Annotated in this window: 59 protein-coding genes, 1 pseudogene and 2 other annotated features (1 of these 62 running past the window's edge); of the genes and pseudogenes, 48 read left to right on the top strand and 12 right to left on the bottom strand. The window is 34.5% G+C overall.

Going from position 1 to position 57,671, the window contains the following annotated elements:
* The first annotated feature begins 160 nt into the window (after positions 1–160).
* From ABH960_RS26925 to ABH960_RS26945, 5 genes and pseudogenes are all read left to right on the top strand, one after another.
* On the top strand, positions 161–580 hold the full coding sequence (locus tag ABH960_RS26925; RefSeq protein WP_002086225.1) for a VOC family protein: 420 nt from the start codon (positions 161–163) through the stop codon (positions 578–580).
* Positions 581–888: 308 nt separating this feature from the next.
* A complete protein-coding gene (locus ABH960_RS26930; RefSeq protein ID WP_002012286.1) occupies positions 889–1,902 on the top strand; it encodes a CgeB family protein in 1,014 nt (337 codons plus the stop codon).
* A 60-nt stretch (positions 1,903–1,962) separates the two neighbouring features.
* Positions 1,963–2,070: pseudogene (locus ABH960_RS26935) on the top strand (glyoxalase); the annotation flags it as partial.
* A gap of 444 nt (positions 2,071–2,514) precedes the next feature.
* Positions 2,515–4,164 (top strand): copper resistance CopC/CopD family protein, encoded by a 1,650-nt coding sequence (locus ABH960_RS26940; RefSeq protein ID WP_404449483.1) that lies wholly within the window; start codon positions 2,515–2,517, stop codon positions 4,162–4,164.
* Between the two features lie 35 nt (positions 4,165–4,199).
* Positions 4,200–4,820, top strand: coding sequence for a YcnI family copper-binding membrane protein (locus ABH960_RS26945; RefSeq protein ID WP_404449485.1), 621 nt, complete (start codon positions 4,200–4,202; stop codon positions 4,818–4,820).
* 118 nt (positions 4,821–4,938) lie between these two features.
* On the opposite strand, the gene ABH960_RS26950 is transcribed toward ABH960_RS26945, so the two are convergent.
* A complete protein-coding gene (locus ABH960_RS26950) occupies positions 4,939–5,715 on the bottom strand; it encodes an alpha/beta fold hydrolase (RefSeq protein WP_404449487.1) in 777 nt (258 codons plus the stop codon).
* A gap of 185 nt (positions 5,716–5,900) precedes the next feature.
* Entirely contained in the window at positions 5,901–6,806 is a 906-nt protein-coding gene (locus ABH960_RS26955) for a DMT family transporter (RefSeq protein ID WP_002165959.1), read from the bottom strand.
* A gap of 97 nt (positions 6,807–6,903) precedes the next feature.
* On the opposite strand from ABH960_RS26955, the gene ABH960_RS26960 reads away from it, so the two are divergent.
* From ABH960_RS26960 to ABH960_RS26975, 4 genes are all read left to right on the top strand, one after another.
* Positions 6,904–7,773 (top strand): LysR family transcriptional regulator, encoded by an 870-nt coding sequence (locus ABH960_RS26960; protein ID WP_002012297.1) that lies wholly within the window; start codon positions 6,904–6,906, stop codon positions 7,771–7,773.
* Between the two features lie 119 nt (positions 7,774–7,892).
* Positions 7,893–8,324, top strand: coding sequence for an Rrf2 family transcriptional regulator (locus tag ABH960_RS26965; protein ID WP_002012300.1), 432 nt, complete (start codon positions 7,893–7,895; stop codon positions 8,322–8,324).
* A 103-nt stretch (positions 8,325–8,427) separates the two neighbouring features.
* Positions 8,428–9,078 (top strand): DsbA family oxidoreductase, encoded by a 651-nt coding sequence (locus tag ABH960_RS26970; RefSeq protein ID WP_002012302.1) that lies wholly within the window; start codon positions 8,428–8,430, stop codon positions 9,076–9,078.
* A gap of 73 nt (positions 9,079–9,151) precedes the next feature.
* Positions 9,152–9,754, top strand: coding sequence for a nitroreductase family protein (locus ABH960_RS26975; protein WP_078178891.1), 603 nt, complete (start codon positions 9,152–9,154; stop codon positions 9,752–9,754).
* Between the two features lie 164 nt (positions 9,755–9,918).
* On the opposite strand, the gene ABH960_RS26980 is transcribed toward ABH960_RS26975, so the two are convergent.
* Positions 9,919–10,338: a GNAT family N-acetyltransferase gene (locus ABH960_RS26980; RefSeq protein ID WP_078178803.1), complete on the bottom strand. Its 420-nt coding sequence runs from the start codon at positions 10,336–10,338 to the stop codon at positions 9,919–9,921.
* 217 nt (positions 10,339–10,555) lie between these two features.
* Between ABH960_RS26980 and ABH960_RS26985 the strand changes: the two genes are divergently transcribed.
* The 3 genes from ABH960_RS26985 (at position 10,556) to ABH960_RS26995 (ending at position 13,587) form a co-directional block, all read left to right on the top strand.
* Entirely contained in the window at positions 10,556–10,690 is a 135-nt protein-coding gene (locus ABH960_RS26985; RefSeq protein ID WP_002012306.1) for a hypothetical protein, read from the top strand.
* Positions 10,691–10,797: 107 nt separating this feature from the next.
* On the top strand, positions 10,798–12,408 hold the full coding sequence (locus ABH960_RS26990) for an amidase family protein (RefSeq protein ID WP_404449491.1): 1,611 nt from the start codon (positions 10,798–10,800) through the stop codon (positions 12,406–12,408).
* Positions 12,409–12,567: 159 nt separating this feature from the next.
* The gene (locus ABH960_RS26995; RefSeq protein ID WP_002012308.1) at positions 12,568–13,587 is read left to right on the top strand and encodes an AI-2E family transporter; all 1,020 of its coding nucleotides are present in this window, start codon (positions 12,568–12,570) and stop codon (positions 13,585–13,587) included.
* Positions 13,588–13,633: 46 nt separating this feature from the next.
* On the opposite strand, the gene ABH960_RS27000 is transcribed toward ABH960_RS26995, so the two are convergent.
* Positions 13,634–13,918 carry a YesK family protein gene (locus ABH960_RS27000; protein ID WP_002086206.1) on the bottom strand — a complete coding sequence of 95 codons (285 nt, stop codon included), beginning with the start codon at positions 13,916–13,918 and terminating at the stop codon, positions 13,634–13,636.
* 112 nt (positions 13,919–14,030) lie between these two features.
* The gene (locus ABH960_RS27005; RefSeq protein ID WP_002012312.1) at positions 14,031–14,975 is read right to left on the bottom strand and encodes an L-lactate dehydrogenase; all 945 of its coding nucleotides are present in this window, start codon (positions 14,973–14,975) and stop codon (positions 14,031–14,033) included.
* Positions 14,976–15,175: 200 nt separating this feature from the next.
* Between ABH960_RS27005 and ABH960_RS27010 the strand changes: the two genes are divergently transcribed.
* The 7 genes from ABH960_RS27010 to ABH960_RS27040 all read left to right on the top strand — a co-directional run bounded on the left by ABH960_RS27010 (position 15,176) and on the right by ABH960_RS27040 (position 22,586).
* The gene (locus ABH960_RS27010) at positions 15,176–16,618 is read left to right on the top strand and encodes a flavin monoamine oxidase family protein (protein ID WP_404449494.1); all 1,443 of its coding nucleotides are present in this window, start codon (positions 15,176–15,178) and stop codon (positions 16,616–16,618) included.
* Between the two features lie 117 nt (positions 16,619–16,735).
* On the top strand, positions 16,736–17,653 hold the full coding sequence (locus ABH960_RS27015) for a CobW family GTP-binding protein (RefSeq protein WP_170972649.1): 918 nt from the start codon (positions 16,736–16,738) through the stop codon (positions 17,651–17,653).
* Between the two features lie 286 nt (positions 17,654–17,939).
* Positions 17,940–19,157 carry a substrate-binding domain-containing protein gene (locus ABH960_RS27020; protein ID WP_078178798.1) on the top strand — a complete coding sequence of 406 codons (1,218 nt, stop codon included), beginning with the start codon at positions 17,940–17,942 and terminating at the stop codon, positions 19,155–19,157.
* A 91-nt stretch (positions 19,158–19,248) separates the two neighbouring features.
* Positions 19,249–20,022: an ABC transporter ATP-binding protein gene (locus tag ABH960_RS27025; RefSeq protein WP_000149306.1), complete on the top strand. Its 774-nt coding sequence runs from the start codon at positions 19,249–19,251 to the stop codon at positions 20,020–20,022.
* Positions 20,000–20,701 carry a branched-chain amino acid ABC transporter ATP-binding protein gene (locus ABH960_RS27030; RefSeq protein WP_001196706.1) on the top strand — a complete coding sequence of 234 codons (702 nt, stop codon included), beginning with the start codon at positions 20,000–20,002 and terminating at the stop codon, positions 20,699–20,701. The genes ABH960_RS27025 and ABH960_RS27030 overlap by 23 nt, the downstream gene beginning before the upstream one ends.
* A 21-nt stretch (positions 20,702–20,722) precedes the next feature.
* On the top strand, positions 20,723–21,583 hold the full coding sequence (locus tag ABH960_RS27035) for a branched-chain amino acid ABC transporter permease (RefSeq protein WP_219302024.1): 861 nt from the start codon (positions 20,723–20,725) through the stop codon (positions 21,581–21,583).
* Between the two features lie 49 nt (positions 21,584–21,632).
* Positions 21,633–22,586 (top strand): branched-chain amino acid ABC transporter permease, encoded by a 954-nt coding sequence (locus tag ABH960_RS27040; protein ID WP_088005311.1) that lies wholly within the window; start codon positions 21,633–21,635, stop codon positions 22,584–22,586.
* Positions 22,587–22,750: 164 nt separating this feature from the next.
* Here ABH960_RS27040 and ABH960_RS27045 read toward each other — a convergent pair whose 3' ends face one another.
* Positions 22,751–23,539 carry a LysR family transcriptional regulator gene (locus tag ABH960_RS27045; RefSeq protein WP_002031321.1) on the bottom strand — a complete coding sequence of 263 codons (789 nt, stop codon included), beginning with the start codon at positions 23,537–23,539 and terminating at the stop codon, positions 22,751–22,753.
* 120 nt (positions 23,540–23,659) lie between these two features.
* On the opposite strand from ABH960_RS27045, the gene ABH960_RS27050 reads away from it, so the two are divergent.
* The 12 genes from ABH960_RS27050 (at position 23,660) to ABH960_RS27105 (ending at position 35,178) form a co-directional block, all read left to right on the top strand.
* Positions 23,660–24,205: a DUF4865 family protein gene (locus ABH960_RS27050; RefSeq protein ID WP_144512435.1), complete on the top strand. Its 546-nt coding sequence runs from the start codon at positions 23,660–23,662 to the stop codon at positions 24,203–24,205.
* 45 nt (positions 24,206–24,250) lie between these two features.
* On the top strand, positions 24,251–24,661 hold the full coding sequence (locus ABH960_RS27055; RefSeq protein ID WP_404449499.1) for a tautomerase family protein: 411 nt from the start codon (positions 24,251–24,253) through the stop codon (positions 24,659–24,661).
* A complete protein-coding gene (locus ABH960_RS27060; RefSeq protein ID WP_235661805.1) occupies positions 24,658–24,981 on the top strand; it encodes a carboxymuconolactone decarboxylase family protein in 324 nt (107 codons plus the stop codon). Before ABH960_RS27055 ends, ABH960_RS27060 begins: the two co-directional genes overlap by 4 nt.
* Positions 24,982–25,082: 101 nt before the next feature.
* Complete coding sequence (locus ABH960_RS27065) at positions 25,083–25,526, top strand: MarR family winged helix-turn-helix transcriptional regulator (RefSeq protein ID WP_404449501.1); 444 nt, start codon at positions 25,083–25,085, stop codon at positions 25,524–25,526.
* A 52-nt stretch (positions 25,527–25,578) separates the two neighbouring features.
* Positions 25,579–26,520, top strand: coding sequence for a ring-cleaving dioxygenase (locus ABH960_RS27070; RefSeq protein ID WP_144512431.1), 942 nt, complete (start codon positions 25,579–25,581; stop codon positions 26,518–26,520).
* Positions 26,521–26,536: 16 nt separating this feature from the next.
* Entirely contained in the window at positions 26,537–27,592 is a 1,056-nt protein-coding gene (locus ABH960_RS27075) for an LLM class flavin-dependent oxidoreductase (protein WP_098635389.1), read from the top strand.
* A 625-nt stretch (positions 27,593–28,217) separates the two neighbouring features.
* Positions 28,218–29,621, top strand: coding sequence for a cytochrome ubiquinol oxidase subunit I (cydA, locus tag ABH960_RS27080; RefSeq protein ID WP_144512427.1), 1,404 nt, complete (start codon positions 28,218–28,220; stop codon positions 29,619–29,621).
* Complete coding sequence (gene cydB, locus ABH960_RS27085; protein WP_404449504.1) at positions 29,608–30,624, top strand: cytochrome d ubiquinol oxidase subunit II; 1,017 nt, start codon at positions 29,608–29,610, stop codon at positions 30,622–30,624. Before cydA ends, cydB begins: the two co-directional genes overlap by 14 nt.
* Positions 30,624–32,345, top strand: coding sequence for a thiol reductant ABC exporter subunit CydD (gene cydD, locus ABH960_RS27090; RefSeq protein ID WP_144512423.1), 1,722 nt, complete (start codon positions 30,624–30,626; stop codon positions 32,343–32,345). The genes cydB and cydD overlap by 1 nt, the downstream gene beginning before the upstream one ends.
* Positions 32,342–34,066, top strand: a complete 1,725-nt coding sequence (gene cydC, locus ABH960_RS27095) for a thiol reductant ABC exporter subunit CydC (RefSeq protein WP_404449506.1) — start codon at positions 32,342–32,344, stop codon at positions 34,064–34,066. Before cydD ends, cydC begins: the two co-directional genes overlap by 4 nt.
* 195 nt (positions 34,067–34,261) lie before the next feature.
* On the top strand, positions 34,262–34,483 hold the full coding sequence (locus tag ABH960_RS27100) for a hypothetical protein (RefSeq protein ID WP_098635386.1): 222 nt from the start codon (positions 34,262–34,264) through the stop codon (positions 34,481–34,483).
* Positions 34,484–34,728: 245 nt separating this feature from the next.
* Entirely contained in the window at positions 34,729–35,178 is a 450-nt protein-coding gene (locus ABH960_RS27105) for a DUF6376 family protein (protein WP_404449508.1), read from the top strand.
* A 35-nt stretch (positions 35,179–35,213) separates the two neighbouring features.
* Here ABH960_RS27105 and ABH960_RS27110 read toward each other — a convergent pair whose 3' ends face one another.
* The 3 genes from ABH960_RS27110 to ABH960_RS27120 form a co-directional block, all read right to left on the bottom strand.
* On the bottom strand, positions 35,214–35,552 hold the full coding sequence (locus ABH960_RS27110; RefSeq protein ID WP_002135751.1) for an EamA family transporter: 339 nt from the start codon (positions 35,550–35,552) through the stop codon (positions 35,214–35,216).
* A complete protein-coding gene (locus tag ABH960_RS27115) occupies positions 35,545–35,886 on the bottom strand; it encodes an EamA family transporter (RefSeq protein ID WP_404449510.1) in 342 nt (113 codons plus the stop codon). The genes ABH960_RS27110 and ABH960_RS27115 overlap by 8 nt, the downstream gene beginning before the upstream one ends.
* A 202-nt stretch (positions 35,887–36,088) precedes the next feature.
* Positions 36,089–37,090, bottom strand: coding sequence for a S66 family peptidase (locus ABH960_RS27120; RefSeq protein ID WP_078206892.1), 1,002 nt, complete (start codon positions 37,088–37,090; stop codon positions 36,089–36,091).
* Positions 37,091–37,309: 219 nt separating this feature from the next.
* Here ABH960_RS27120 and ABH960_RS27125 point away from each other — a divergent pair, with 219 nt between their 5' ends.
* Positions 37,310–38,263, top strand: coding sequence for a D-alanyl-D-alanine carboxypeptidase family protein (locus tag ABH960_RS27125; RefSeq protein WP_354656799.1), 954 nt, complete (start codon positions 37,310–37,312; stop codon positions 38,261–38,263).
* A gap of 248 nt (positions 38,264–38,511) precedes the next feature.
* Positions 38,512–39,111 (top strand): nitroreductase family protein, encoded by a 600-nt coding sequence (locus ABH960_RS27130; protein ID WP_404449513.1) that lies wholly within the window; start codon positions 38,512–38,514, stop codon positions 39,109–39,111.
* A 44-nt stretch (positions 39,112–39,155) separates the two neighbouring features.
* Here ABH960_RS27130 and ABH960_RS27135 read toward each other — a convergent pair whose 3' ends face one another.
* Positions 39,156–39,326: a hypothetical protein gene (locus tag ABH960_RS27135; protein WP_002158267.1), complete on the bottom strand. Its 171-nt coding sequence runs from the start codon at positions 39,324–39,326 to the stop codon at positions 39,156–39,158.
* Between the two features lie 595 nt (positions 39,327–39,921).
* Between ABH960_RS27135 and entFM the strand changes: the two genes are divergently transcribed.
* On the top strand, positions 39,922–41,199 hold the full coding sequence (gene entFM / locus ABH960_RS27140; protein WP_404449516.1) for an enterotoxin EntFM: 1,278 nt from the start codon (positions 39,922–39,924) through the stop codon (positions 41,197–41,199).
* A 98-nt stretch (positions 41,200–41,297) separates the two neighbouring features.
* Here the strand turns inward: entFM and ABH960_RS27145 are convergent, their stop codons facing one another.
* A complete protein-coding gene (locus tag ABH960_RS27145; RefSeq protein WP_404449518.1) occupies positions 41,298–42,062 on the bottom strand; it encodes an alpha/beta fold hydrolase in 765 nt (254 codons plus the stop codon).
* Positions 42,063–42,337: 275 nt separating this feature from the next.
* Between ABH960_RS27145 and ABH960_RS27150 the strand changes: the two genes are divergently transcribed.
* The 8 genes from ABH960_RS27150 to ABH960_RS27185 all read left to right on the top strand — a co-directional run bounded on the left by ABH960_RS27150 (position 42,338) and on the right by ABH960_RS27185 (position 50,005).
* Complete coding sequence (locus ABH960_RS27150) at positions 42,338–44,098, top strand: ABC transporter ATP-binding protein (protein ID WP_113938236.1); 1,761 nt, start codon at positions 42,338–42,340, stop codon at positions 44,096–44,098.
* Between the two features lie 86 nt (positions 44,099–44,184).
* Positions 44,185–44,862 (top strand): envelope stress response regulator transcription factor HitR, encoded by a 678-nt coding sequence (hitR, locus tag ABH960_RS27155; protein ID WP_085310518.1) that lies wholly within the window; start codon positions 44,185–44,187, stop codon positions 44,860–44,862.
* Positions 44,859–45,932, top strand: a complete 1,074-nt coding sequence (gene hitS / locus ABH960_RS27160; RefSeq protein ID WP_404449521.1) for an envelope stress sensor histidine kinase HitS — start codon at positions 44,859–44,861, stop codon at positions 45,930–45,932. Before hitR ends, hitS begins: the two co-directional genes overlap by 4 nt.
* A 168-nt stretch (positions 45,933–46,100) precedes the next feature.
* Positions 46,101–46,820, top strand: coding sequence for a 3-ketoacyl-ACP reductase (locus ABH960_RS27165; protein ID WP_000818985.1), 720 nt, complete (start codon positions 46,101–46,103; stop codon positions 46,818–46,820).
* 148 nt (positions 46,821–46,968) lie between these two features.
* Positions 46,969–47,640, top strand: coding sequence for an O-methyltransferase (locus tag ABH960_RS27170; RefSeq protein ID WP_219302037.1), 672 nt, complete (start codon positions 46,969–46,971; stop codon positions 47,638–47,640).
* Between the two features lie 133 nt (positions 47,641–47,773).
* Positions 47,774–48,646, top strand: coding sequence for an aminoglycoside 6-adenylyltransferase (locus tag ABH960_RS27175; RefSeq protein WP_404449524.1), 873 nt, complete (start codon positions 47,774–47,776; stop codon positions 48,644–48,646).
* Between the two features lie 117 nt (positions 48,647–48,763).
* Positions 48,764–49,594 (top strand): peptidoglycan-N-acetylglucosamine deacetylase, encoded by an 831-nt coding sequence (locus ABH960_RS27180; protein ID WP_016094238.1) that lies wholly within the window; start codon positions 48,764–48,766, stop codon positions 49,592–49,594.
* Between the two features lie 72 nt (positions 49,595–49,666).
* Positions 49,667–50,005: an SdpI family protein gene (locus tag ABH960_RS27185; RefSeq protein ID WP_404449544.1), complete on the top strand. Its 339-nt coding sequence runs from the start codon at positions 49,667–49,669 to the stop codon at positions 50,003–50,005.
* Between the two features lie 44 nt (positions 50,006–50,049).
* Here the strand turns inward: ABH960_RS27185 and ABH960_RS27190 are convergent, their stop codons facing one another.
* Positions 50,050–50,658, bottom strand: coding sequence for an NUDIX hydrolase (locus ABH960_RS27190; protein WP_404449527.1), 609 nt, complete (start codon positions 50,656–50,658; stop codon positions 50,050–50,052).
* Positions 50,659–50,739: 81 nt separating this feature from the next.
* Between ABH960_RS27190 and ABH960_RS27195 the strand changes: the two genes are divergently transcribed.
* The 6 genes from ABH960_RS27195 to ABH960_RS27220 all read left to right on the top strand — a co-directional run.
* On the top strand, positions 50,740–51,378 hold the full coding sequence (locus ABH960_RS27195; protein WP_404449529.1) for a pyridoxamine 5'-phosphate oxidase family protein: 639 nt from the start codon (positions 50,740–50,742) through the stop codon (positions 51,376–51,378).
* 234 nt (positions 51,379–51,612) lie between these two features.
* Positions 51,613–51,844, top strand: a binding site (T-box leader).
* Positions 51,845–51,959: 115 nt separating this feature from the next.
* Positions 51,960–52,192 (top strand) — a binding site (T-box leader).
* A 308-nt stretch (positions 52,193–52,500) separates the two neighbouring features.
* Positions 52,501–53,796: a homoserine dehydrogenase gene (locus ABH960_RS27200; protein ID WP_404449531.1), complete on the top strand. Its 1,296-nt coding sequence runs from the start codon at positions 52,501–52,503 to the stop codon at positions 53,794–53,796.
* Complete coding sequence (gene thrC, locus ABH960_RS27205; RefSeq protein ID WP_404449533.1) at positions 53,789–54,847, top strand: threonine synthase; 1,059 nt, start codon at positions 53,789–53,791, stop codon at positions 54,845–54,847. Before ABH960_RS27200 ends, thrC begins: the two co-directional genes overlap by 8 nt.
* The gene (gene thrB / locus ABH960_RS27210; protein ID WP_404449535.1) at positions 54,844–55,737 is read left to right on the top strand and encodes a homoserine kinase; all 894 of its coding nucleotides are present in this window, start codon (positions 54,844–54,846) and stop codon (positions 55,735–55,737) included. Before thrC ends, thrB begins: the two co-directional genes overlap by 4 nt.
* A 92-nt stretch (positions 55,738–55,829) precedes the next feature.
* Positions 55,830–56,042, top strand: a complete 213-nt coding sequence (locus ABH960_RS27215) for a DUF6366 family protein (protein ID WP_404449537.1) — start codon at positions 55,830–55,832, stop codon at positions 56,040–56,042.
* Between the two features lie 220 nt (positions 56,043–56,262).
* On the top strand, positions 56,263–57,671 hold the 5' portion of the coding sequence (locus ABH960_RS27220) for a glycoside hydrolase (protein WP_404449539.1). Its footprint extends 895 nt past the window's final position; only the first 1,409 of its 2,304 coding nucleotides appear in the window; the start codon lies at positions 56,263–56,265; its stop codon lies off the right edge, out of view.

Genomic DNA, 57,671 nt, shown 5'->3' on the forward strand with positions numbered 1-57,671 from the left:
TTTAAAAAAGATGACTCCTGTTGGATACAGAAATCATCTTCTTGATGTTGCCTAACTTTTTTCAAAATGTCCTTTACAAAGGGTACAGATTATTTGATTCTATAACTTTTTTTGTTACTATTGATAAGAATAGAAAAAATAAAGTAGTAGGGGAAATAAAATGAAAAAAACAATTGACCATATCGGGATCGCAGTTCGTGATATAGATAGTACGATACATTTTTATGAAAAGGTTTTATCAGGAACTTTAATAGATCGATACGTAAGTGAAGCACCTGGTGTTGAAAGCGAAGTAGCTATTCTTGAAGTTGATGGTGATAGAATCGAATTACTTGCGCCAACGAATAATACAACTTCTCCAATAGCACGATTTATAAAGCAAAAAGGGAAAGGTGTCCATCATGTTGCGTATCGTGTAGACGATTTAGATGTAGCTTTAGAAGAATTAAAGGAACAAGGGATTCGAACGTTAGAACATACGCTTCGCATCAATAAGCATGGTAGACGATTAATTTACCTAAACCCAGCAGATACGGAAGGGACGATTATTGAATATTGTGATTATCCGGAAGTGAAATAAAGGAAGTGTATTTTTGTGAAAGGTGTTACGTACTAATGTAACGCCTTTTTATTTGTATACTTTTCAATATTTCGACGAAAGTATTTCGGAATGTTGAATATATATTATGAGAAGCTATCCACTATCCTGTAGGAGTGGGCATGATTTTTTTTAGTATTTGCGAGCAAATGGAGCCGACTATAGGGTAAGCAATCCTCATTTTGCACAGTAATATATGAAAGAAAAAGAGTGCTTTATAACCAACTATATATTTTATGCAATACATATAATATAAATTGTGAATTTCATGTATTGGAGAGTGGTTATCTGTGGAGATTTCAAATAGTGCTGAAAATTTTAACGTATTATTTGTTACATCTAGTGTTCCTGTCTATTTTCCGGCGCTAGAGGAATCTATATATAATAGTTTGAAAAAGGCAATTCGTAATGTAACGATGGTAACATACGAAAACTTGGTGAAAACGGCTTTAAAGATAAAACCGGCACTCATTATTGTATTTCATGGTTTTGAAGAAGGGATAATTAAGGGAATTCAAGATTTAAAACAATACAACTTTAAAACTGCACTCTGGCTTACAGATGACCCTTACTTTACAGATGTGACGAAAAACTTAGTGCTTGATTATGATTATGTGTTTACGCAAGATACAGGATGTATTGATTTTTATAAAGATTTAGGTTGTGATAATGTATATTATTTGCCTTTAGCAGCAGAACCTCCTGTATATACGCCGATACTTAGGGAAGAGGAATACATATTTGATATTAGTTTCATAGGGACTGCTTTTGATAATCGGCTCGCATTTATTGATTCAATTGCAGAGTACTTAGTGACTAAAAATACTCTAATTATAGGTTGTAATTGGGATAGACTAAAAAGTTATGAGTTATTGAAAGATAAAATTTTACTTTTACCATTTTTGGTTTACGAAAACAGTATAGGATATTACAAAAAAAGTAAAATCAATATGAATATACATCGCTCGATAGAGGATTTAACATTTAATAGAAATAGAGTAAAAGTAAATGCTTGTTCTATTAATAATCGTACATTCGAAATAGCTAGTACAGGTTCTTTTCAAATGACGGATATTCGTTCAGATTTAGAAAAGTGTTATATTCCAGGGGTACAAATTGAGACATTTACCTCAGCGGTTGATTTCATAGAGAAAGCTGAAAGATATTTATCGAACCCGGCACAAAGAAAGAAAATTGCGATGGAAGGGCTGAAGAGAACGCTAATCGAACATACATATGATAAAAGGGTACAACAGCTGTTAAAAATAATTGAAATGAACCCTAAAAAAGAAAATGAAATTTAAAAATAGGGAAAGAATGTGTTGAAACACAACATATTTAAAGAATAAGGTATTTGAATGGAAGAGCATACACTTCGAATGAATAAGCATGGTAGAAGATTAATTTATCTTAACCTAGCGGATACGGAGGGCACGATCATTAATTATTGTGATTATCCGGAAGAGAAGTAAAGGAAGTGTATTATGGAGAAAGGGTGTTGCGTAATAACGTAATACCTTTTTTATTTATCCCGTTATTTGTTGGCAATAAGATTCCCGCTTCAAAAGTCGGAGAATGCGAGGGAGTTAGGTGGGAGATCGAATGCCCGTAAAAGTCCCACTGATTAAAGTTTCACTTTATGTATTTCACATTTTCTTCACAAATGATTCACGATAACTTTTCTTCTTAGGGAACTTACATAAATATATTTTATGCTATAATGATAATCAACTTTAAAAATATTAGTAATATCCATGAAGGTAGCTACTATTATATTGGAAGTATAGAGGTGAGGAATAAATAGAGAGTGATACTAAATAAATCCTTATACTTAATCAGGTTAATATTTTATCAAGAAATAAAACTTGGGAAGTAAAAAGTAATGAAAGTGTAGTGACGAAAAAGAAAGAAGTGAAATGATTGTGAAAGTAATACGAAGGTTAGGGGCATGGCTATTAATTGCGTGCGTGTTGATCATATTGATACCAAAAAGCGCATCCGCTCATGCGTATGTTGTGAAATCAAATCCTGCTGAAAATGAAACGTTAAAGAAAGCACCATCTGTTGTGAAAATTGAATTCGATGAGGACATACAAGTTTCAAGTTTTAATACATTGTTCGTAAGAGATACCTCAGGTAAAAGAGTAGATTTAAAAGATGCACATATTGATAAGAAAAACAAAAAAATATTAGAAGCTGGGTTAAAAGAGAATCTCAAAAATGGTCTTTACTCTATTCAGTGGAAGGCTATTTCAGCTGATGGACATCCAATTCAAGGAGTTATTCCATTCCGTATTGGATCAGCAGAAGCGGGAACAGATGATATAAAAGTAGAAGAGATGGGCTATGTTCCCCAAATCGATATGATTATGGAACGCGGAATTTTATATACAAGTTTTTCTCTATTTATCGGTGTTCTATTATTTAACCTTATCCTTTATAAAGGAAGTGCAAGTCAAGTTCAGTCGAGGAGTAAGAAAATAATATGGATATCATTATTTGGGATATTTATTAGTTTACTATTCAATCTACCATTGCAGGCGAAAATAAATGCTGATGTTTCATGGTTAGAAGCATTCGATCCTATATTATTAAAAGAAACATTACAGCTATCTGTTTTTGGTTATGTATGGATCACTCAAATGGCTCTTATTAGTACGTTTATGATTGTTACAAATTTTGCAGTGAAGCGTGAGAAGCTTTCGTCGTTTAAAGTATGGAGCATTCCAATACTATTGTTTATTGGTTTACTTGTTATGAAAGCCTTCAATAGTCATGCATATGGATTAAAGTTTAAAGAAATTGCTGTCGTTATGGACTTTCTGCATTTATTCGCAGCTTCGTTATGGATGGGGGGGCTATCATCGATTGTTCTTCTGTTACGTAAAGAGGATGACAAGTGGACTATGTATTGGGATGCGATTAAGCGTTTTTCGCCATGGGCAACAGGTGCTGTCATTGTGATTTTATTAACGGGTCTTTTTAACAGTACATTTTTTATTCCCACGATCCATTCCCTATTTGATACGAAGTATGGATTAGCCTTATTAGCAAAGATACTTTTATTCGTGTGTATGGGGATATTGGGAATTATTCATTATGTGAAAGGGAGAATGCGAGCGCAGCAAAGGTTAGGAGCCACGGTGAAAGTAGAGTTTATCATTGGAATTATCGTTTTCGTAATCGTAGCGTTTATGACAAATGTACAAACGCCGCCGATGCCTCCTACGGGACCTTTTACAGAGGGTAAACAATTAGATAATGGATATGAACTTACTTTACATGTAAGTCCTAATAAGGTAGGACAGAATACATTTCATATTACTTTGAAGGATGAGAATGGACAGCCTGTTACTGATATGGAACAAATTGTATTGACGACTCAATCTTTAGATATGAATATGGGCAAAGGTTCATTTAAAGTTTCGGCAGTGTCACCGGGAGAATATGAAGCGGAAGGTATGTATATTAACATGACAGGAAACTGGCATATACAAGTTCACGGATTAACAAAATCTCTTGATAGTTTCGATACGGAGTATAAATTTATTGTAGGTGGCAGATAAAAAAGACGTTATAAATGAAAAGGAGTTTATAGAAAATGAAACGTATAAAAAAATTAGGAACAACAATGATCGCAACAATAATTGCAATGGGGATTTTTTCGTTACCTGTTAGTGCTCACGTAACTGTGAAACCAGCAACTTCTGACGTTAGCTCTTGGGAGACTTATACGATAAAGGTACCTGTTGAAAAGAATATGGCAACAACAAAAGTCACACTGAAAATACCGTCTGGAGTCGAGTTTCAACAGTACGAGCCAGTGCCAGGGTGGAAAGTGGAAGAACAAAAAGATGCAGCTGGAAAAGTTAAAACTGTAATATGGGAAGCAACAGGGGATGGGATTTTACCTGGTCAGTTCCAACGATTTACTTTCGTTGCTAAAAATCCAGATAAAGAGCAACAAATAGCTTGGAATGCATATCAACAATATAAAGATGGAGAAATTGTTGAATGGACAGGCGATGAGAAAGCTGAGAAGCCCCATTCACTTACTACGATTGCAAAAGGTACATCATTAACAGGAGAACATGGTGAAGTATCTAGTGTGGAAAAAAATGAAGGTACAAGTAATATGCAAACAATAGCAATTGTCTTATCAGTTTTAGCGATTGTATCTTCTATAGGTACGTGTGTTTTTGTAGTACGTCGTAAAAAGTAGGGAACATTGAAAGGTCTCATTGAAAGTAATGAGACCTTTGTTAATAAAATTTTGAGATTAAGCAGCTTCGAGGGGGATTAGAGCTACAAATACAACATGGTTTATTAAGATAAGGAACTCAATTGACTGTCATTACTTCTTCTGGTAGGTTATCATGCTTAAGCCAGTTTTCAATTAAATTATTAAATAGTTTGGGATTTGCTAAAGGGATTCCATGACCGATTTTAGGAATGATAATACCTGTGCAAGTAGGATTGCTTTCAAGGATTGCAGTCATCGAGTCTTTCATGATTCTTTTTTCGTTTTCTCCAACAGTTACTAATATATTGCTACTAGCATTCTCGAAACCTTTTGGTATTGTAAACGACATATTTTCTTCTAATATCCTCACAAATGTATTTTTACTTATTTGACAACTTTCATGATAATAGTTATCAAATTGTGTTTCATCTATGTACATTGATTTTGCTTGTATTTTGGAAAACGTCTTACTCTTTATAAGTGGATAGGTTACGCCAAGGGATCTTATTAATGTTTTAGCGAAAGGAAATGGTTTAACTAATGCGCTATTTATCATAGCGTATTGAATTAAGTTTGGTTTCATGCTGAGCATTGTAATTAATACTTGAGCACCTAACGAAAAACCGATTACTATAACAGTTTTGCCTTGTCCTTTTTCTTCAACTAATTCAATGATTTTTTCAGCACTAAAGTGTATTGAAAAATGATCCTTACTACTATTTTCCCCTTGCTCGGGTAAATCAGGAACAAGGCAGTGAAAGTTAGTGAAATGTTTAATTTGTTTGTCCCACATCCATCCACTGACTCCGCCCCCATGAATAAAAACCATAAGTGGAGAGCTTGAATCTCCAAATTCTTTATACTGTAAAACCATATAATTCCCCCTTATGATTAGAATTGTTAGTCCATCCATATGTATTAGAGATAATATTTTCTACTTTATTACCATCATACAATAAAAAAGAAAAATTTTCCTTTTGCTAAGATGTTAAGTGACTGTACTCATAAAATGGTAAAAAAGAAAGAGCCTACAAGTGGTAGACTCTTTCTCATATCTATTTATTTCACTTCAACTTGCTGCCTTACAGCAAGTGCTTTCGGCTTTATATTTACAAAACAAATGCTTACGATAATAAATAAAAGTCCGATGAATAAGCTAATTGTAATGGCCTCATGTAAGAAAATTGAACTTACAATAATAGCAATCAGTGGGATAAGGAACGTATAAGCCCCAACTTTACTTGCCTCACCAGCTCCTACAAGTGTAAAGTAAGCGAGCCATCCCATTGCAATAACAAAGAACGAGATGAATAGTAGTACACTTACAAATGGTATACTCCAAGCGATGTTAGACCAGCTCTCAAATTCTGAACCAAATCCGATTAAGCAAAGTCCGCCAATAATAAGCTGAAGTGTTACCATCCAAATGGCATTAACGCGGTGTCCAGTTTTCTTAATAAATACTGTGCCGAGTGCCCAGCCGATAGCGCACCCTAAAGCAAGTAGTACACCGATAATAGAAATATGTCCAGTTAAACTACTAGAGCTAATAACCCCAACACCAATAAATCCAAGAATAAGTCCGAAAATTTTCAAGCCGTACATAGATTCTTCAAGCCAAATCCATGAGAAAATGCCGAGTAAGACAGGTTGGAGAAATACGATTGCGGAGAAGAGTCCGGCGGGCATATACTGAAGTCCGACAGTTTGTAGTCCGTAAAACAAAATAATATTGAGTAAAGATGAAATAAAGTATAAATGCCAAGTTTCCTTTAAATTTAATTGTTTGTATCTCGGTAATGCGAAAGTAAGTAAGATAAATCCTCCTATTAATGTTCTAATCCCTGCAAAGAGTACGGGTGGTGTGTAATGCAGAGCGAATTTTGATAACGGCCAATTAATTCCCCACATAATAACGAGAAATGTAAGGATTATGGCAGTCTTAGTTCGAGAAAGCTGTGTCACTGTAATCCCTCCTTGTTGTATTCCATTTCACTATGATATGATATCGACTATGATAAATAAAATGAATCTTTTTTATAAGGAGTATAAGTGATTAGTTATGACCATTACACAACTTCAAGTTTTAATTAAAACGGTTGAATTAGGGAGTTTTACGAAGGCTGCTGGGATGTTAAATATGACACAGCCAGCTGTAAGTCATGCGATTTCAAGCATTGAGTCAGAGTTAGGAGTTACCATTCTTATACGCGATAAACGAAAAGGGCTAATCGTTACGGATGTTGGAAATAGAATTCTTGTACATATTAGAGAAATCTTAAACGGCGTTGAGAAGATTGAACAAGAAGTAGCGATGGAGAAAGGGCACGAAGTTGGGACGATTCGAATTGGGAGTTTTCCGAGTGCTTCTGCACATTTCTTACCCAAAATGATAAATCTTTTTAAGGAGAAGTATCCGAACTTAGAGGTCGTTCTTTGTGAAGGCACGATTAAAGAAGTTGAAGATTGGTTAGTATCGAGGGTTGTTGATATAGGAATTGTTATCTTGCCTAATAAAGATATGGAGATCGTGCCCTTAACGAAGGGGAAAATGGTTGTTGTCTTAAGAGAGGATCATCCTCTTTGTAAGAACGATTCTATTACAATAGGTGATTTAGAGAATGAACCGATCATATTATGTAAGGGTGGGTACGAACCACCCATTATCGATATGTTTAAACAAGCGAACGTACCACTTCGGGCTGAATATATAATTTCCACAGTTACAACAGCTTTAAATATGATTCAAGAAGGATTAGGAATCGCAATTTTGGCTGAGTTATCTTTAACGAGTTTACCAAAGAATATACAAACGAGAGAATTGGAACCACAAGTATGGAGAGAAATTGCTTTAGCTGTTCCTTCATTAAAGGATTCTTCAATCGCTGTGCAGCTATTTATTGAAGAATTTCAAGACTTGTTTGCAGAATAAGAAGAGGTGTCTCATATATTGTAATGGGGCACTTTTTTATTTGCTTTAAAAAATTTGTAAAAAGGATTGACTTATACTCCAGTTGTAACTATAATGATTACAACGAGGTGGTAATCACAATGAAAATTAGTAGCCGCTTTTCTATAGCTGTTCATATTTTATCTATTTTGAAAAACAATCCATCTTCAGTTTGTACTTCGGACTATATGGCCGAAAGTGTAAATACAAATCCGGTAGTAATTCGAAAAATAACTTCTTACTTGAAACAAGCTGAGTTTGTATACGTCAAACGCGGTCCGGGTGGCGCGGGATTATTAAAGGATTTACATGAAATCACATTATTAGATGTGTATCATGCAGTGAATGTAGTGGAAGAAGACAAACTATTTCACATTCATGAAAAACCGAATCCAGACTGTCCAATTGGGGCGAATATTCAAGCTGTTTTAGAGGTTATTTTAGTTCAGGCGCAATCTGCGATGGAAGAAGTGTTGAGAAATATTACGATGGGGCAGTTATTTGAATCTTTACAACAAAAAATGAATGCATAATATGATAATTGCAAGTCTCTAAAAGGGAATGCATATTTTTTTCTCAAAATTGTAACCGTTTCGGTTACACCTGAAAATAAAAAGAAGGTAAGGTGCAAATAATATGACTGTGAAAATGAAAGTATACTCAGATTTTATATGCCCGTTTTGCTTTTTAGCAAAAGGTCCATTAGATGAAGTAGCGAAAGAGAAAGATGTAGAAATCGAATGGATGCCATTTGAATTGCGTCCAAGTCCATATTCTAAAATAGATCCTTGGAACGAGCCAGATAAGTTAGGTTCATGGGATTCTTTCATTCTTCCTACTGCAAAAAAATTAGGGGTTGAAATGCGTCTGCCACGTGTTTCTCCGCATCCATATACACATTTAGCTTTTGAAGGGTGCCAATTTGCGAAAGAGCGTGGACTTGGAAATGAGTATCATCACCGCGTATTCACCGCATTTTTCCAAGAAGAACAAAACATTGAAGATATTGATGTATTAACGAAATTAGCGGTAGAAGTAGGGCTTCCTGAAGCAGAATTTAAAGATGCTTTAGTAACTCGTAAATATAAAGAAAAACATCAAGAAGCGATTCAACATGCATATGATGAAGCGAATATTATGGCGGTACCAACTGTAATGATTGGAGATGAAGTCATTCAAGGACTTGCTAGTAAAGAAACGCTAGAAAGAGTAATTGATAAAGAAATCGAAAAGGATAAAACAAATTCATTTGAAGGTATGCAATGTAAGGCGGATGGATATTGCTAATTCGTCTTGCATGAAAGACTCAAATTGATTTGTTTAAATAAAAATAATAAAACATATATTTGGAGGAATTAAAATGTCAGTAACTACAACAAACTTAAAAGAAGCAATCGTGAACCGTCGTTCAATTCGTAAAGTAACAAAAAACGCTACAATTACAAAAGAAAGAATTGAAGAAGTATTAAAAACAGCTTTACACGCACCAACTTCTTTCAATATGCAAAGTGGCCGTATGGTCGTATTAATGGATGGAGAGCATGAAAAGTTTTGGGATATCGTAAAAGAAACACTTAGATCACGCGTGCCAGCAGAAAATTTTGAAGCAACAGTAGAAAGACTAAAAGGCTTCCATGCAGGTGTAGGAACAGTTCTATTCTTTGAAGATCAAGCAACTGTAGAAAAAATGCAAGAAAATGCACCGTTATATAAAGATCAATTCCCATTCTGGTCTCATCAAGGTAATGCAATGTTACAACATACTGTATGGATGTTATTATCAGCTGAAGGAATTGGCGCATCATTACAACATTACAATCCAATCGTAGATGCTGAAGTGAAAGAAACATGGAATATTCCAGCGGAGTGGAGTTTAGTAGGACAAATGCCATTTGGTGAGCCGAATGAACAACCAGGGGAAAGAACATTCTTACCTACTGAAGATGTAGTGAAATTTTATTAAGAAATTTAATATATACAGAGTTAAATAAATGAAAGGAGAGTACATATATAGCTATATATGTACTCTCCTTTCGTATGTAATGTTTAAATGCGATTGTGGAAAAGGTTACTGCAAGAATAATTTCTTTCATATCAATCGAAGTTTTCCCTACAATTAAAAATCTATCATGTTTTTGAAATGACAGTAAACATCCCCGTCATGTTTGGTGAGTAATTTTTAAAATCAAATTTTTCATAGAACGATTCTTTACCTTGTGATGCAAATAAACCGACAAACGCCTTATCAGGGGCAGTCTCATTTAAGTATGCAACCAAAAGATGCATTATTTCTTTCCCAATACCATGTTTCTGATAATCCGGATGAACCACTATATCTTGAATATAGAAATAGATAGATCCATCACCAACAATTCTCCCCATGCCCACAATTTTTTCATTATCTTTGACCGTGATGCAGTGAATAGAATGCTTCAGTGAAGTATCCGCTACTTCAAAATTCATATAATTAGTCCATCCAACAGAATCACACAAATATTTGTACTCTTCCAATGTTGGAATGTTATGTTTAAACTCATATGTTTTCAAAATGCATCCTCCATGTCCTTAAATTCAATAAGTATATAAATTCGACATATTTTTATCTATTCCTCTTACGCAACAGAACTCCTTTTAGTTATTGAATACTATATCATCTGTCTCGTCTATTTAATTTAGTCCAGCTTCCCTATTCGTATTGGTGTTAATTTATGTGCATTTAGGGAAGAAATATAAGAAATAATCTGGTGAGAAAGGAAGTGGGAACATGAATGATGAGAAAAAATATACAGTTGTCGGTACTGATGTTGATGAAGTGAAACGTTTAAATAAAAATTCAGGGTTAACATATAATCAGGTGAAGGAATTGTTAGCAAAGCAAATGCAAAAAAAAAGTAATTAGATTGAAATCTTTCATTTTTTCATTTAGCATTTTGATTGGAGAGAGTTAAGTAAAAGGTAACTCTCTTTTTTATATAAATGAGCAACTTTTAGAGTGGAGGAAGCAACATGAAAAAATGGGTAAAGATAACGTTGTCTATCGCTGGAGGTATTGTTCTATTGGTGTGTGCCGGAGGATATTACGTGTATAAAAATTATTTTCCAAAGGAACCTGAGCGTATTGTATATGATAAAGACAGAGTGTTAAAACCGATACATAATCAGCTTAAAGGGGTCGACATAGATAATATAAAGATAAAAGAAAAAGAAGTTGTAAATGCGACTGTGGATGAGCTTCAAAAAATGGTTGATGATGGGAAATTATCATATGAAGAATTAACGAGTATTTATCTTTTTAGAATACAAGAACATGATCAAAATGGAATGACATTAAATGCTGTTACAGAGATTAATCCTAATGCAATGGAGGAAGCACGACAGTTAGATAAAGAGAGATTTTTAAATAAGAAATCGAACTTATACGGCATTCCTGTCATCGTAAAAGATAATGTACAAACAGCGAGTGTTATGCCGACAAGTGCTGGAACTTATGTATTAAAAGATTGGATTGCAGATGAAGATGCGACGATTGTGAAGAAGTTGAAAGAAGAAGGGGCGTTTGTTTTAGGAAAAGCAAATATGTCTGAGTGGGCGAATTATTTATCTTTTACAATGCCAAGTGGATATAGTGGGAAGAAAGGACAAAATTTAAATCCATATGGCCCGATTACATTTGATACATCAGGATCGAGTTCAGGATCTGCTACAGTGGTTGCAGCTGATTTTGCACCGCTTTCAATCGGGACGGAAACGACGGGATCCATTGTAGCACCGGCAACGCAACAATCAGTAGTTGGGTTACGTCCGTCTTTAGGTATGGTTAGCAGAACAGGAATTATCCCGTTAGCTAAAACACTTGATACAGCAGGGCCAATGGCAAGAACGGTCAAAGATGCAGCAACGCTATTTAATTCAATGGTAGGTTATGATGGAAAAGATGCTATGATAGAAAAAATGAAAGATAGAGATAGAATGGATTATACGAAGGAGTTATCGATAGATGGATTAAAGGGGAAAAAGATAGGGATTCTTTTTTCTATAGAACAACAAGATGAAATTAGAAAAGCAGTAGCGAAAAAGATTAGAAAGGACCTTGAAGATGCAGGTGCAATATTGACTGATGATGTTCAGTTAAACAGCGAGGGTGTAGATAATCTGCGAACATTAGAATATGAGTTCAAGCATAATGTTAACGATTATCTTTCACGGCAAAAAAATGTGCCAGTAAAATCGTTAGAAGAGATTATAGCGTTTAATAAAAAAGATAGTAAAAGACGAATGAAATATGGACAAACATTAATTGAGGGCTCTGAAAAATCTGCTATAACGAAAGATGAGTTTGAAAAAATAGTTCAAACGAGTCAAGAAAATGCAAGAAAAGAGCTAGATAGGTATTTAGTAGAAAAAGGTTTGGATGCTCTTGTGATGATTAATAACGATGAAGTTCTTCTATCAGCTGTGGCTGGTTATCCAGAATTAGCAGTGCCGGCAGGATATGATTCTGATGGTCAGCCGGTAGGTGTAGTGTTTATTGGGAAACAGTTTGGTGAAAAAGAACTTTTTAATATTGGATATGCGTATGAACAGCAATCTAAAAATAGACGATCTCCTAAAATATAGAGTTGATAAAGTAGTTTTTAGAAAAGTATTAGATAAAAAAATCCGACAATAAAAAAGAAAAAAAGGATTCTTTCCAATTAGTAAGAAAGATTGTCTATAGAAGTTCATAAAATGTAATATATCCAATTTCCATCCATTGAAGGGGGAGGTTAATTCTTAATGAATGAAGTGAAAAATTTCTTTCGAAGCAGAGGGTTTCAACGGTTTCTCGTTTTAATAATATTAGTGCTTGTATTGTATGGATTAAAAAGTATGATTAATTTAATATTAATTACGTTTATTCTCACGTTTTTGATGGATCGATTTCAAAAGTTTATTTCAAAAAAATTGAAAGTAAATAGGAAAGTGGTTATTGCTGGTTTATATATTGTGTTAGTGACGTTTATTGTAACTACACTATATAAATATTTGCCTGTACTAACGATACAAATTTCACAATTAATTTATCAATTTAAATTGTTTTTTCAAAACCCACCTGATAACGAGATAATTAAATATGCACTTTCGACAATTAATGGAATGGAAGTATCGAAATATATCGAACAAGGTGTAGATGTCATTTATCAATCGATAGCAAACATAGGAAAAGTCAGTTTACAAATACTACTTTCTCTTATTTTAAGCTTATTTTTCTTATTAGAAAAAGAACGCATTATAGCATTTACTTCGAAATTTAAAGATAGTAAGCTGAAAATTTTTTATGGGGAGATTGCATATTTCGGTGAAAGGTTTGCAAGATCGTTCGGAAAAGTGATTGAAGCACAGTTTTTAATTGCGGTTGTAAATTGTGTGCTCACTGTAATTGCACTTGTCATTTTAGGATTTCCACAGCTTCTTGTATTGGCTGTCATGGTCTTTCTACTCGGTTTGATTCCAGTTGCTGGTGTTATCATTTCATTGTTTCCACTTTGTATCATTGCCTATAACGTCGGCGGGGTTGTGTATGTTGTTTACATACTAGTGTTCATTACAGTAATCCACGCTCTTGAAAGTTATTTATTAAATCCAAAATTTATGTCTGCAAAAACGAATTTACCTGTTTTTTATACATTTATGATTCTTATCTTTTCAGAGCATTTCCTCGGAATATGGGGGCTTATTATTGGGATTCCAATCTTTATCTTTTTATTAGATGTACTTGATGTAAATAATGATGAACCGATTAAAGATAATAAGTGATAGAAAATGACCGATGTTTTCTCTTGATGAAAACATCGGTCATTTATTATTTTTTCTTTGGAGGAGGTAGTTTAATGAAGGTATTTGCAATTAAAGCTATAATAACAGCAGCAAAAATAAAGACTGCGATTACACTAACTCCCATACCAGCCCATCCTCCTACAAGGAAGATACTTATCGGTATTGCTAACAAGCTTAAAATAATTAGAATCAATCCGAGATTCTTATCATATTTTTTAGTTGGAAATAGCGTTCTGATGATTAAGAAGAGGAAAAGTATTAAGGATGCTACAGCTAGCAAGAGGATTGCAATCGTCAAAGAATCATTCATGAAATCACCCCTTTTTATAGATAATATTACCGTTTAAATTGAGGGGGAACTATAAAAGTATAAAAAAGCAATCCAATATAAATCGGATGGCTTTTTTGATTGGAAAATATGATTAAAGAACAGGAGCCATTGTTTCTTTCAACACTTGAACAGAGTGATCGAATTTTAATTCTTCCTCTTCACTTAGTTCAACTTCTAAAATTTCCCGAACACCGCCGCGGTTTAAAACAGCAGGTACGCCGATATAAACATCTTGTTGGCCGTATTGACCTTCAAGATATGCTGATACAGTTAATACGCTGTTTTCATTGCTTAAGATTGCTTTCGTAACACGTAAAAGTGACATGCCGATGCCGTAGTATGTAGCACCTTTTCGTTCAATAATGTGATAAGCTGCATCACGAACGTTTACGAAAATATCATCTAAATCTTTTTGGTTATATGTGTTGTCTTTTTCAAGAAGCGTTTGTAGTTTTTGAATACCAATTGATACGTGACTCCACACCGGAAGTTCTGTATCACCGTGCTCTCCGATAATATAAGCGTGAATGTTATGAGGTCCAATATCGAAGTACTCACCTAACATATAGCGGAAACGAGCAGAATCAAGAGTTGTACCAGAACCGATTACGCGTTCTTTCGGTAATCCAGATTCTTTCCAAGTTACGTAAGTTAAAATATCTACAGGGTTTGTTGCGATTAAGAAGATACCGTCAAAGCCGCTATCCATAATGCTACGAACAATTTGCTTGAAAATTTTAGCGTTTTTCTCAACTAAATCTAAACGTGTTTCACCTGGCTTTTGTGGCAATCCAGCTGTAATTACAACAAGATCTGCGTCTTTACAATCTTCATAACTACCTTTCCAAACTTTTGTTGGAGCTGGTGCGAAAGGAACGGCATGGCTTAAGTCCATTGCTTCTCCTTCAGCTTTTGCTTCATTTACATCCACTAAAACAAATTCTTCAGCTACAGCTTGGTTAATCATGCAGTAAGCATAACTACACCCAACTGCTCCTGTTCCTACTAATACAACACGGTTAATACCTTTTTTCATTTCAAAATTCCTCGCTATTTCATAAATTTTATTATGTAAGATAATACGTCTTACTTCTATAATTTCATATCTATTTTATTACATTTTATAAAAGATATTCAAGTATTTGAAAATGTATCCGCTCAATTACTTGAATGAAACATAGGAATCCTGTTAAACGAATATAATTCAGTAAAATCCTTCGTAAAAGGGGAATTGGCATGGGGAATCCATTATCGATGGAACAAATGCTTCAAATTGTTCATGAAGGGCTTGCCAAAACGAATAACCCCAAACCCAAACGGATTACAGTTGCCGGTGCAGGGATATCTGGATTAGTTGCAGCATCTTTATTAAAAGAGGCTGGGCATGAGGTAACGATTATAGAAGCAAATAACAGAATAGGTGGCAGAGTGTATACGATTCGTGAACCATTTAGCGCAGGATTATATTTTAACGCAGGTCCTATGCGTATTCCGGATACTCATGATTTAACTTTAGCTTACATTCGTAAATTTAAACTACCGTTAAACCTTTTTATTAATAAAACTTCTTCAGATATAATTTATACGAATAACAAAAGAACGAGATTGGATGTGTTTGAAAAGGATCCAAGTGTACTTGGATATCCAGTTTTAGATAAAGAAAGAGGGAAAACGGCAGAAGGGTTAATGTTAGAGGTATTGGAACCGATACTTAATTATATTAAGAAAGATCCTAATAAAAACTGGATTATTGTTGAAAAAAAGTATAAAACATATTCGCTCGGTTCATTTTTAACCGAGTATTATTCAGATGGGGCAATAGATATGATCGGGGTACTTCTTGATATGGAAGCATACATGGGAATGTCTTTAATTGAAGTATTACGCGAAATGATCTTTTTCACTTCAACGACGAAATATTATGAGATAACAGGCGGGATGGACGCATTACCAAATTCATTTTTACCAGAGCTAAAGGATAATATTTTTATGTCGTATAAAGTAGAAAAAATTATACAGGAAGATAATAAAGTAATGATGCAAGTAACACATGAACAAACGTTAAATTCATTTATAGTAACTGGTGACATCGCTATTGTCACAATTCCATTTTCAGCTTTGCGATTTGCAGAAGTTCAGCCATATCATTTATTCTCTTATTATAAAAGGCGGGCAATTCGTGAATTAAATTATATTGCTTCAACTAAAATTGCGATAGAGTTTAAAAGTAGATTTTGGGAAAGAGCAGGACAATATGGTGGTAAGTCAATTACAGATTTACCTATCCGCTTTACATATTATCCGAGCTATGGCATTCAGTCACCAGGGGCAGCTATCGTTATAGCAAGCTATACGTGGGCAGATGAAGCGTTAACGTGGGATAGTCTCTCGCATAGAGATCGTATTCGTTATGCATTGAAAAATTTAGCGCAAATTTATGGGAATGTGGTTTATAGTGAGTATGTTGTGGGAGAATCTTTTAGCTGGAGTCAAAATCCGTATTCTTGCGGAGCATTTACAGCTTTTGAACCAGGGCAAGAGCTTGAATTGTTTCCATATATTACGCCGCCAGCGGGTAGAGTGCACTTTGCAGGAGAACATACGACATTAACACATGGATGGATGCAAGGAGCAATCGAGTCTGGAATTAGAGTTGCTCATGAAGTGAATGGAAAATGAAACGATAATCTAGCAGTTTTGTTTACAAATAGGTATTCTTTTAATAAAATGATAAATATAAATCGTAATAATTACGCTTTGAAGAAATTTGAAGTAGAGAAATGGATGGTCGGTCGAATGAGTAAAGTAGAAATTCATATATTAGGTGGTTTTTTAGGTAGCGGAAAATCAACATTGCTGCAAAATTTATTATTAGCAGAAAAGAAGAAAAATCGAAAAGTTGCAGTTTTGATGAATGAAATCGGTGAATACTCGGTAGATACAGATATTATTGGAAAAGAGAATGTGTTAAGGGAGCTTCTGAAAGGATGTATTTGTTGTACGTTAAAAGAAGAGCTTGAAATTCAATTACATTCTTTATATCAACAAGAAAGACCAGATGTAATTTATATAGAAACAACAGGTGTCGCACATCCAATTGAAGTGTTAGATGCATGTGTATCACCAATTTTAGCTCCTTTCCTTGAAGTGAAATCTATAGTAGTCGTATTAGATGCAGTAAGATGGTTAAACCGAAGTATATTAAGTGCAAATGTACAACAGCTATTACATGAGCAAATGAAATATGGAAGTCATATTCTTATTAATAAATCAGATTTATTAACAGATTCGGATAAGAACAAAGTACTTGAAGACGTAAAAGCAATAAATAATCATGCGAAATTGTTTGAAACAAAGTATTGTAATATATCTTTAAAAGATATAGAAGAAGCTGAATTTGTGAGAGATGGAGAACATGAGACACTTCATGTTAAACAGCATTTACATATACAAACGATGACGTATCAATTTACGAAATCGATTGATCAAGATAAATTATACGAATGGCTTTCGAATTTACCAGATAGCATTTATCGTGTAAAAGGATTTGTGAAATTCCATGGAGATAAATACCCTCACTTATTCCAATATTCATTTGGCGTACCAACTTTACTGGAGCAAGACTTCGGTTTCCCGACAAACTTAGTAGTAATAGGAGAAGGGCTAGATAAGAAGCAATTGGTTGAGGGGTTAGAGAAAGTCGAAAATAATTAATCATTTTTTTTAGGTAAGCTGCAAATAATTGACTTAATGAATTAAGTTAATTATTTGCAGCTTTTTGCGTGATGATTACTGTAGTGAAACAGTAATTTCATTTGAACAACGGAATATATATTGATTGTATGTCCGTTTCCATTTAATAGGAAGGTGATTATAGATTTGTGCCGAATGTAGAGGTTACTACAAGAGTTTTCCATTACCAATTTTAAAGTCATGATTACGGACAGGGGAATTTGGCGTGTTTGATTCTATCAGAAAGTAAAATATGGGGAGGATCACAATGTCGATGAAAAAACGTAAATGGCTAAGAATGGTGGCTACTGGTTGTGTGTTAGGTTCGTTATTAATAACGGCAGCTTGTTCAGGAAAGAAAACAAGTACAGAGGATGAAAAGACGATTAAGGTAGGGGTTCTTGCTTCATTAACAGGTCCATTAGAATCATATGGAAAACAAACAGTGAACGGATTTGAATTAGGGTTAGACTATGCAACGGGTGGAACTGGGAAAGTGGAAGGGAAGAAGATTAAGTTTGTTGTAGAAGATACGGAAACAAAAGCTGATGTAGCAGTTAAAAAAGCTACGAAATTATTAGAAGAAGAGAAAGTCGATTTTTTAGTCGGATCGTCTAGTTCAAGTGATACATTAGCGGTTTTACCACTTGCAGAAGAATATGAAAAAATAATGGTTGTAGAACCAGCAGTAGCTGATAGTATTACCGGGAAGAACTGGAATAAATATATTTTTAGAACAGGTAGAAATTCATCTCAAGATGCAGTCGCTGGTGCTGCGGCAATTGCTAAAAAAGATGTAAAAATAGCAACGTTAGCACAAGATAATGCTTACGGCCGTGAGGGAATTGCGGCATTTAAAGCTGGAGCAAAGAAATTAGGTGCGAATATTGTAAACGAGCAATATGCTGATACAAATTCGACTGACTTCACTGCAAATATTCAAAATATCATTAGCTCAAAGCCGGATTATTTATTTATCGTTTGGGCAGGGGCAAATTCACCTTGGAAACAGTTAAAAGATATGAATGTGGAAGCGCAGGGTATTAAAATTTCTACCGGTGCACCAGATATACCGGCATTAAAAACGATGGATGCGTTAGTAGGAATGCAAGGTTTTTCTGTTTATTATCACACACTTCCGAAAAATAAGGTGAATGATTGGTTAGTTGAAGAACATAAAAAACGATTTAATGGTGCGGTGCCAGATTTATTTACAGCAGGAGGAATGTCAGCGGCAATTTCAATTGTAGAAGCTTTAAAGAAAACAAAAGGTGATACAGATGTAGATACATTGATTAAGAAAATGGAAGGAATGGAATTTGATACACCGAAAGGAAAGATGAAGTTTAGAGAAAAAGATCACCAAGCGATGCAGACACTTTATTCTATCACATTGAAAAAGCAAGATGGTGTTGATTATCCGGTGCCAGTATTAGAGCGAGAATTAACGATGAAAGAGACAGAACCCCAAGTTCAAAATAAATAGACTGAATTTTCTGTTGTTTACGTATAAAGAGGGAGTACACCCTCTTTATACGTATTTCTTTCATACTTAAAGCTTTAAAGGGAGGGATTTCGTGACACATTTGCTAGAAACGAAAAATCTTTGCGTATCTTTTGGCGAGCATCATGTTATTAAGGATGTGAATTTAACAGTACAAAAAGGAAAGCTCATTTCAATTATTGGACCAAATGGTGCAGGAAAGACAACGCTATTCAATTTACTAAGTGGACAAATTTCTCCAACAAAGGGTGAAGTATATTTTAAAGGACAAGAGATTACAAATTTATCAATTTCGGATCGTACTCGATTAGGAATTGGTCGTTCTTTTCAACTTACAAATATATTCCCAGAGTTAACGGTACTTGAAAATGTTCGTTTAAGTGTTCAATCATTTGTGCAAGATTACTATAGTTTTTTTCCGAGTTCGGCAAAATTTAAGCAACAAGTTGGAGAGGCGAGACGTTTCTTAAAAACAGTATTACTTCACGAGAAAGAACATGTATTAGCGAAAGATCTAGCGCATGGGGAAAAACGAAAGTTAGAGCTTGCGATGTTATTAGCTTTAAAAACGGATGTGTTACTACTTGATGAGCCGACGGCAGGTATATCAGTTGAGGAGGTACCGGCTATTTTACAAGTGATTGAAAATATTAAGAAACATCCAGAGAGTACAATTGTACTTATTGAACACAAAATGGATATGGTACTAGGTTTGTCAGACCATCTTATCGTTTTATTCCATGGAGAGTTATTGGCTGAAGGTTTGCCCGAAGAAATGATGAAAGATGAGCGTGTACAAAGTGCTTATTTAGGGGGATTATATAGTGGCACTATTACAAGTGAATAATATAGAGACGTATTTAGATCAGTTTCATATTTTACAAGGGGTATCTCTTACTGTTGAGAAAGGAACGATTACTGTACTGTTTGGAAGAAATGGGGCAGGGAAGACTACGACATTACGTTCGGTTATGGGATTTCACCATATCGCACATGGTGAAATTTATTATGATAGTACACAAGTAAATGGATTATCTACACATTTAATTTCAAGGAAAGGAATAGGGTATGTACCAGAAAATCAAGGTATTTTTCACGACCTGACAGTAGAAGAAACATTCGCTCTTGCTAGGGGGAAGGGAGAAGAAGCGGAAGAAAAAATAGACTGGATGCTTGAATTATTTCCAGATTTAAAGCAATTTTGGCATAAAAAAAGCGGACTCTTAAGCGGAGGGCAAAAGCAAATGCTAGCAATTTCAAGAGCATTTATTAATAGTGATGGTTTATTACTTATTGATGAGCCGAGTAAAGGCTTGTCGCCCATTATGATAGAAAAATTAATGATAGCCATTTTGAAGATGAAAGAGAAAACAACAGTTTTACTCGTTGAACAAAACTTTATGATGGCTAGTCAAATTGGTGATTACTTTTATATTATGGATAACGGAAGAATTGTTCATAACGGTTTTATGCATGAATTAAAAGAGGATAAGGAAATGTGTCACAAATATTTAGGAATCTCTTAACATGAATCCGGGGTGAGAAGGATGGATGTGTTAATCAATTTATTTGTAAATGGGATTTCAACAGGGATGCTCATTTTTTTATTAGCGTCAGGTCTTTCACTTATTTTCGGTTTAATGAGCGTTCTAAACTTCGCACATGGTGGGTTATTTGCATGGGGAGCTTTTACAGGTGTATGGATATTTAATACAACTGGAAGCTATTTACTCGCTTTAATTGGAGCAATTTCTATGGGGATGTTTCTTGGATTCATTTTAGAAAGATTCCTTATTAGACCGGTATATGGAAATCATGTTCGCCAGCTTCTTGTGACGCTTGGAGGAATGCTTGTACTTAGTGAATGTATTAAAGTATTTTGGGGGCCAAATCCAATTGGTGCTAAATTACCGTTATGGTTACAAGGTAGTTATACATTTGAAGGCGTTATATTAATTAAATATCGTCTATTCGTTATTTTAGTTGGGATACTAATTTACATCGCTTTACTATTGCTACTGAAAAAAACAAAGATAGGACTTATGATTCGCGCTGGTGTAATGGATAAAGAGATGGTTCAAGCTCTCGGAATTAACGTAAAAGCGATATTCTCGTTTGTTTTTTTATTAGGAGCAGGGATGGCGGCGTTAGGTGGTTTTCTACTAGCACCATATTCAGGAGTTATTTTCGCTGAGATGGGTATGCAGTATGCAATTTTAGCCTTTATAGTAGTTATCATTGGAGGGTTAGGTAGCGTACAAGGTTCAGCGCTCGCTTCTTTAATTGTTGGATTAGCTGGTGCTTTTACAGCATATTTTATACCGGATTTATCACTTGCAATTAATATGTTAATGTTACTATTTTTCTTAATAGTGAAGCCAACGGGCCTTGTTGGTGAAAAGGGGTGAAACGGTGAACAGCACATCAAATCGAATTAAAGTATACTTCGGAGTATTTATGCTCATTTGTTTAAGTGTATTTCCATTCGTAAATGATTCACGGAGCTTGTTAATTTTGTTCACTCAAATCTTCATCTTTGCTATTTTCGCTATGAGTTTTGATGTTCTCCTTGGATATACGGGTATTGTTTCATTCGGTCATTGTATGTTCTTTGGAATAGGGGCGTACGGTGTGGCACTCTTATTTGATCGGCAAGGGGTGTCTATAATGAACTTTTTCATAGGAATAGCAGCCGCAATTATTGTATCAGCCATCGTTAGTTATATAATTGGTATGCTTTCATTACGTTTGAAAAGTCATTTTTATGCAATGTTAACGCTCGCTATTTCCCAGCTGTTTTTTGTACTTGCTGAAAAATGGCGTTCACTGACTCATGGAGGAGATGGATTTACATTTCGTGTACCAGATATATTCCGTGATCGTTTTACATTTTATTATATAACATTTATATGTCTAATCAGTATTTTCATTTTGTTACGTCTTTTCACAAAATCTTCAATTGGGAAAGTGTTAAAGGCGATTTCACAAAATGAACAACGAGTTGAAGCACTTGGCTATAAAGTGCTTCATTATAAAATTATTGCTAGTGTTGTTGCAGGAGTAGTTGCAGCGATTAGCGGTGGTTTATTTGTTATCACTTTACGCTTTGTTAATACAACTGTATTTTCAATTGAAATGACATTAAATGCATTATTGATGACAATGATTGGGGGAGTTGGAACGTTAATCGGAGCTATTGCTGGAGCAGGAATTATTGAATCACTAAAATATTATTTATCAGAACTAGCTACAGAGTATCCGATTTTTGAAAGGTGGACGATTATTCTTGGTTTATTATACATTATCGTGCTTCTAGTTTTTCCGAAAGGGTTAGTTGGAACAGTTAAGAAGTTGAAGAATTTTAAAAGGGATAAGAAGGAGAAGAGCACAGGGGTGGAGCAGAACGTGTAAAATAAGTCTTCAAGATGAAAAGGGATGTCCTAGTAGTTAAACATATTAACTAGGTAACATCCCTTTTTATTTTATTAGGCCGTACGATAGTATATGAAGTTATATTAGCGATTCGAAAAGGGATATCTATTTACCCGTAAAATACGACAAGTGTAGCCTCTTTATTAATTAAATAGTTCACCTGGAATCACTTTATCTAAGTCTCGAGTTGTAAAGAAGTTAATAGGTAGTTTTTCAACCGCGACATTTTCAACTGGAACTAATTTATCATTTCTAATCGGTAAAAAAGCTATCCCATTTCCCTCAACAATAAACTCTTCAATAAGCGAATAAGAATCTAACTGTTGAAGTTGATGCTGAGATAGATTGTTTTCTTTTAGAAATTGTATTGTCATATTTCTAAAAGGGCACTTTTTATCGTTACTAACAAAGAAAAGTTCTTTTGAAAAGTCAATGTTACACTGTTCTTTCGCTTTTAATAAGCCTACAGAAATTGAAGTGGTGAATACTTTTTTAAACGCTGCGTCGGGATAATCCTCATAAGTTATGACCATATCAACTTTTTGTTGCTGTAGTAGTTTTTGTAAATGGCTACTACTTTCTATATATATTTGATAATTCCTGAAATTTTCTTTAATACGCATACTTAAATAATTAGTCAAAATAGATTGTGACGTCGCTATTACATAAGAAGAAGCACTTGTTTTAATTTCATCTTTCGCTTCTTCTAAAAGAGCTAATATTTTATTCGTGTAGTCTAATAAAATGTCACCAGAAGGTAACAGGGAGACACCTTTGTTATCTCTATGTAGTAAAGGTGTTTCTAATTCTTGTTCTAATTTTTTGATTCGCTCAGTTACATTTGGTTGTACATAGCCTAGCTCTTTAGCAGCTTTACTAATAGATCCTTCGTTAGCTACAGTTTTAAATATAATAAGATCATTTATTTCCATTCATTTCAGCCCCTTATACGGTATCATTATAAATGATATCAAACATAATTTATACCTATTTTACGTCAGCCGATCATCGGTTTATCATTATGTATATAAGATCGAAAGTGAGTGATAAACATGATTGGTATGCAATATAAGGTCATTTTACCAAAGGATTATGACATGGAGATTATTAAAAAAAGGGTAAAGGATAATGGGTTTAAAACTGATGGTTTTCAAGAACTAAATTTTAAGGCTTATTTAATTACTGAGACAGGTAAGGATGGGAATTTCTATAACTGTTATGCACCTTTATATATGTGGAATGGTCATGAAGGGATGAACAAATTTATATTCGAAGGGTATTACGATAATATTTTGCAATCGTTTGGGTGGCAACAAATAAATATAGGTGTTCCATTAGTTGTTAATTTAAGTAATGATTTTAGAAAAAGTAGATATGCTGTTGAATATGCAGGGAGTATTTCTCAAAGTAAATCGCTGATTGGGACGCAATTAAATAAAGTAAATGAAAATGTGCAAAACATAGAAAAATGTTTAGGAAATGTAATAGTTTATAATCCGGATAAGTGGCGATATAGTCAATTCAGTTTTTATAAGGAAAAGCCTGAAATAGATGTAATGGACGATGTTACTATTTATGAGATTTTACATATTTCATGAGGATATGTTGTTGAATGCTAAATTAAGAAAAAGGAATGAAAATGTATGCCTTTTGTGAACGTTTATTATCATGAAGATATAGTAAATAAAGAAGAGTTGAAAAAGATAGGTGAATGTATCCATCTTTCATTAATTGAACATTTTAACATCCCTGAAAATGATTATTTTCAAATATTTTTACCTTATCAACGAAATCAATTTTTGTATAATCCATATTATTTGTTGGAAAGAGGAGAAATGAGAACTGAGAATATGATTCATGTTTCTATTACATGTGGACCTGGAAGAACAGTACAACAGAAAAAAGGTTTGTATCAATCTATATCCTTTGAAGTTTCGGAATGTTCCAGCGTAAAAGTTACTGACATTTTTATTACATTACATGAGACAGCTGCTGAAAACTGGTCATTTGGTCAAGGGATGGCACAATTGGTAAAAATGAAGGGAGCAAAATGATGAATGAACCAATTGAATTTTATATTCCAAAGAAAATGAGAGAAATAGCACCTGTATTTTCTCATTATAGTGAAGAGATATTATTTGAGGAAGTGTGGCGGGATGCCGCTTTAACATTAAGAGAAAGAAGCTTATGTACATTGTCGGCGCTAATCAGTCTTGGTAATACAGAACAATTATCATTTCATCTGAAGCTAGCTAAACAAAATGGGATAATGGAGAATGAATTAGTTGCATTAATAACACATATGGCTTTTTACGTTGGTTGGCCAAAAGCTGTGGCAGCTTTAAATATAGCAATGAATGAAATGGAAAGTTAAGAATAATGATTTTGGGAGGTATTTTTAACATATTTCTACTTGCATTACTATCACTTGAGTGGTAAAGTGATAGTAAGATCAACGCTAGGAAGTGATGAAACATGCGTGAAAATACGATAGGATCGTTAATATGGCTACGTTTAATACGATTTACGAACCAAAGTAATCAAATGTCAAATGAGTTTTTAAAACGTTTTGATTTAACAACAGCCCAATTTGATGTGCTTTTGCAAATACGGACTTATCAGCCATTAACACAAATGGAGTTAGCAGAAAAGGTTACCGTTACACAAGGCGGTATTTCTCGAATGTTAACACGTCTTGAAAAAGAAGGATATATTATACGAAAACAAGATTGGAAAACGAAAACAATTAGTCTTACAGGGCAAGGGGAAGCGACTTTAGAAAGAGCATTGCCAGAGCAACTTGCATTTCAATCATCATTTTTTGATGATGTATTAAATGAAGAAGAGCAGAAAATACTATACGAGTTGATGTCAAAAGTTCATAAGCATAGTGAAAAAAAAGAATTACCGAATGAGTAATTTTTTTTACTTAATCAATTGACTAATCAAGTGATAAAGAGGAGGAAGTTTTATGTATACAATTCCAGGACATCACCACATTTCTATGGTGACTAAAAATGCGAAAACGAATAATAATTTTTATCGAGATGTTTTAGGATTACGCCGGGTGAAAAAGACAGTCAATCAAGATAATCCATTTATGTATCATTTGTTTTATGGTGATTTAACAGGGAGTGCCGGAACTGAATTATCATTTTTTGAAATGCCGAATGTAGGTAGAACAATCCGTGGTACAAATGCAATAACACAAATAGGCTTGCTCGTACCTTCAATAGAAAGTCTTACATTTTGGAAGAGACGTTTTGAGTCACTCCAGGTGGCGCATGGGGAAATTACAACTTACGCCGGAAGAGACGCACTGCACTTTGAAGATCCAGATGGTCTACGGTTAGTGCTGTTAAATAATAAAGATGAAGAGGTGCCTGAATATTGGACTGCATGGGATGAATCTTCTGTAGAGCAGAATCATCGTATTTTAGGCATGGGAACAGTTGAAATGACAGTGCGCAGTTTAAATAAATTATCAAAAACATTAACAGGTTTGTTTAGTTATAAAGAAGTATCTCGTTCAGACGATGAGGGGATTTATCAATCTATTGATGGTCAATCTTTTGGAGAAATTTTGGTGAAACAGCAAGATGGAGAGAGTGAAAGACCAGGAAAAGGAAGTATTCATCATTTAGCTATTCGTGTGAAAAATGATGAAGAACTGAGTTATTGGAATGAAGCGGTGAAAGATAAAGGGTTCCAATCAACAGGGATTATCGATCGCTTTTATTTTAAAAGTTTATATTTCCGTGAGTCAAATGGCATTTTATTTGAGATTGCGACGGATGGACCAGGATTTACAGTAGATTCAGCAGTTGAAGAATTAGGAAAAGAGCTGGATTTACCACCATTTTTAGAAGAGAGAAGAAAAGAGATTGAAGAGAAATTAATACCACTTAATTAAAAGGGAGAGAGCAACTATGGAAAAATACCGTATTGATACAAGTAAGGGAATTGAATTTGGATTATATTCAATTGGAGATCATATTTTAAATCCGCATGATGGTTCGAAAATAAGTGCAGAAAAAAGAATTCATGAACTAATTGAAACAGCTAAGTTAGCAGATGAAGCTGGAATTGATGTGTTTGCTGTCGGTGAAAGTCATCAAGCGCATTTTACAACGCAAGCTCATACAGTTATTTTAGGAGCTATTGCACAAGCTACGAAAAACATTAAAATCGCGAGTTCCGCAACAGTATTAAGCACGTCAGATCCGGTTCGTGTATATGAGGATTTTGCCACAATTGATTTAATTTCTAGTGGTCGTGCTGAAATCGTTGCTGGTCGTGGATCTCGTATTGGGGGATATAGTTTACTTGGTTACGATGTAAATTATTATGAAGAACTATTTGAAGAGAAGATGGATCTTTTATTAAAAATAAATAAAGAAGAAAGTGTAACATGGAAAGGGCAGTTTAGAACGCCACTTGAACATGCGGCAATTATACCGAGAGCTAAAAATAACAATATGCCAATTTGGCGTGCTGTTGGAGGGCCACCTGCTAGTGCAATTAAGGCAGGACGCGCAGGTGTACCAATGATGCTTACGACACTTGGTGGCCCAGCTGTTAATTTTAAAGTTTCGGTTGATGCATATCGTGAAGCAGCTGAGCAAAGTGGTTTTGATCCAGCAACATTACCAATTGCGACAACAAGTTTATTTTATACAGCAGAAAATTCACAAGATGCACTTAGTGAATATTATCCTCATATTAATGCTGGTATGCTTGCGCTACGCGGTGGTGGGTATCCAAAACAACAATTTACTAACGCAGTAGATCACCGTGATGCGTTAATGATTGGTAGCCCGCAACAAATTATTGAAAAAATGCTTTATCAATATGAATTATTTGGACAGCAACGTTTTATGGCACAGATTGATTTTGGCGGTGTACCATTTGATAAGATTGAGAAAAACATTGAATTAATTGCTACCGAAATTATGCCGGCTGTTAGAAAATATACAACGAAATAATGATTAAAGTACCGGGAATATAATTTATTCTCGGTACTTTTTTATTTAGTCTGTTTGAAAAATGACAAAAAAACGAATTTTATGTCTAGAGAAAGGGGGGTTTTTTTCTATTTGTGAATAACAATATTGTTGATTTGAATTTTGGAAATACATTTTTCTCTTGACAAAAAACTAGCATATTTCTAGGTTTGATTCGAGGACATTTTTCAAGGGTAAAGTCAAGCGTATGAAGAGAAAAACATAATAACAATTGATATAAGAGTGTGTTGTATGTTTGAAAAGTACGTTTTTAAAATGTGAGAAATCAAATTCAAAAAAATTACAAAAGACATATTTCAGACAAAATCCTGTCAATAATACGTCAAAAATCACCTGAATTTATTATGTAAGTATATTATACAATTCGATTAACGAATAAAACACTACTGAAATAGTGAAAAGGTAAATCGTATGAAGAAAGTTCTTTTGTAATTATCTAAAAAACTGACAATCTATATTTTCAGAAAGTACATAAACGAATTTATCTTTTTGTATTTCCACATGATTGAATTGTTCGTTATGAAGTGAATTCATACAATTCAATCGATATTACGATATAAAAAAATATGAAGGAAGTGACTTTAGCATGGAAACGCTCGAATTGGCACGAATACAATTTGCATCAACAACGATTTTTCATTACTTTTTCGTTCCGCTGTCTATAGGTTTAGCTTTTATCATTGCGTTAATGCAAACGTTGTATGTGGTAAAGGGACAAGAAATTTATAAGAAGATGACAAAGTTTTGGACACAAATATTCCTTGTTAACTTCGCAGTAGGTGTAGTAACAGGTATTTTACAAGAATTTCAGTTTGGTATGAACTGGTCAACGTATTCACGTTTTGTTGGTGATGTTTTCGGACCATCACTTGCAATTGAAGGTTTATTAGCATTTTTCATTGAGTCTACATTCCTAGGTTTATGGGTATTCGGTGAGGATAAACTTCCGAAGCGAGTTCACCTTTTATGTATTTGGCTCCTCTCAATAGGAACAATGTTATCAGCATTTTGGATTTTAACTGCAAGTGCATTTATGCAGTCCCCGGTAGGATATGAAATGGCTGCAGATGGACGTGCGCAGATGAATGATTTCTTGGCGATTATTCAAAATCCACAACTATGGGTGCAATTCCCGCATACAATTACAGCGGCACTTGCAACAGGCGCATTCTTTATTGCTGGTGTTAGTGCATGGAAAATCGCAAAACAACAAGAGACTGAGGTGTTTAAGAAGTCTTTCCGAGTTTCTATCGTTGTTGGAACAATTTCAACAGCATTGGTATTATTTTTCGGTCATGCACAAGCGCAAAATTTAATTAAGACACATCCGATGAAAATGGCAGCAGCTGAAGCATTATGGAATACGAGTGAGGATCCAGCGCCATTTACAGTATTTGCAAAAATTGATACAGAGAAGAAAGAAAATTCGTTTGAAATTCAAATCCCTTATATGCTAAGTCTATTGTCATACGATAAATTTAGCGGTCAAGTAGAAGGAATGAATCAAATTCAAAAACAATATGAAGAAAAATATGGACCTGGAGATTATATTCCGCCAGTACATACTATGTTCTGGAGTTTTAGAGCGATGGTAATGAGTGGAACATTCATGCTTCTTCTAGGAGTGTACGGCTGGTTCTTATCAAGAAAAGATCGTTTAGCTGAAAAAACTTGGTATTTAAAATTAATGGTATATGCAATTGCACTACCGTTTATCGGAAATACAGTAGGTTGGATTATGACTGAAATGGGACGTCAGCCTTGGGTTGTCTTCGGTGTTATGAAAACAGAAGATGCAGTATCTCCAAATGTTTCATTTGGAGAAGTATTATTCTCTCTTGTTTCATTCACATCACTATATTTAATTGTTGGAGGAATTACTGTTTACTTATTCGTTCGTATCATTAAAGGACATGCGAATAAGAAAACGAAAAAGGATTATCAAAGCCATGATCCATTTGATAAGGAGGAAGAGTATGTTATCTCTTAATGAGTTGTGGTTTCTAATTATCTCAACCTTATTCGTTGGCTTCTTTGTACTTGAAGGTTTCGATTTTGGTGTAGGAATCGTTTCAAGGTTTTTAGGGAAAAACGATCTGGAAAAACGTATATATTTAAATACAATTGGGCCGTTTTGGCACGCAAATGAAGTATGGCTTGTTTGTGCTGGTGGCGCTATGTTTGCGGCATTCCCGCACTGGTATGCAACTTTATTTAGTGGGTTTTATATTCCATTTGTGTTTATGCTTCTTGCATTAATTATAAGAGGTGTTTCCTTTAAATTCCGTGCGAAAATAGAAAATCATAAATGGAAGAGTTTCTGGGATTGGGGCATGTTTATTGGAAGTTTGCTACCTCCCATACTTTGGGGAGTTGCAATCGCAAACTTTATGACAGGTGTACCAATTGATGGAAGTAAAAATATGGTAGGCGGATTTATGAAATTACTTCACCCATTTGCGTTACTTGGGGGAGTTATGTTTCTTCTTCTATGTATTGTTCATGCTTTGCAATTCCTTACTATACGTACAACAGGAAAATTACGAGAACGCGCACGTATTGCCGCGACAAAGATTGCACCTTTTGCATTAATAACACTTCTTGTTTTTGCAGCTGTAGGGTTATGGAAAACAGATATTTTCACCGCACATGGTTCAGAGTGGCTAATGGTTCCAATTGGAGCTTTTGTAGCGCTATTTGTTTCTACTTTATTAAATAAAAGAAGAAGAGATGGTTGGGCTTTCTTTATGACGAGTTTAACAATCATTTTGTTAAGTGCAAGTGTGTTCATCGGTATGTTCCCGCGTGTCATGATTAGCTCATTAGGAGCGGTAAATGATTTGACAATTTATAATGCGGCATCAGGACCTTATGCATTAAAACTGATGAGCTATTTTTCTCTTGCTATTTTACCGTTTGTTATCGGTAGTCAAATATGGAGTTTCTATGTATTTAGACAACCTGTTAAGTCAGACAAAGATTTGGAGTACTAATGAAAAGAAAAAGAGGACTTCCGTCGTATCCTGGTAGCCGAGTTTTATATGTAACTTTAAGTCTTATTAGCATTTTAGAGGCGTGTAGTATCATTGCGCAGACAGTGTTTTTAGCACGAGCAATCACATTTTTATTTCATGGAGAAACAGTGCAAGCTGTACTAAATGAAACTGTTTATTTTGGGATCACGTTTGCAGCACGCCAAATGTTAGTGCGAACATCGCAAATATTGGTTGAGCGTTTCGCTGAAAAAACAGGATTTGCATTACGTAAACAGTTAATAGAAGCATATTTTACGTTAGGGCCGAGATTTGTCCAAACGAATGGGACTGGTCATCTGGTTACTTTATCGATAGAAGGTATTGAGAAATTTAAAACATATATTGAATTGACAATTCCTAAAATGATTAGAAGTAGTATCGTTCCAGGGCTAATTGTTCTATATGTTTTTACACTAGACATTGAGTCGGGAATCATATTAGTTGTAACGATTCCAATTGTGATCATGTTTATGATCCTTCTAGGATTAGCAGCGCAGAAAATGGCGGATAGCCAATATGAGACATATCGTGTACTTTCTAATCATTTTGTAGATACGTTAAAAGGATTAGAAACATTAAAGTATTTAGGGAAAAGTAAACAGCACGAAGGAAAGATTGAAAAAGTAAGTAAACGATATAGAAAAGCAACGATGCGTACTTTGCGAGTTGCTTTTCTTTCTTCTTTTGCATTAGATTTCTTTACGAGTTTATCAATTGCATTTGTAGCAGTTGGATTAGGGATACGGTTAATAGATGGGACAATTATACTGTTGCCAGCTCTTACGATTTTAATTTTAGCGCCGGAATATTTTCTGCCGATTAAGCAAGTTGGAGCGAATTATCATGCTACATTAGATGGACAACTGGCAATGGAGCAAATAGAAGAAATTTTACAGAAACAAAAAGAAATAGAAAAGAAAGATTCAAATGTAGATATAGTATGGAATTCTTCTAGTAGTTTGAAATTACAAGATGTAAAAGTAAATAATGATGAATCTGAAAAGGCTATATTAGAGGGAATTGATTTTACTTGGCAAGGTAACGGTGCTATAGGCATTATTGGTGAAAGTGGGGCAGGGAAATCAACGTTAATCGATGTGTTAGCAGGATTTCTAGCTCCTTCGGGTGGGAAGATGTTAGTGAATGGTGTGGAAATTGGTGAATCTAATCGAGAAGATTGGCAAAAAAATATTGCTTATATTCCGCAGCAACCTTATATTTTTCCGCTTTCATTAAAAGATAATATTTGTTTCTATGAAACGAATACAATTGATAAAGAGGTTGAGAGAGTTATTAATGAAGTTGGTCTTCGTTCGCTCGTTGCATCATTACCACATGGGATGTACGAAAGAATTGGAGAAGGTGGACGTATGCTTAGTGGTGGACAAGAACAACGTGTCGCTATGGCACGTGCACTTTTAAGTAAAAAGCCAATCATTTTATTAGATGAACCTACAGCACATCTTGATATTGAAACTGAATTTGAAATAAAGCAATCGATGTTACGTCTGTTTGAAGGTAAGTTAGTATTTCTTGCAACGCATCGTCTACATTGGATGAAGCAAATGGATCATATTCTTATTTTTAATAAAGGGAAAGTTATAGAAAGTGGAACATATGAAGAACTTTTAACGAATGAGACATTACATTTTCATAGCGAAGAGAGGGGAGAGCGATGAGTAACTGGATTAAGCCTTATATACAGCAAAATAAAGGTAGAATGACTTTGACTATTTTCCTTGGGCTTCTTGGAGTTAGTTCGGGTGCGATGTTACTTTTCATTTCAGGTTATTTAATTTCTAAATCTGCTCTCAGACCGGAAAATGTAATGGCTGTATATGTTCCTATTGTCGCAACGCGTGCATTTAGTATAGGACAAGCGGTCTTTCATTATTTAGAGCGTTTAGTTGGGCATGACGTCGTTCTACGAATTTTAGAAAAAATGAGGACAAAACTATATAGAATTGTAGAACCACAGGCGTTATTTTTACGCTCTCGATTTCAAACTGGTGATGTACTAGGTGTATTGTCTGATGATATAGAACATTTACAGAATCTATATTTACGTACAATATTCCCTAGTATATTAGCGTTAGTTGTATATAGCATTTTCGTAATTGTTATCGGTGCATTTGACTTAGTATTTGCACTTATCGCAGCTTGTATGTTAGCTGTTATTGTTTTTCTTCTCCCATTCGTATCACTACTTTTGATGAAACGACATCATGTTACTTTGAAGCGAGGAAGAAATCGTTTGTATCAACAATTGACAGATGCTGTATTTGGGTTATCTGATTGGCAGGCGAGTGGTAGAAAAGATGAATTTATTAATGCGTATGTAGAGCAAAATGTCCAGTTGTTAAAGACAGAAAAGAGAGTGAAACGCTGGTACCATATTCGAGACAGTATCATTCATTTAATAGTCGGCATTGTAGTTATTTCAATGATTATGTGGACTGGAAATCAAGCAGCAAGTGAACAGATTGCACCTACAGTTATTGCAGCGTTCGTATTAATGACATTATCTGTGACAAATGCGCTTATCCCTATATCAGATGCTATCGATCGAATTCCATCTTATGTAGAATCTGCTCATCGGCTTAATGGCGTAGAAAGTGAGAGCGCTTTGGATGAGGGTAAGGAGTTATCTGTAAATAAAGAATACGTTGCATCAAAACATGTAGATATCGAACTGAGTAATGTGTCGTATAATTATCCGGATAGTAATGAGCCTGTATTAAAAGATGTATCATTGCAAATAAAGGCAGGGAAGAAAATTGCTATTTTAGGTAGAAGTGGAACAGGGAAATCTACTTTACTAAAATTGTTAACTGGTGCACTACGTCCGGTGAATGGCCAAGTTATATTGAATGGTGAAGAAGCTCGTACGGATTTTTTGTCAAAATATATTTCTGTATTAAACCAAAAACCACATTTATTCGATACGACAATTGGAAATAATGTGCGGATCGGTAAACCAGAGGCTAATGATGAAGAGATATGGAAAGCTTTAGAGAAAGCACAGCTAGCACCACACATTGCTTCTCTTCCTGATGGATTACAAACAAAAATGCATGAAATGGGAAAGAGGTTTTCTGGCGGAGAAAGGCAAAGGGTAGCATTTGCAAGAACTCTTATGCAAGAAACACCAATCATTGTACTTGATGAACCGACTATCGGTTTAGACCCTAAAACGGAATTAGCCTTAATAGAAACAATGTTTTCTGCAACAGAAGAAAAGACTGTTATTTGGATTACACATCATCTTGTAGGAATTGAACATGTAGATGAAGTTATTTTCCTTGATAGTGGCCAAATCGCTATGCAAGGTAGTCACGAACAGCTACTGAAAGAAAATGAGAAATATCGTAGGTTATATGAGCTTGATAAAGGTATATAGGAATGAAATGCAAAAAAACACAAATTCTTGGTAGTTCAAGGTTCGTGTTTTTTTGTATTTGTGGTGAAATCATATAAGCCGTATAAGCTATTTGATCATGAAATGGTTATATATTGTTAGAAAGGGTGTTTAAAACCTATCCTTTCAAGGCAATACTTGAGCCATAGTGAATGGATTGTTGGAAGGCGTGATTATATGTTTGAAGAGGATGGCATTGTTTTAATTCTGGAGCCTGCTGATGAGCGGAATATGAGGAAATTTATTTTTACAGTACCGAAGTCAGTTTATGAAAAAAAAGAAATTTTATTACATTACGGAACACCTTTAGGCCAAGGATATACGGACATTATAGAAGATGTTATTAGTGTACATATAGACATAGATATTATAACAGTAATAGGACATGTGAGAGGATAAAGAGAAACTTTAATTAGTGAGAGTTATACGTACCTGGAAAACAGACGTACTGAAAAATAAGTATGTCTGTTTTTATATTTAAATGAAGATAGTTTCGAGGTACATGTTGAACAGGATAATAATGATTTTTCTAGAATGTATAAGAGGAAGATTAAAAAAATAAGATATGATGTGATAAAGTGTATAAGAAGAAAATAAAGTGTTTATAAATGAATAAAAGTATGGAAATTATTTAGGAGGTAAAAATGAAGTTTACAAAAACAATGTTACTTTCAATTGTAGTTTCAATTGGTTTGATGGGATGTTCGCTAGTAGAGGAAGGGAAGAACTCCATAGATTACGCTCAAAAAGCGACAGACTATGTAAATGAAATAAGTGCATTTGCAAATGAAGCGCCAGCATTAGCTGAAAAGGCTGTTAAGGATGGGGAAGCCCGGAAAGAACTAGAAACGAAACTTACTGAAATTAAACAAGATATACCAGCTTTTAATGAATTAACACCACCAGATGTAGCGAAGGATCTTCACCAGCAAATCGTCGGTTATAATGAAAAGTTAAATACATTAATTGATACATCTATGACAAAGATAGAGGAAGGAAAAATGAATGTAGAGCAGTTTAAAGACTCTGAGCTTATGCAGACGATAGAACAAGTTCGTGATTTGAAAGATAAGGTTCAAAATTTAGGGCAATAACAAAAAGATCCGTTTATCATAAACGGATCTTTTTGTTATTGAATACAATAGATGATTACACCAATGACAATAATAATGTTGCCAATGATTTTTCGTTTCGTGATTTTCTCCCCTAGGAAGTACCAACTGAAAATTAAAATGATGATATAACTTAATGATTCTAATGCAGATGCTTGCTTTAATGCCATGCCCTTTAAGGCGATCACATTTAATCCGGCATTAATTACAAATAAAAAGTAGCCGATGATAACATAAGGATTCACATATTCTTTTATTCTAGAATCGTATTGTTGTAAAGTAGCCTTTTTTAATAATATTTGTGAGTAATTGGCTAAAATTATCCCAAATATCAATAATAACATATAACTATTCACCTTTTGTCACCACCACAATTCCGACGATAATAATAGCTGCGCCAAGTATGTGATTCCACTGTATCGTATCTCCAAACAGGAATACTGACCAAAGCATTGACCATAGTATGATAATCCCACGGTGTGAATATGCTCTAGAAATTTCAAAGTTCTTAATGACTTGTTGCCATAGAATTGCATATCCGAATAAAAGTACAACAAGTCCGAAGTAAGCAATAAAAAATGAAATTGATGCAATAGGGAATTGAGATGCCCATTTCATGTAAACCATAATGATAGAATATATCAAGAAGGCCACATGTAAAAATACATAGTTTTTAATAGTTGGTTTCATATATTCACTCTCTTTTACTTTATATACACGTATGTAAACTCGATGTATATAATCAATAGCTTCTTATTATATATAAAAGGCATATTGAAATGATTTTTGTTTATTTCTTCACATTCCAAAATATATAGTATCATGTCTTCTAATGTAAAACAATAGAAGGCAATGCGTAGCTTTAGAGCTGAAAATAATAGAGCTAGTAGAGTTAGATTTTCCACTGTTCTATAATTTGTATCGTTTTATTTGTTGCATCCATCTCTACTTGAATACCTATTGGCAAAGTAATCATTGGATGAGTATGACAACAGTCAAAATCGGCTAGAAAAGGAAGTTTTTGATTTTGTAATACTTCTAATAATATTTCGTAAGGTTTTCTATTTGTACCACAATCATCAAATTGCTCATGTTTTCCAAGGATGATACCTGAAACTTTATCAAAAACGCCGTTAATTTTAAGTAATGAAAAACTTCTTTCGATAGTAGCTGCATCTTTTGAGCTATCTTCAATAAAGAGAATGTCACCATCTTGAATAAGTGGCATATAGGGGCTACCCCAAATACCTTGTATAGTATTTAAATTCCCACCAATAATACGTCCAGTAGCTTTCCCACCAATTACTGAAATCCAATTGTTCGGTCGAAGATCTTTTTCTTTCGTTTTTTCTTCCCAATTAATAAATTCATCTGACCAAAATAACGGCTGGTTTATGTTGTAAGGAAGGTGTTGATCAGTTAATAAAGTATCCGCAAAATATTTGTATGTGCAATCTACGAAAGGCTCAAATTCACCAAAAGAAGGAACAAGTGCTGGACCATAAAATGTAGGAATTCCTGTTTTTGCATAAATTCCTAGTAATAATGCTGTTGTGTCTGAATAGCCAATCATTATTTTAGGATTCTTTTGAAAAGTCTCATAATCAATGTAAGGTAGTAATGAATTTGAATTCAGTCCCCCAATTGTCGACATGATACAAGAGACGTTAGGGTTTCTAATCAAGTCATTTAATTCCTCAGCACGCTCTTTAATGCTCCCGGAACGATAATAATCATATTGACCTGTTAGTGAACCTTCTAATATATGAAATCCTTTCTGTTCTAAGTATAATTTTGCGCGCTCAAATCTCTTTGAAGAAGTATAGGTTACTGGTGAAGAGGGAGAGTAGATGCCAATGGTATCGCCATATTTTAATGCTTTTGGAAGTATCATTTGTATAAATCCTTTCTATTATATAGTGTTTTTGTGTTTAAATGTAATTGAATATTCTTATATTTCGTTGTTTTTAGTGTAACACATATGAAAAAGAGAACGAGGTTGAAATTATAATTGTTATAGATGAATAAATATGCTTTTTACCTTGACGATATAAAGTAATTGTTGTTATGGTTAAACATGAGTGTATAAAAGGTTTGTTAAAGGAGTTTTAGAATGAAGCGGTTAAAATGGGGAAGATTAACAATCCTATTAGTAGTAATTCTGGGTATATGTTGGTTCTTTTTCCAAGGAGTTCAAAAGAGTGAAACAAATGTAGATACTCAGCCTTTACAAGTGGCAGAGCTACCTAAAACAGGGCTATCTGAAAAAGTAGTTCCACCAAAATATATACCACCAGAAATTGATGCAAAAGCAGCTATTATTATCGATGCGAGTAATGGAGAAGTTATTTATCAAAATAATGAAAATGAAGCTGTTGCCCCTGCTAGTATGTCAAAAATGATGACAGCATATCTCGTTTTAGAGAGTATACATAATGGGAAAGTCCACTGGGAAGATCCAGTGAAAATAAGTGCAAAGTCGGCACAAACAGAGGGTGCAAAAATCCCGATGCAAGCAAATGATACATTAACTGTTAAGGACTTATATCATGCGTTAATGATTGAATCGGCTAATAATTCGGCTGTCGCTTTAGCGGAACATGTAGCTAAGACAGAAAAAAACTTTGTTCAACTTATGAATGAAAAAGCAAAGCAGTTAGAAATGTCAGATAAAGCTAAATTCGCGAATGCTTCCGGATTACAGGAGCCCGACGGAAGTGAAACGAAAATGACAGCAGCTGACGTAGCAAAATTAGCGTATCATCTTATAAAAGACTATCCAGAGATATTAGAAGTGACTCACTTACGTCAAAGTCAGTTAGCATTTAATAATGTTAATGTTACAAGCACAAATGAGATGTTAAACAAAAATAATAAAGCTTTATATATAGAAGGAATAGACGGATTAAAAACAGGATTTACAGATAGCGCAGGGTATTGTTTTACAGGTACTGCAAAACAAGGTGATAATCGTGTTATTACAGTTGTTATGGGGACAAAAAGTAAAACAAAACGTTTTACAGAAACAAATAAATTAATGTCCTATGCATTTCAATTGCTTAATTAGGTGAAGAAAGAAATGATTTAGATTGTTATAAAAATAAGACAGACAGTTTATTGAACCTTGATTTTGGTGACAATAAACTGTTTTTTTATTTTTTGACGTATAGGAAGTGAAAACTTAAGTGATATCATTTGAGTTTGTTTTTGTTTGTTGATATTATTAAGTTAAGAACTTATTAATAATAAGTTCAAGAGGCATTATATGCTTCGTACATATGATACTGCCTCAAATGAAAATTGGAGGGAATTGTAATGGCAAAAGATTTTTACTCAGCAATTGAAGACAGAAGATCTATTTACGCGATTAGTAAAGAGCAAGTAGTTTCTGATGAAAGAATTCAAGAAGTGATTTATCATGCTGTGAAACATACACCTTCGGCTTTTAATTCTCAAAGTGCAAGAGTTGTTGTATTACTAGGTGAACAACACGACAAATTATGGAATGTTACGAAAGAAACGTTACGAAAAATTGTGCCAGAAAATAATTTTGCACCTACTGAAGAGAAAATGAATGCATTTAAAAGTGGCTATGGGACAGTTTTGTATTTTGAAGATAGTAAAGTAGTAGAAAGTTTGCAAGAGAACTTTGCACTATATAATGATAATTTTCCTACATGGTCTCAGCAATCTTCTGGAATGTTGCAATTTGCGATTTGGACAGCATTAGAGATTGAAGGTTTTGGTGCTACATTGCAGCATTATAATCCGTTGATTGATGAAGAAGTAAGGAAAGAATGGGATGTACCTGGAAACTGGAAGTTAACTGCGCAAATGCCATTTGGTAAACCGGTAGTTTCTGCAGGAGATAAAGAATATCAGCCATTAGAAAATCGTGTGAAAATTTTCAAATAAAATAAACAATAGAAGGTGAACAGAGATATAATCTGTTCACCTTTTTATACATGGTATGAGTTTTTATGCTGAATTGTTTTCATTTGCTCTTTTAGTTCGTTTTTCTTTGTTTCAATGATTGTTACCTGTTTAAATGTTGTAAACGATAATAAGTGAGTAAGAGCAGAGTAAAGTTCGATATTATTATTTATGTGATCGTCTATTATTTTTTCCACAAATGCAACTCCTCTTTTTATGTGATTATACATATTCTATCAATAAAACCCTAATAATTCCATATTTAGTAGGGGAACAAAATAGTCAATGGTGTTTTTGGGATGGGAGTGTTCTCGAGGGGGCGTGAAATCTTACAAATCATCACGTTGTTTAAAATCATGCATAGTATAGAGAATTCATTTTCTTAAAATATTATACTATTGATTAATAAAGTGTTTTTTGTCATGATAAGAGTGTGCCTCATGAAAAAGAACTTTCTAGAAAAATATATTGTGTTTATGTATTAGATTAATGGAATTTTCATATTAGATAGAAAGTGTAAAATCTATATTGAAATAACATATGGAATTTTAAGTTTTGATGTAATACATAAGGAATTTGAAAAAAACGTTGCAAAAACACACTGTTTAATGATAAAGTTCACATGAAGTTCACACTAAATTCACTTCAATCGTTTAAAATAAATGATGTGTGAAAAATAAAACTCTTGCTAAAAAATGGAACTGGATGAATATTTTACTTTGATAATATTGTAAAGTACTAAGTTTATAGTTTTCTCAAGAGGATAGTAGGGAAAGGAAGTAAAGACAACTTATGAAAAAAGTAATCGCAGGTTTAGCAGCAGCATCTGTAGTAGGTGTAGCAGTTCCAGGAATGGATTCTGCTCATGCACAAGTTTCAAATGATGCGCTAAAAGAAATTAATGGACAAACTCAAAATCAAACGACTGTAACTGAAACAAAAAAGGTAGAAACAACTTCTGAATTAAAATACACAGTAACAGCTGATGTATTAAATGTACGTTCAGGTGCTGGTACAGGACATAACGTTATTTCTAAAGTAAAAGCAGGTCAAGTACTTCAAGTAATTGGACAAGAAAACGGTTGGTTCAAAGTTAGTGTAAATGGTCAAACAGGTTATGTAAGTGGGGACTTCGTAACAACTGGTGGCAATAAAGGAACTACTGTTCAACAAGGAACAGGTACTTACACAGTAAACGTTTCTTCACTTAATGTACGTACAGGCCCAAGCGCGTCTCATACTGTTTTAGGTTCTGTAAATAAAGGTAAAACAGTTCAAGTTGTAGGTGAAGTTCAAGATTGGTTTAAAATTAACTTCAATGGTGGAACTGGATACGTAAGCAAAGACTTCGTAACAAAAGGTGGTTCAGCTGTATCTAACGAAACACAGCAACCAACTACAAACAACAACAACAACAATACTACTACAGTTCAAACTGGTGGTTCATATGTTGTTAATACAGGAGCTTTAAAAGTACGTACAGGTCCAGCTACATATAACCCTGTAATTGGTGGGGTAACAAATGGTACAGTATTAAACGTTACTGGCGCTGAAAATGGTTGGTATAAAATTAACCATAATGGCCGCACTGGTTACGTAAGTGCAGACTTTGTTAAGTTTGTAAAAGGCGGAGTGAACAATGTAGTTACTGGTGGTAACCAAGGTACGAACCAAGTACAAAAACCAACAGCACCAACAGGTGGAGACACATCTTCAATCGCTGGATTCGCTAGATCTTTAAATGGTTCACCATACAGAACTGCTGGTACAACACCTGCTGGTTTTGACTGCAGTGGATTCATTCACTACGTATTAAATCAAACTGGTCATAACGGCGCTCGTCAAACAGTTGCTGGATACTGGAGCTCTAAAACAAAAACTAGCAATCCACAACCAGGTGATTTAGTATACTTCCAAAATACTTATAAATCAGGTCCTTCTCACATGGGCGTTTACTTAGGTAATGGACAGTTCATCAGTGCAGAAACTGACGCAACTGGTGTACGCATTAGCTCTGTAAGCAACTCTTACTGGAGTAAGCACCTATTAGGTTACACAAAAGCATACTAAGAAAAAGTATTTTATATACTTTTCGTATAGAGAAAAGGCTTTCCAGGGAAACTTGGGAAGCCTTTTTATAGTTAAATAAGTTGTAAGTGTAGTAGTTATTATTTCAACTTACCATTTAAAAATCGATCGTATAGGTCATGGAAATAGTTAGGACGAAATAAGTTTGCAGCATGACCTGCTAATGGAATTTCTTTATATAAAACGTTTGGAAGAATGGACTTCAAATCAAAGAGACACGACTTATAGAGATGATCATGTTCACCCATTACCCATAGTATAGGGTGGGGAAGTGCTTTTAATTTAGATTTTAAGTCGAATTCTAAGCGGTGTCGTAATGACTCAGCAATAATGGACGAGTGTAATTGTAATCCGAAACGGTAATAAATATTTCGTGAAATAACAGCGAACGGATTTGCCCTTAGTATTCCACTTGGAAAAATAGTACTAGCATACTGAGAAAGCCAAGATGAATATTCATCACCACGTTTTTCCCAAAATTTCTGAAAAACATTATATAAACGGGAAGGGTTATTATAATGTCCACCAATATGACAAATACTCAATACTTTTTCTGGATGCATTTGTGCAAATGTCGTAGAGATATAACAGCCATAGCTTAGAGCACAAATATGAGCCTTTTTAATTCCCTCTTTTTCATACAAGTTCAATAATTGATCTACGAGGCGCTGTATTGAAAAGTCGATAGCTTTTCCTTTATCGTCGCCGTGACCTAATAAATCATAAGTTATAATGTTGTAGGAGGCAGAAAATCGTTTATGCTCTTTTTTGAAGGCGCGGCGATTTCCAACTAATCCATGAATAAAAATGATTGTTTCCTTTTCGGAATGTTTATTTGTTTGCAAAAAGGATACTCCTTTCAATGCTGGAGATTTATATAGTGTTTTAAATTAGCTAATTGATAAAATTAGTTATATATTTTCTATGCGTAGTTTATAATTTACATAGAATAATAATAAGTACCAGGTAATAATATCAGATATTTATACTTGTTGTAAAGATGAGTTTATATGTATATTTTGTAAAAATAGAAAAAAGTGTGTTTACATTCAGTTTACATTTATAGCGTATTCTAGTTTTAGAAAGAATAGTTTTGTTTATAACGAGGAGATGAACGATAATGGAAGTTAGGAATACAGAAAAGAAAAAAGGGAATTGGAGGCAGTTTTTACGTCTCATTCAAGATACAAATCCACCGAAAGGCATTCTTATTTTTGCATTAATAATGAGCTTACTTTCTACTGGAGCGAGTTTGTTTATTCCAATGCTGACAAAAGGTTTAGTTGATAATTTTTCACTTTCTTCAATTAGTACGGGACAAATTGTTGGATTAATTGCATTCTTTATTATTCAAACAATTGCTGCAGGATTGTCAATTTATTTACTGAATTATATTGGACAAAAAATTGTAGCTGGACTTAGAGAACGATTGTGGAAAAAGGTACTTATTTTACCAGTGTCTTATTATGATCAAAACAGAACGGGAGATACAATTAGTCGTATGACAAATGATACAGGTGTTGTTAAAACATTAATTTCTGAGCATTTGTCAAACTTATTAACAGGCGGTATCTCAATTATTGGGTCATTAATTGTATTATTTGTTTTAGACTGGAAAATGACAATTTTACTTTTAACGGTTATTCCATTATCGGTACTAATTTTAGTTCCACTTGGACGGAAAATGTATAAGATTTCAAAAGCACTTCAAGATGAAACGGCTTCTTTTACTAGTGTATTAACACAAGTACTATCAGAAATTCGTTTAGTAAAATCTTCAAATACGGAAAAAAAAGAATATGAAACAGGTAATACAGGTATCCAAAAATTATTGCAATTTGGTTTGAAAGAAGGAAAAGTGCAAGCATTAATTTCACCTGTTATGTCTTTTGTTTTAATGGCATTGCTTGTTATTATCGTAGGGTATGGTGGAATGCGAGTTTCTAGTGGTGCATTAACAACAGGTGAACTTGTAGCATTTATTTTGTATTTAGTTCAAATTATTATGCCGATGAGTCAGTTATCTATGTTCTTTACTCAGTTCCAAAAAGCAATTGGTGCAACCGAAAGAATTAATACGATTTTAGAATATGAAGTAGAAGATCATGAGACAGGTATGAATGTTACAAATGCGAAGCAGTCGATCGTTATTGAAAATGTACATTTTGAGTATAACGAAGAAGAGAAAGTGTTGGAAAATATCGATTTCACGATTGAATCTGGAAAAGTAACGGCGATTGTAGGACCAAGTGGTAGCGGAAAAACAACTTTATTCTCGCTGTTAGAACGTTTTTATGAGCCAACTAGTGGTTTCATAAAATTAGGGAAAGAACCAATTACAGCATATTCATTACAATCATGGCGACGTCAAATTGGTTACGTTTCACAAGATAGTCCGTTAATTGATGGAACGATTCGTGATAATATTTGTTACGGTGTTGAGGGTGAAGTGACGGATGAAGAAATTGAAAAAGTAGCAGCGATGGCGTATGTTGATGCGTTTATTCATGATTTACCAAGTGGATACGCAACAGAAGTTGGAGAGCGTGGTGTGAAGCTTTCTGGAGGGCAAAGACAACGAATTGCGATTGCTCGAGCGTTACTACGAAATCCGCAAATCCTTATGTTAGATGAAGCGACTTCAAGTCTTGATAGTAAATCGGAATCGGTTGTTCAGAAGGCGTTAAATAACTTAATGAAAGGTAGAACAACTTTAGTTATTGCGCATAGACTTTCTACTGTTGTAGATGCAGATAAAATTATCTTTATTGAAAAAGGGAATCTTACAGGAAGTGGCTCACATGATGAGTTATTACGGACACATGACATGTACCGTGAATTTGCAATGCAACAATTGAAAATTAAAGAAGGAGCATTATAGAATGAAAACAATCAGTGAAGGGGCACTTCACTGATTGTTGATTTTAGAGTGCCAAAAAGTATGTTAAGCAGAAAGGATATGATTCCTTGATACCCAAAATTTTAATTGTAGATGATGATCCGCACATTAGAGAACTTGTTTCTGTATTTTTGGAACGAGAGGGTTTTCAAACATATGAGGCCGTTGATGGATTAGATGCTCTTCGAAAAATAGAAGAAGTGAAAGTCGATATGGCGATTCTTGATATTATGATGCCAAATATGGATGGGTTTGATTTATGTTATGAATTAAGAAAATACTATGATATCCCAATTCTTATGCTGACTGCTAAAGGTGAAACATCTCAAAAAGTAAAAGGATTTCACCTCGGAACAGATGATTATCTTGTAAAACCATTTGATCCTTTAGAATTAGTTGTGAGAGTGAAGGCATTATTGAAACGTTACCAAATTACAGTATCGCAATCTATTCAAGTTGGGAATGTACTGTTAAATCGTAAAACATTTGAAGTTAACGCCGGAGAACAAACGGTGACGCTGCCGCTAAAAGAATTTGAGTTGCTCTTTACATTAGGATCTAAAGCGGGAAGAACTTGTTCAAGAGAGCAATTAATTGAAGACGTATGGGGATATGATTTTGAAGGGAATGAACGCACGCTAGACGTTCATATTAATCGGCTGCGTGAAAAGTTTCAAGAAGAGCTATCGAAATTTAGTATAAGGACGATAAGGGGCTTAGGGTATCGCTTAGAGGTAAGTAAATGAGAAAAAGAGAACGAATGAGTAAGTTGAAGATGCTGAAAGTAATTGGAGCGGTAATAGCACTCTTTTCTTTTCTCACTATAATCTGGTCTATCGCCTTTTTTGTATCGTCTAGTCTAATGAAAGCTTTTGAAATAAACGTATCGCCTTTTATTAGTTTTCTAATTAGTGATATGGTCGGCTTTGTTTTTATCGTTCTTATTTGGACATTAATCGGGATTTTAATGAGACCGAAGCGAGAGGCGATGATTTGGACGATCATTGAACCGATACAAAAAATTGCAAAAGGGGACTTCTCTGTAAAAATACGGAATGAAGAAAAGTATGATGGCGAAATTGGTGTGCTTGTAAAAAGTATTAACGATATGACGGATGAACTTAATGCAATGGAGAAAATGAGACAAGAATTTGTATCGAATGTTTCTCATGAAATACAGTCGCCATTAACATCTATTAAGGGATTTGCTCGAGCGCTACAAGATGATAATCTACCAGTTGAAAAAAGAAAACATTATCTTACTATTATTGAAACTGAAACAACGCGATTATCTAAATTGAGTCAAAATTTATTGAAGCTAACACTTTTAGAGTCAGAGGAGTATTCACCAGAAAGAGCCACTTATCGATTAGATCAACAGTTGAAACAAATTGTGTTAAATAGTGAGCCTCTTTGGGATGAAAAAGGACTTGAGTTAGATCTCGATATGGATAAAGTGTGTGTTACTGCAGACAAAGAAAGTATGAGCCAAGTATGGATTAATTTAATTCATAACAGTATTAAATTCACACCAAATGGTGGCACGATTACAATTCATTTAAAAGAACATAAGGAATTCTTGGAAGTAAGTATTCATGATACGGGAATTGGTATATCCGAAGAACAGAAACAACATATTTTTGAACGTTTTTATAAAGCGGATTCTTCACGAAACCGTGCTTATGGAGGAAGTGGATTAGGTCTAGCAATTGTAAAAAAAGTACTCGACCTTCATCAAGGAAAAATAAAAGTTGAGAGTGTAGAAGGAAATGGTACAGAATTTATTGTGCGTATTCCAAATCATGAAGAAAAATAGTGTTATAAGGAGGCCTTCTAACACTATTTTTCTTTAAAAATGCATTTAACATTACTATAGTTACCTATAAGTAACCTACGCACATAAAAGTGCATCATTGCCTTTTTACATAAACATAGATACACTTTTAATATAATAAACAACTGAGAAGATTAAGGAGTGTTACACTTGGCAGAATTATTACAAGGGAAAAATGCTTTAATTACAGGAGCAGGTAGAGGGATTGGTCGCGCTGTAGCGATCGCATTAGCGAAAGAAGGCGTAAATGTTGGTCTTTTAGCTCGTTCAGAAGAAAACTTAAAAGCAGTTGCGAAAGAAGTAGAAGCAGAAGGCGTAAAAGCTGTTATTGCGACTGCTGACGTATCTTCATATGAAGAGGTAACTACTGCAATTGAAACATTAAAAAATGGTTTAGGATCTATCGATATTTTAATTAATAACGCTGGTATTTCTAAATTCGGTAAGTTTTTAGAATTAGACGTTGCTGATTGGGAAAAAATCATTCAAGTAAACTTAATGGGTGTATACTATGCAACTCGTGCAGCTTTACCAAGTATGATTGAACAACAATCTGGTGATATTATTAATATTTCATCTACAGCAGGACAAAAAGGTGCACCTGTAACAAGTGCATATAGTGCTTCTAAATTTGGTGTTCTTGGTTTAACAGAATCGTTAGCAATGGAAGTTCGTAAACATAATATCCGTGTAACAGCTTTAACTCCAAGTACAGTAGCAACTGACATGGCTGTAGACTTAGGATTAACTGATGGAAACCCTGATAAAGTAATGCAAGCGGAAGATATTGCAGAGTTTATCGTAGCGCAGCTGAAATTAAATAAACGTACATTTATTAAATCAGCAGGACTTTGGTCTACTAATCCGTAAGGGATAAATTTATAAACAAAAGAAGGGATATCTATTCTGTAATGGAGTGGGTGTCCCTTCTTTCTTTTTGTTTATAGGACAGAATTTTTGGTATAATCAAATATAAATGGTAGAAAAGCATTGGAAAATTGAAGGAGATGGTATTTACATGAGTACAATTGAGAAATGGACGGCTGTTGATCAATATATGAGTGATGTATTAATACCAAAAGATTCTACATTAGAAGAAGTTCTTCAAGCAAATGCTTCAGCTAATTTGCCGGCACATGATGTATCGCCAACTCAAGGGAAGTTTTTACAACTATTAGTACAAATCCAAGGAGCTCGTAACATTTTAGAAATTGGCACTCTAGGCGGATATAGTACAATATGGCTTGCAAGAGCATTGCCATCTGGAGGGCGAATTGTTACATTAGAAGCAAGTGAAAAGCATGCTGAAATTGCACGGAGCAATATTGAGCGTGCCAATTTGAATGATAGAATTGAAATACGATTAGGATTAGCGTTAGATTCTTTAAAACAAATAGAAAATGAGAAGTATGAACCATTTGATTTTATTTTCATAGATGCGGATAAACAAAATAACCCTGCTTATTTTGAATGGGCACTGAAACTATCACGCCCTGGTACTGTAATTATTGGGGATAACGTAGTACGTGAAGGAGAAGTTATTGACAATACTAGCAGCGATCCTCGTGTACAAGGGATACGTCGTTTCTATGAGATAATAGCTGCTGAGCCACGTGTAAGTGCTACAGCGCTTCAAACTGTCGGAAGTAAAGGATACGATGGATTTGTAATGGCAGTCGTTAAAGAATGATGTAAGGAGATAAGTGGAATGAAAAAGATGTTTGAACAATTATAACGTGTATCGTGTACAACGCAGTTAGCTCGTGGCCCTCCGATATACATAACGCTATATGTTATATTAAAAAATTGGAGGTTGTGAGTAGATGAGAACGGAAAAAGAAATGCTAGACTTAATTATAAATACAGCAAAAGAGGATGAAAGAATTCGAGCTGTCATCATGAATGGGTCACGTGTGAATCCAAATGTGAAAAAAGATTGTTTTCAAGACTATGATATTATTTATGTTGTAAAAGATATACAATCTTTTACGTGTAATCATAGTTGGATTAATAGATTTGGAGAAATAATGATTGTGCAAATGCCGGAAGAAATGTCGTTAGTTCCAGCGGATGAAGACGGGAAATTTCCGTATTTAATGCAGTTTATGGATGGAAACCGGATTGATTTAATGCTAGTTCCAGTGGATTTAATAAATAAATTTATTGGACAGGATAGTTTAAGTAAATTGCTACTTGATAAAGATAATTGTATTGGCGAGTTTGCACCAGCAAACGATAATGATTACACGATAAAAAAGCCTACAGAAAAAGAGTTTTTGGATTGCTGTAATGAATTTTGGTGGTGCAGTACAAATGTAGGAAAAGGATTGTGGCGCGAGGAACTTTCTTATGCGAAAGGGATGCTTGAAGGCCCTGTACGAGATATGTTGGTTGTAATGCTAGAGTGGCATATCGGTATGAAAACAGAGTTTACAGTTAATGCTGGGAAGTTTGGAAAGCATTTCGAACAATATGTTGAAAAAGATGTCTGGGAGCAGTTTAAAAGGACATTTTCAAATGCAGAATATGAAAACATTTGGGATTCATTTTTCGTAATGGGTGATTTATTTAGGAAAGTTGCGAACGAAATTGCTAACACTTATGAATATCAATATCCGCAAGATGCCGATGACAAAGTGTCGAGTTATTTAAAGCATGTAAGAAAATTACCGAAAGATAGTAAAGTAATTTATTAAGTATATAAATCAATAAGACTGTCCTAATTACGGACAGTCTTATTTTTGTTCATGAATAAGAATTTCTCTAACAAAGTGCAGCTGAATCACATATGAAATTTTAGGGAGGTTTTTATCATGTATTATTTTTATTCACCAGAAATGTTCGTTCCATTTCCTTTGGGGCTAGAACGCAATATTTCGTATGCTTATATGCCATATCATTCATTTTATTATGGAGACTATGTAAATGCGATGCCATACGCATTACATGTTCCTCAAAATTATGAAGCCGAAATGAAAGAAGAGGATCGAGGGTCATGGACACCATTTTCGTGGGCCGAAAAATATGCGTATGCATTTTCAGGACCATACAATAAAGCAGAAGTGGCTCTTACATTTGATGATGGACCAGATTTAGTATTTACGCCAAAAATTTTAGATAAGTTAAAACAACATAATGTAAAAGCTACTTTTTTCCTGCTTGGTGAAAATGCAGAAAGGTATCCAAATGTAGTAAAGCGTATCGCTAATGAAGGGCATGTAATTGGTAATCATACGTATAGTCATCCGAATTTAGCGAAAGTGAATGAGGCTGAGTACCATAATCAAATTATAAAAACGGAAGAAATATTAAATCGTTTAGCTGGTTATGCACCGAAGTTTATACGTCCGCCGTACGGTGAAATACTTGAAAATCAATTGAAGTGGGCGACAGAACAAAATTTTATGATTGTACAGTGGAGTGTTGATACGGTTGATTGGAAAGGTGTAAGTGCTGATACAATTACAAATAATGTGTTAGGGAATTCATTTCCAGGTAGTGTTATACTTCAACATTCAACTCCAGGTGGACATTTACAAGGATCAGTAGAGGCGCTAGACAAAATCATTCCACAGTTAAAAACGAAAGGAGCGCGTTTTGTAACACTTCCAAGTATGTTCCAGACATCTAAAGAGAGAAAGTGAAAATGTTAATAATTGGAACATATAAAGTTGTATAGTATAATGAAAGTGTAAGTTAGGAGGTGGATATGATTGATGTATGCACTAGTAAACATAGGAATAAGCATATTGATTGGTATTATATTTATACTTGCCGCACTTATTCTTCAAAAAAATCCACCAACGGATATTAACGCAGCATACGGTTACCGTACGAAACGATCAATGAAAAATAAGGAATTATGGGATGCGGGTAACAAGTATAGTGCAGAAGTGATGAATCAAAATGGATTTATTATGATGTTAATTGGAAGTGTTATTAGTATATTGTTTAGATATCCCCATACAACAGCAGTGATTATGGCTGTCATGCTATTGTTAATTATACGTTTAATCATACGAGTAGAGAAAAAATTAAAGATACTTGAGCAATAAAAAAATAAGACTCCCGAATAAAGTAAGCTGGGAGTCTTATTTTTTTATAAACTATTTTTGTTTAGCAATTCTTGTCCTTGCACTATAACAAATTCATAGTATTCAAGATCATACGGATAAATATCTTCAAATGTTATTGTTATCGGTTTACTGTTTAGAGCAGAAATAGTCGTTATAGATGAAATATCCCTTTTTAATAGTTGTAGAAAAGAAGTTGCATGTACTTTCATCACATCGTCTACTTCTTCACCTGGTGCAAATGAAAGTGGTTGTATCACGTTGTGAAAATACATATGACAAAATTCACGATCAGTAAGATTTGAAATTTCATAATCTATTTTATAGATTCCTTTGTATGTTAAATCAGTAGTTTGAAAGGAAAGCCCCAATTCTTCTTCAATTTCACGAAGGCCGCCAATTTGTACATCTTCATCATGCATAATATGTCCGGCGGATGTAATATCCCATATACCCGGAGCTTCTTTTTTATTATTAGAGCGTAATTGGAAATATAAGAACATATCCTCAGCATCTTTTTCTACAAACCAGCAATGAAATGTTTCGTGCCAATCACCGTCACGATGCACGTCATCACGTAATTTCTTTCCAAGTGTATTTCTTTCAGGATCAAATATTGTTAACCACTCTGTCATTTTAATTCCCCTTTCTGCAAATTTTATTATACAATATTTGTATCGAATTTTGGGAAAATAAAGAAAAAGGAGTGATTATTAGTGAAGATAGAGAGTAAGGAAATAAAATCAATAATTTCAACTGAGGAAGAATTACGACAAATATTGGGGCAACCGAGTGAGCGGGCTTTGAAAAAAGTTATTTCATCACTTGATCATCATTGTGTAGATTTTCTGTCTAAATCTCCTTTTCTAGTATTATCTACTGCAAATAAATTCGGAGAGTGTGACGCTTCGCCGAGGGGAGACGCACCTGGATTTGTATATGTTTTAAATGAAAATAAAATTGTTATTCCAGAAAGACCGGGAAATCGTCGTATAGACTCTATTTTAAATATTATTTCAAATCCACACGTAGGGTTAATCTTTTTTATTCCGGGTCTTGGGGAAACACTCCGAATAAACGGTAAAGCATATATTACAAACGATGAAGAAATTTTGAAAGAAATGCAGGCGAATGGACGTAATCCGTTACTTGGAATTGTTTTGGAAATAGAAGAATGCTATATTCATTGTGCAAAAGCTTTTATTCGTTCAAAAATGTGGAATCCAGAATCGTGGTTAAATAAAAAAGAGCTACCTTCAGCAGCGAAGATGTTATTAGAGCATGCGAAAGTGAATGCTTCAGAAGAGGATGTTGCGCGTTCTTTAGAAGAAAGTTATACGAAAAGATTGTATTAAAAATATTTTATAAATATAGTTTTAGGAAGTGGGAGGCTTCTCGTTTTAGAATGAATTATTTATATATGAACTGCTGATTTACAAGTTATAAATTTAAAATATAGGTAATAAGAGAAGTCTTTGTAAAATGTTATTGTGAAATATAATAAAAAAGTATCTTTAAAATAGTGAGTGAAAATAGGCTTGCTTTTTAAAATTTTCATAACTATAATAAGTTAACAAATAGACATGAACGAAAAAGTAACGATAAGGACATGAGATGATTTTTACGGTTTACAGAGAGGGAAGACAAGGCTGTGAGCTTCCTAACACGAAAAATGATCTTACCACCTTTGAACTTCAATAGTGAACGAGTAATCTAGTAATTATTGACGGTATCAGCCGTTATCTGAGCTTGAGCAATCTAGAAGAAAGTAAGTCTAGGTTGGAACAAGGGTGGAACCACGAAAACACATTCGTCCCTTTCCTAGGGATGAGTGTGTTTTTTTATAGTTTTTAAGATTGAAAATTTAAAATAATTAAAAAATAGTATTGATTTTGTTTTTTATGCGAGTATAATGAGTTAACAAATAAACATGAGCGAAAATGTAACGATAAGGACATGAGAACATTTTTACGGTTTACAGAGAGGGAAGCCAAAGGCTGTGAGCTTCCTAACACGAGAAATGATCTTACCACCTTTGAACTTCAATAGTGAACGAGTAATCTAGTAATTATTGACGGTATCAGCCGTTATCTGAACTTGAGCAATCTAGAAGAAAGTAAGTCTAGGTTGGAACAAGGGTGGAACCACGAAAACACATTCGTCCCTTTCCTAGGGATGAGTGTGTTTTTTTTATCCCGCATTAATGGTCAGTAAGACTCCCATCTCAAAATTTGGCGGATGCGAGGGAGTAAGACGGGAGATTAACTGTCCGTAAAAGCCCGATTGGTTCAACTAATAATCAGTGAGGCATGGACAAAATCCCCACTGATTAAAGTTTCACTTTATTACTTTGAAAGGAGGTGCGGTAACATGAAACGATTAGTACGTACGGAAATAACCATCACCTGCATGATTAAAAAGCAGAGTAAGGTGATTCATAGGTGTAACAATTAAACTATTTAGGAGGAGATTAGAAGATGAATAACGTTATTAATGTTGGGGTATTAGGGTTAGGTACTGTCGGAAGTGGTGTTGTCCATATTTTGAAAGAACATTATAAAAAAATTACTCTTGATACAGGGTATGAAATAAAGGTAAAGACAGTCGTTGTACGTGATTTGGAAAAAGAGCGTGATGTTTGTATTGATGGAATCTTAGTAACAAGTAATGTCGATGAAGTTCTAAATGATTCAAATATTGATATTGTAGTAGAGGTAATGGGCGGAATTGAAGAAGCGAAAGAGCATATTGTGAAGGCTTTGCAAAGTAAGAAACATGTCGTAACAGCAAATAAAGATTTAATGGCTGTATATGGTGCGGAGCTTCTGCAATTAGCAAATAAAAATGAATGTGACCTATGTTACGAAGCGAGTGTAGCCGGTGGGATTCCAATATTAAGAGGATTATCAGACGGGCTAGCTTCAGATCAAATTGAAAAAATAATGGGAATCGTAAATGGAACAACAAATTATATGTTAACAAAGATGAGTCAAAATGGATGGTCGTATGAAGAGGCTTTACAGGAAGCGCAAAAATTAGGGTTTGCAGAATCAGATCCGACAGCGGATGTAGATGGACTAGACGCTGCGAGAAAGGTAGCAATTCTTGCAAACTTAGGTTTTTCGATGAATGTTTCTTTAGATGATGTTCAAGTTAGAGGTATTCGAAAGGTTGAAAAAGAAGATTTAGAGATGGCCGAAAAATTAGGATTTACAATGAAATTAATTGGTAAAGCTGAAAAACAAGGATCATCCATTCACTTAAGTGTAGAACCGACTTTATTACCACGTCATCATCCGCTATCGAATGTGAATAATGAATTTAATGCGGTGTATGTTCACGGTCAAGCAGTAGGAGAAGTGATGTTTTACGGACCTGGAGCTGGGAAGTTACCAACTGGTTCTGCTGTAGTAAGTGACATCATTTCAATCGTTAAAAATATGAATCAAGTTCCGAAAAATAAAAGTGCGTTAAAAGAACCAGAACCGTATGAATTACAAGGAGATGAAGAAGTGGTTTCGAAATATTTCTTACGTATTTCATTACGAGATGAACCTGGGATGCTGCGCGAAATAACGGAATGTTTCGTTAATTACTCTGTTAGTTTAAAAGAGGTAATCCAATTACCATTAAATCGTGAGCATGCAGAAGTAGTTGTTGTGACGCATCAAACTTCAAAATATCAATTCGAGCAAGTTTTAGGAGCGATAGAAGCTGTCGCAAGTGAAATAAACAGCTACTACATTATTGAGGAGGAAAAACAATATGTATAAAGGACTATTAAAACAGTACGCTTCTTATTTACCGGTGAATGAAAACACACCTGATGTCAGCTTAATGGAAGGGAATACACCCCTGATTCCATTATTAAATATATCAAAACAATTAGGGATTCAGTTATACGGAAAATATGAAGGAGCGAATCCAACAGGTTCTTTTAAAGACCGTGGTATGGTAATGGCAGTTGCAAAGGCGAAAGAAGAAGGTTCAGAGGCTATCATTTGTGCATCTACAGGTAATACATCAGCATCAGCTGCCGCATACGCGGCACGCCTCGGAATGAAATGTATTATCGTAATACCAGAAGGAAAGATTGCGCATGGGAAATTAGCGCAAGCAGTTGCTTATGGAGCGGAGATCATTTCAATAGAAGGGAATTTCGATGATGCACTTAGAGCTGTAAGAAATATTGCTGCAGAAGAGCCGATTACATTAGTAAACTCAGTAAATCCTTACCGAATTGAAGGACAAAAAACAGCAGCATTTGAAATTTGCGACCAGTTGGAAAATGCACCAGATGTTCTAGCTATTCCGGTTGGAAATGCTGGGAATATTACAGCATATTGGAAAGGGTTCTGTGAATACGAGAAAGAAAAAGGATATAAGAAGCCAAGAATTCATGGCTTTGAAGCGGAAGGAGCGGCGGCAATTGTAAAAGGACATGTCATTGAGGCACCTGAAACGATTGCAACAGCGATTCGCATCGGTAATCCAGCAAGTTGGTCTTATGCAGTAGAGGCTGCTGAACAGTCTAATGGTGAAATAGATATGGTGTCAGATGAGGAGATTTTACATGCGTATAGATTATTAGCAAAAACTGAAGGAGTTTTCGCAGAGCCAGGATCAAATGCTTCATTAGCGGGTGTAATTAAACATGTTCAATCTGGAAAAATCAAAAAAGGCGAAACAGTTGTTGCAGTATTAACTGGAAACGGTTTAAAAGATCCTGATATCGCTATTTCTTCTAATAAATTAGACATTGCAAGTGTTTCAAATAATATAGAACAAATTAAAGATCATATTAAAGGGGTGATTATGTCGTGATACCAGTAAGAGTTCGTGTCCCTGCTAGTACAGCAAATGTTGGACCTGGATTTGATTCAGTAGGAATAGCATTGTCATTATATTTAGATGTGCTGGTAAAGGCGGAAGCGGATAAATGGCAAGTAATCCATTCCTTTGAAGATTCAATTCCAACAGACGATAAAAATTTAATTGTTAGCACGGCATGTAAAGTATGTCCTTCTTTATCACCCTATATAATAGAAGTTACTAGTAATATTCCGCTGACAAGAGGGCTAGGAAGTAGCGCATCAGCGATTGTAGCAGGAATAGAGCTTGCGAATCAACTTGGAAATTTACATTTAACAACTGATCAAAAGGTTCAAATTGCTACAAATTTTGAAGGGCATCCAGATAATGTTGCTGCTTCTATTTTAGGTGGAACTGTAATCGGAGCACTGGATGGAAAGAATGTTTCGGTTGTAAGGATTGAAAGTAAGGAATTAGGCGTAATTTCTCTTATTCCGAATGAAGAGCTAAATACGGAGGAAAGTCGATCTGTATTACCAGAGATGTTTCCGTTTCATGAAGCGGTTAAGGCTAGTGCGATAAGTAACGTATTAGTAGCTGCATTATGTCAAAAGAAGTGGGAAGTTGTAGGTGAAATGATGGAACGAGATCATTTCCACGAGCCATATCGTTTAGAACTTGTACCGTTATTACCATCAATTCGTAAATGTGCAAAAGAATTCGGAGCATATGGCACAGCGCTTAGTGGTGCGGGACCATCCATTTTTATTTTAACTCCGTACGAGAAGCGTAAAGAAATAGCTGACCAATTAGTGAGAGTATTTGCAGCTATGAAAGTATGTGAGCTTGAAATTGATCATAAAGGGACTACTGTAAATAAGGAAGAACATATTGGATTATAAAGAAAGCTAGCATCGCTAGCTTTCTTTACGTTATGGAGAATCTATTTTAAAGGGGATTTTTCGGAATGAACATTAATTTTAGAGGTGATTATATGAGTTCAAAAGAGTCACCAGAAGAAAAAAGAGAACGCATGAGACAAAGTGAATTGAAACATAATCCTACCGGTTCTTTGAATGATGGACTCAACAGGGCGGAATCAGGTAGCCCTGCTGATATGACAGGTGGTATGAATTGGAAAGGTACAGGGATATTAATTTTAGTGCTAGTTGTAGGATATATTATATACACTTACTTTCTCAGTTAAGGAAAGCTTGATGGAATTTAGATTTGCTTGATCTAATTATTAGTGAGAATAAAAAAATAAGGATTAAAGTCCCACTGTATTACATATTTTCTTTAAACAGATTATAGTTATACGTAAATTTTTTTTGCTCATAATAGAGCTAGCATAATGCTAGCTCTATTATTTTTTGCCATATTCCTGTAACAAACCTCCTGTATATTCATTGGTGGAGGTGCAGAAGATGAAAAAAATGATAGCGATATGTCTTCTTACAACATTGTCATTTTCGACTTTAGTCGGGTGTGATGTAAAAGGTAATGATGCTTTACAAGAGTCTAAAATAAAGAAAGCGACGTATAAAGATTTTACTTACGATGTAAATCCTGAGACTTTTACGTTAACTGTAGAACATGATGGTGTAAAAGAACAGGCATCACAACCGTTACCAAAAATGAAGGTATCAAATTTGAAAAAAGACAAGGATCATACATCATGGGAATATCCGGATCAAAAAGTAAAAGTAAATTTAGAAAAGAAAAAAGACCACTTAAATATTGAAGTGGAATCGACTGGTGCAGAAAGTTTTACATGGCCAAAAGTGCAAGCTGAAAATTATACACTTCCGTTATGGGAAGGTAAGCAAATTCCGAGTAATGATGAGAATTGGAAGAAGTTTTTAAAGGATGATGCATATTCATTTGCTGAATCATTTTCTATGAAGTTTTTTGCATTAAATGGTTCTAAATATTCGATCGTATATATTGCGAACAATATGTTTAATAATGAATTGAAATTTCATTCAGATCCGAAAATAGGGTTTGATTTTACACATGAATTCCCGAGTATAAATAAAAATAAAAAATATGGATTTCAATTATATGTGACAAATAATGATGCAGTAAGTATTGCTAAACTCTATAAGGATAATATTGCTCGAAAAGGTGAATTTAAAACATTACAAGAAAAGGCAAGAAAAAATAAAGAAATCGAAAAACTTTACGGGGCAGCTCATTTTTACTTTTGGAATCAAAATGGTTTATCAGAAAGTAATGTGAATTGGCCGAAGCTAAGAGAGCAAATAAATAGCCCGGTGTTTAGCCATATAAAAGAGCTTATTCAAAAGAATAGTTCAGAGCCTGGGGAATTGAATGTATTTGAGCAGGTGAGTAAACAAGACTTTATCGATAAGTACCAAAAAAATGTTATTTTACGCTATACAAACGAAGTATTATCTATGAAGGAATTGTATAAAGAGGATATTTTCCCGAAAGTTAATCAGGAAGCTAGTGTGTTATTAAAGAAAAGTGTAGATCACTTATCGAAGACAGAGCTGTATAGCTTAAATAAACATTTATTAAAGTCAGTACTCGGTGATGCAGTTGAAGAAGTAAGTAAATGGGGTAAAGCAGATGGAACGGATATAATAAAGGGAATGAAAAAAGTAGGGATAGACAAAGCGTGGATTGGTCTACCGAACTGGGAACAAGGATTTATGCAGCCTAATTTCGTTACAGAAGCTAAGGAAATGGGATATTTAGTTGGTCCGTATGATTCTTACCATTCTATTCACGAAAAAGGTGATAAAAATTGGAACACAGCTTCCTTTAATGACCCATCGTTATATGAAGAAGCCACTGTAACGAAGAAAAA

The sequence above is a fragment of the Bacillus sp. RC252 genome, assembly GCF_044909215.1.
GTDB lineage: Bacteria > Bacillota > Bacilli > Bacillales > Bacillaceae_G > Bacillus_A > Bacillus_A mycoides.

Bases quoted from the DNA above. Each gene is read 5' to 3' on its own strand.
- ABH960_RS27120 (WP_078206892.1), bottom strand. From the start codon at position 37,090: ATGATACTTCCAAAAGCATTAAAATATGGCGATACCATTGGCATCTAC.
- hitS (WP_404449521.1), top strand. From the start codon at position 44,859: ATGAGAAAAAGAGAACGAATGAGTAAGTTGAAGATGCTGAAAGTAATT.
- ABH960_RS26985 (WP_002012306.1), top strand. From the start codon at position 10,556: ATGAATGATGAGAAAAAATATACAGTTGTCGGTACTGATGTTGATGAA.
- ABH960_RS26925 (WP_002086225.1), top strand. From the start codon at position 161: ATGAAAAAAACAATTGACCATATCGGGATCGCAGTTCGTGATATAGAT.
- ABH960_RS27040 (WP_088005311.1), top strand. From the start codon at position 21,633: ATGCTCATTTGTTTAAGTGTATTTCCATTCGTAAATGATTCACGGAGC.
- ABH960_RS27020 (WP_078178798.1), top strand. From the start codon at position 17,940: ATGTCGATGAAAAAACGTAAATGGCTAAGAATGGTGGCTACTGGTTGT.
- ABH960_RS26940 (WP_404449483.1), top strand. From the start codon at position 2,515: ATGATTGTGAAAGTAATACGAAGGTTAGGGGCATGGCTATTAATTGCG.
- ABH960_RS27065 (WP_404449501.1), top strand. From the start codon at position 25,083: ATGCGTGAAAATACGATAGGATCGTTAATATGGCTACGTTTAATACGA.
- ABH960_RS26970 (WP_002012302.1), top strand. From the start codon at position 8,428: ATGACTGTGAAAATGAAAGTATACTCAGATTTTATATGCCCGTTTTGC.
- ABH960_RS26950 (WP_404449487.1), bottom strand. From the start codon at position 5,715: ATGGTTTTACAGTATAAAGAATTTGGAGATTCAAGCTCTCCACTTATG.
- ABH960_RS27035 (WP_219302024.1), top strand. From the start codon at position 20,723: ATGGATGTGTTAATCAATTTATTTGTAAATGGGATTTCAACAGGGATG.
- ABH960_RS27185 (WP_404449544.1), top strand. From the start codon at position 49,667: ATGTATGCACTAGTAAACATAGGAATAAGCATATTGATTGGTATTATA.
- ABH960_RS27150 (WP_113938236.1), top strand. From the start codon at position 42,338: ATGGAAGTTAGGAATACAGAAAAGAAAAAAGGGAATTGGAGGCAGTTT.
- ABH960_RS27015 (WP_170972649.1), top strand. From the start codon at position 16,736: ATGAGTAAAGTAGAAATTCATATATTAGGTGGTTTTTTAGGTAGCGGA.
- ABH960_RS27045 (WP_002031321.1), bottom strand. From the start codon at position 23,539: ATGGAAATAAATGATCTTATTATATTTAAAACTGTAGCTAACGAAGGA.
- ABH960_RS27000 (WP_002086206.1), bottom strand. From the start codon at position 13,918: ATGAATGATTCTTTGACGATTGCAATCCTCTTGCTAGCTGTAGCATCC.
- ABH960_RS27070 (WP_144512431.1), top strand. From the start codon at position 25,579: ATGTATACAATTCCAGGACATCACCACATTTCTATGGTGACTAAAAAT.
- ABH960_RS27200 (WP_404449531.1), top strand. From the start codon at position 52,501: ATGAATAACGTTATTAATGTTGGGGTATTAGGGTTAGGTACTGTCGGA.
- thrC (WP_404449533.1), top strand. From the start codon at position 53,789: ATGTATAAAGGACTATTAAAACAGTACGCTTCTTATTTACCGGTGAAT.
- ABH960_RS27115 (WP_404449510.1), bottom strand. From the start codon at position 35,886: ATGAAACCAACTATTAAAAACTATGTATTTTTACATGTGGCCTTCTTG.
- ABH960_RS27105 (WP_404449508.1), top strand. From the start codon at position 34,729: ATGAAGTTTACAAAAACAATGTTACTTTCAATTGTAGTTTCAATTGGT.
- ABH960_RS27060 (WP_235661805.1), top strand. From the start codon at position 24,658: ATGATGAATGAACCAATTGAATTTTATATTCCAAAGAAAATGAGAGAA.
- cydC (WP_404449506.1), top strand. From the start codon at position 32,342: ATGAGTAACTGGATTAAGCCTTATATACAGCAAAATAAAGGTAGAATG.
- ABH960_RS26990 (WP_404449491.1), top strand. From the start codon at position 10,798: ATGAAAAAATGGGTAAAGATAACGTTGTCTATCGCTGGAGGTATTGTT.
- ABH960_RS27180 (WP_016094238.1), top strand. From the start codon at position 48,764: ATGTATTATTTTTATTCACCAGAAATGTTCGTTCCATTTCCTTTGGGG.
- ABH960_RS26965 (WP_002012300.1), top strand. From the start codon at position 7,893: ATGAAAATTAGTAGCCGCTTTTCTATAGCTGTTCATATTTTATCTATT.
- ABH960_RS27130 (WP_404449513.1), top strand. From the start codon at position 38,512: ATGGCAAAAGATTTTTACTCAGCAATTGAAGACAGAAGATCTATTTAC.
- entFM (WP_404449516.1), top strand. From the start codon at position 39,922: ATGAAAAAAGTAATCGCAGGTTTAGCAGCAGCATCTGTAGTAGGTGTA.
- ABH960_RS26975 (WP_078178891.1), top strand. From the start codon at position 9,152: ATGTCAGTAACTACAACAAACTTAAAAGAAGCAATCGTGAACCGTCGT.
- cydA (WP_144512427.1), top strand. From the start codon at position 28,218: ATGGAAACGCTCGAATTGGCACGAATACAATTTGCATCAACAACGATT.
- ABH960_RS27055 (WP_404449499.1), top strand. From the start codon at position 24,251: ATGCCTTTTGTGAACGTTTATTATCATGAAGATATAGTAAATAAAGAA.
- ABH960_RS26995 (WP_002012308.1), top strand. From the start codon at position 12,568: ATGAATGAAGTGAAAAATTTCTTTCGAAGCAGAGGGTTTCAACGGTTT.
- ABH960_RS26960 (WP_002012297.1), top strand. From the start codon at position 6,904: ATGACCATTACACAACTTCAAGTTTTAATTAAAACGGTTGAATTAGGG.
- cydB (WP_404449504.1), top strand. From the start codon at position 29,608: ATGTTATCTCTTAATGAGTTGTGGTTTCTAATTATCTCAACCTTATTC.
- ABH960_RS27010 (WP_404449494.1), top strand. From the start codon at position 15,176: ATGGGGAATCCATTATCGATGGAACAAATGCTTCAAATTGTTCATGAA.
- ABH960_RS27005 (WP_002012312.1), bottom strand. From the start codon at position 14,975: ATGAAAAAAGGTATTAACCGTGTTGTATTAGTAGGAACAGGAGCAGTT.
- ABH960_RS27175 (WP_404449524.1), top strand. From the start codon at position 47,774: ATGAGAACGGAAAAAGAAATGCTAGACTTAATTATAAATACAGCAAAA.
- cydD (WP_144512423.1), top strand. From the start codon at position 30,624: ATGAAAAGAAAAAGAGGACTTCCGTCGTATCCTGGTAGCCGAGTTTTA.
- ABH960_RS27050 (WP_144512435.1), top strand. From the start codon at position 23,660: ATGATTGGTATGCAATATAAGGTCATTTTACCAAAGGATTATGACATG.
- ABH960_RS27190 (WP_404449527.1), bottom strand. From the start codon at position 50,658: ATGACAGAGTGGTTAACAATATTTGATCCTGAAAGAAATACACTTGGA.
- ABH960_RS27100 (WP_098635386.1), top strand. From the start codon at position 34,262: ATGTTTGAAGAGGATGGCATTGTTTTAATTCTGGAGCCTGCTGATGAG.
- ABH960_RS27170 (WP_219302037.1), top strand. From the start codon at position 46,969: ATGAGTACAATTGAGAAATGGACGGCTGTTGATCAATATATGAGTGAT.
- ABH960_RS27125 (WP_354656799.1), top strand. From the start codon at position 37,310: ATGAAGCGGTTAAAATGGGGAAGATTAACAATCCTATTAGTAGTAATT.
- ABH960_RS27215 (WP_404449537.1), top strand. From the start codon at position 55,830: ATGAGTTCAAAAGAGTCACCAGAAGAAAAAAGAGAACGCATGAGACAA.
- ABH960_RS27075 (WP_098635389.1), top strand. From the start codon at position 26,537: ATGGAAAAATACCGTATTGATACAAGTAAGGGAATTGAATTTGGATTA.
- ABH960_RS26945 (WP_404449485.1), top strand. From the start codon at position 4,200: ATGAAACGTATAAAAAAATTAGGAACAACAATGATCGCAACAATAATT.